We start from the raw sequence: 45,624 nt of genomic DNA on the forward strand, positions 1-45,624 counted from the left end.
CCATGCCGTATTTCTCTGGTCCACCCTCGAGGTTGAAGGCGTCGACTGGATGGGAGACGGGTTCGAAGCAGAAGAAATCTGCATCGGCGGCCGGAGAGAACAGGACATATTGGCTCAGCGCTTCGCTGGCGGTGATACGGGCGCAGATCCCGCGCGACGGCCAGTCGATGGCGGCTTGCCGGTTCCAGGCGGAGAACCAGTTGTTGATCCAGCGCCCAGGCAGCGGCTGTGCGGTGTTGAAGTTCATGTCCGGATGCAGCGACACGGGTTCGACGGCCTTCGGGAGATGATCGTCATTCTCCAGCCAGACGTGATCGCAGCTTGCCGTCAGCCTTAAATCCCGGTCGCGGACGAACCAGGGATGAAAGCCGAGCCCGAACGGAAGGCGGATGCCGCGATTGGTCATTGTGAGGCTCATGACCAGAGTTGCGCCTTGCAGAGCATAGGTCACCTCCGCGTCATAGCGATAGGACCTGGCCCCGTCGCGGCGAGACGGAGATCGAGGCGATCGCGGGACTGGCCGGTGATTGTCCAGGGCAAGGCGAAGGCGCTGCCATGTATCGGATATTTCTCCGCCTCCATGTTGCGTTCGATCGCATGGAACTTGCCGTCGAAGGTGAAGCCGCCGCCCGACACCCGCCCCGAGAAGGGCGCCAACAGGATGTTGGAGAGCTGGAAAGGATGCGCCGTGTCATCGGGCGCGCGTCGAAATATAGGTTGCCAGCAGGCGCCATCGTGAAAGTCGTAAGCCGTTGCGCCCGCGCCCAAGTCAGGGCGGATGGTGACGCGGGCCTGGCCGTTGTCGAGCCTGACCGTCATCACCAGCCCCCGCTTATCTCGATATTTTGGCCGGAAATCATGTCTGAGGCGGGAGAAACGAGAAACAGCACAAGTTGGGCGACGTCGTCGGGCTGTATCCGGCTCTTGAGCGATTGGTTCTCGAGGATCCAGTCGCTATATTCCTTCAGCAGGTCGCCGAAGACGCGCTCCTCGGCCTCCGATACGACTGCCCCGGGCGAAACCGCGTTGACGCGGATGCCGCATGGCCCGAGTTCACGGGCCAGCGACTTGGTCAGGCCGTAGATTGCGCCCTTGGACGCTACATAGGGGACATATCCATCCCAGCGGCCATTCAGCGTGATCGAGCAGAAATTGACGATTTTGCCATAGGCTTTGCGCTTCATGCCCGGCGCTACGGCGCGTGTGAGGGCAAAAGCAGCAGAGGAATTGACGCGCAGCTGATCCTCGTATTCCTCCAGCGAGAATTCCTCGTAGGGTTTGTTGATGATCAGCGCCGCGTTGTTGATCAGGATGTCGATGCCGCCATATAGATCTGACAGCTGGGAGGCGCTGCGTTCACTCTCGGCGAGGTTGTTGAGATCCTGCTCGACAAAATGCGCATTGCCGCCGGCCTGCGTGATCTGCGAGGCGAAGGCGTCGCCGCCCTCGGCGCCGGGACGATCCAGCAGCAGCATGGTGGCGCCGGCGTGAGCCAGCGTTTCGGCCTGCGCCCGGCCGAGTGTGCCGAGCGCGCCTGTCAGAAGCACCGTCTTTCCGGTCAGGACTCCCATGCGGGCCTCACAGTAGTTCGTGGACTTCGTCGATCGAGGTTTCGGCCGTCGGCTTGTCGAAGACGATCTCGCCGCGCGCCATGGCGACGATCCGGTCGCAGGACTGGAAGACATGCTGCATATTGTGCGAGATGAAGATGCCGGTCAGGCCCTGCGCCTTCAAGCCGCGCACGAAGCCGATCACCTTGTTGGTCTCCTTGACCGAGAGGTGGTTGGTCGGCTCGTCGAGGATCAGCACCTTAGACTTGAAATGCATGGCGCGGGCAATCGCGACACCCTGGCGTTGGCCGCCCGAGAGTTCGCCGACCAGTGCGTCCGGCGAGCGGAGATGCAGATCGACATCGGCGATGGCCTTGACGCTTTCCTCACGCATCCGCTTCTGGTCCATCAGGCCGAAATTGCCGATCTTCCATTTCAAGGGCTCGCGGCCGATGAACAGGTTACGGGCGATCGACATTGTCGGGACCATCGAGTTATATTGGTAGATCGTCTCCAGGCCGTGATGCATGGCGTCCTTGGGCGAACGGAAGTCGACCGTCTTGCCTTCGATCAGGATCTCGCCGGAGTCCTGGTGGTGCACGCCCGACAGGATCTTGATCAGCGTCGACTTGCCGGCGCCGTTGTCGCCGACCAGACCGACGCTTTCGCCGGGATGGATGGTGAGCGAGACATTCTTGAGCGCATGGACACCGCTATACCATTTCTGCAGGTTGCGGCATTCGATGACGGGGATGGCGATATCGGGCATGCTCACTTGTGCGCCTCCACTTTGATCTTGCGAGACATTTTGCCCATCCAGCTATTGGCGACGACGGCGAACATGGTGAGAAGGCCGATGGCGAATTTGAACCAGTTGGCGTCGACTCTCGACAATACGAGACCGTTGTCGATGGTGCGGATGAGAAGCGTGCCGATGATGGCGCCGAAGACGGTTCCGATGCCGCCAGCCAAAGCCGTGCCGCCGATCACGGCCGCGGCGACGGCCTGAAGTTCGAGACCTTCGCCGATCGAGGGCAGGGGGAGCCGAGGCGGAGCACCTGCAGCAGGCCGGCAAAGCCCGCCAGCACCGAGCAGAGCATGAAGCAGACGATCTTGACCCGCTTGACCGGAATTCCCATCGAGGCTGCGGCTTCGTTGAAGCCTCCCGTGGCGCGAATCCAGTTGCCGAAATTGGTCAGCGACAACAAGGCTGTCGCCAGGACCGCGATCACGGCGAACCAGATGAACGACATGCGCAAGATCGAACCCTGGAAGATATAGTCGGTGAACAACCAGGTTGGCAGGTTATCCGGCAGGAGCGGCGGAAAGCCGCCCGAAATCACGATGGTCAGCGAGCGGGCGATGAACAGCATGCCCAACGTGGTGATGAAGCTCGGGATCGAGAAGTGCAGCGTGACATAGCCGTTGACCAGGCCGACCGCGGCGGAGATCAGCAGGCCGATCAGCAGCGCCGCCGAAAAGGGCACGCCCGAATTCAACATCACGGCTATGCTCATCGGCATCAGCGCAAAGACGGAGCCGACCGACAGATCGAACTCGCCGCAGATCATCAGGATCGTGACGCCGATGGAGACCAGCGCAATTTCCGGCAGTAGGCCCATGATGCCGCGTATGTTCTCGAAGGAGAGCAACACGCCGTTGGACTTGATCTGGAAGATGGCGATCAGAACGATGAGCAGGGCCAGCCCCGCCAGTTCCGGCTTGTCCAGATAGATTTTCAGAAACCGTTTCATCGGCAATAACTCGAATGTGGCGCTCCGGCAACATGACGGAACTGTGGATGTCGCTGCCCCTCACACTGCCGCCGCCATCCTCTGCCTGTAGGAAGGAGAGGGGAGATGGAGCGCCGAGCTTGCCCCAAGTCCCTTCTCCCCGCATGCGGGGGAGAAGGCGCGCCGGCAGGCGGATGAGGGGCAAATGTCTCAGCGCAGGCCCTGCTTGGACATTTCCATGATCGTCGGAACGTCCTTGGGAACAACGATGCCCTGTCCGGTGTCGACATCGGACGGGGTCAGGCCGGCGGTCTTATAGAGATAGGCCTGCATGACGGGCATGAAGCCTTGCATGTAGGGCTGCTGGTCGACCTGCACCTGGATGTAGCCGGCCGTCATCTGCTGCAGCGCTTCCGGCACCAGGTCGAAACCACCGAGCAGAACCTTGCCCGGCTCGATGCCCCGATCCTTCAGCACCTTGGCGACGCCGGCATGCCAGTAGCCGGTGTCGAAATAGGCCGTCGTGTTCGGGTTGGCGTTGAGATAGGCGCCGATGCGGTCGGCGGTCAGCGCGAGGTCGGTCGCCGCGTCGATGCGGGTGATGTTGATCTCGCGGTCTTTATGTTCGGCCTTGTATTCCTCGAGGAACTTGTTCACGCCGGCGGCGCGTTGTTCGGACCAGGTCTGGCCCGGCGCATTGACGCCGACCAGCAGGTTGAGGGGGCCGTCCTTGGGAAAATTCAGCGACTGCGCCTTTGCCAACGAATAGCCCGCGGCGACGAAGCCCTGGCCGACGAAGGCCTTGCGGGCATTGCCCTTGGCGCCCTGGCTGTCGTCGACATTGACGGCGAGCACGAGGATGCCGGCGTCAGTGGCTTCCTGGATCACGGCGTCGTAGGCTTTGTCGTCGACGATGGCGACGAAAATCGCATCCGGCTTGGTGGCGATCGCCGCCTGCAGGTTGGCGACGGCCTGCTCGACCGAGCCTTCCGTCTGGGTCAGGATCAGCTGGCAGTTGGCTTCGACACGGGCGCAACCGTCATCGAAGCCTTTCTTCACGGACTGCCAGAACGTATTGGATGCCGAGGAATGGCTGATGAATGTGAGATTCAGGCCTTCCGCGTAAGCGCCGGATGCCATCATCGACAACCCCAACGCCGTCCCGGCGATCAATTTCTTAAACATGCGTACCTCCCTTGTTAGACAGTGCTCCCCCACCGGCTCACTCGGTCCCGTCGAAAAGTTCGGATCGGGACCGGGCGATTTCCGGCAATGAACTGAGAATTTCGCGTAGATGCAGCCGTGTCGCCTTCTCGGCGGCGGCCTTGTCGCCGGCCGCTATGCCGTCGACGATCTGCTCGTGCTGGTCGATCAGGCGGCCGACATGCATGTCGTCGACCGAGAGAAAGCGGACGCGGTCCATCTGCGCCTTGACGCTTTCGATGACGCTCCAGGCATAGGCATTGCCGGCCGCGGCGGCCAGCGTGCGGTGGAAGAGTTCGTCGAGCCTGAGGAACGCCGCGCGATCCTGCTGCGGCACCTTGCGTTGTTCGACGATCTGCCGGCGCAATTCCTCGATGGTCTCCGGCGCATGGACCTCCGCCACCGCACGCACGACATCGGCCTCGATCGCCTCGCGCACGAAGCGGACATCCATGACGGAAGCGACGGAAATCTTGGTCACGAAGGTGCCGCGTTGGGGAAGGACATGCACGAGCCCTTCCTCGGACAACTTGATGAAGGCCTCGCGCACCGGCTGGCGACTGACCGACAGCGCCTTGGCGACATCGGATTCCGACAGGCGTTCGCCCGGCAGGAGCTCCGCGTGAATGATCTGCTCGCGCAGGATGCGATAGACCTGCGGACCTACGGTCTCGCCGATCGTAACCGCCCGCGCGGATTTTGCAGGGTTCATGCGAGCCTCCTCCTCGAGCGCATTTCCGCCGCCCGTTCTATACTAACCTACTACCATACAAGTCAAGTCGAATTGCGCGATTATGTGTCCGCCGTCGTCGAACGGCGAAAGGTCGTGAACTTTTTGTCGAGATCCTCGGACAGTTCGACGCCATGGCCGGGGCCGGGCGGAATGGTGATCATGCCATTGGCGACCATGGGCAGCTGCGTCGTCAGATCGGCGTACCAGGTCCGGTAATAAGCGCGGACGCTCTCCTGCACGAGCGCGTTGGGCGCATTGAGGGACAAATGCGTCGAGGCGGCCAACACCACCGGCCCGGTGCAATCATGCGGCGCGACCGGTAGGTGCCACGCCTCGGCCATGGTCGCGATCTTCTTGGCTTCGGAAATGCCGCCGCACCAGGAGAGGTCGAGCATGACCACGCCGGCGCTCTCGGTTTCCATCAGGTCGCGGAAGGCCCAGCGGGTGGCGAGCGTTTCCGAAGCGCAGAGCGGCGCGCGGCTGGCTGCGGCGTAGCGCTTGAGGCTCGACAGCGAATCCATCTTGATCGGGTCTTCGTGCCAAAAGGTATTGTAGGGTTCGAGCGCACGGGCGATCTGGATCGCCGGGGTGAGCTGCCACATCGAGTGAAACTCGACCATGATGTCGATCTTGTCGCCGACCCGTTTGCGGATCTTCTCGAAGGGTTCGAGCGCCTTCTTCAGGTCGGCTGCGGAAATATACTGGCCACGGTTCTTTTCGGCGGCGATGTCGAAGGGCCAGATCTTCATAGCGGTGATGCCTTCGAGAGCAGGTCTTCCGCCAGTTCGTCGGCCCGTTCGAGGAAGCCGTTGAGGTCGTCATAGTCGCGCCGCGGGCCGCCGATGCCGTAATTGCCGGTCTGCTGGCCGGTGCCTGCGCGCATGTAGGTGTTGCCGGCGCAGGTATTGTAGGTGCGGATATCCCGGCGCGAGAAGCCGCCCAGCAACTGGGCGATCGGCAGGTTGGTCGCCTTTCCGAACAAGTCCCACAGGCCGATGTCGATGGCGGAATTGCCGCGCATTTCCGCGCCCGTCGAGCGGAAGCCGAGATAGCCCGTGAGGTCTTTCGAGATGAGGTCGATGGCCAGCGGATCCCTGCCGATGAGCTTCGGCGCGACTTCTTCGTGGATATAGGCTTCAACCGTCTGGGCGCCGAAAAAGGTCTCGCCGAGGCCGACAAGGCCTTCGTCCGTATGGATCTGCACCCAGAGAATGTTCGGGAATTCCTCGACGCGAATCGTCTCGAGGGCGGTGATTTTCATGGTCAATACACTCCGGCCGCAAGCAGCGCCTTCACGGTCAGGTCAAAATGCTCGACCATCGCAGCTTCGCCCCTGGCCGGATCGCCATTGGCGATAGCCTGGGCGATGGCGAAATGGCCGTCGACGCTTTCCTGGCGGGTCTCGTTGCTGGCGCGACTGGCCCAGCCGATCGGCCATGTGTGGCGCGTCACCACATGGAAGGAGCCGACGATCAGCGAGAACATGGGGTTTTTGGACGCCGCCGCGATCGCCTCGTGAAAGGCGATGTCATGGATCATCACCTTCTGCGGATCATTGAAGTCGCGCTGCATGGCCTCGGCCAGCGCGAAGATCTCAGCGGCTTCGCGATCGGTGCGACGCAGGGCCGCCAGCGCCACCGTGCGGCGCTCGATCGTGCGACGCACGTCGAAGATCTGCTGGATTGTCGTCTGGTTGGTGTGGACGGCATGGTCGGTGATCAGGGCAAGCACGTCGGCGGTGGGGGCGGCAACCCGGGCGCGACGGCCGTTGCCGATATCGATCAGCGTCAGCGCCGCGAGCGAACGATAGGCCTCGCGAACGATGGTGCGGGATGTGCCGGTCATTTCGGCGAAGGCGCCCTCGCTCGGCAACTCGTCGCCGACCTGCAGACCGTTTTCGCGGATATAGGTTTTCACCGACGCCATCACGCCGCCGAGCAGGCCGTCTCCTGCCGCTTCGCGGCGCTCCGTCCTGGCGACATCTGGGGAATTGATGATCAAGCTTTCCTCCAACCTATCATATAGGTAAACCTTACCTTGATTTAGATTCGCCTTTGCCTATTGTCAACGCCAAACTTGGACTGATTTGGGAGAGAGTATGCAGGCCAACATCATGTTCGATGCGCGCGATATCGTCGGCGAGAGCATCATCTGGTCCGATCACGAGCAGGCGCTCTACTGGGTCGATATCGGCGGCAAGCGCATCCATCGGCTGGAGGTCGGGGGCGGCCGCCACGACGCTTGGCCGACACCTGATTTTCCGACCTCCATCGGAATGCGGGCAAACGGCGGCTTCATCGTCGGTCTCGCCCACGAAGTCTGCCTCTGGACGCCGGACGGCAGATTCGAAACGTTGGCGGTCCCCGAACCAAGTCGGCCGGGCAACCGGTTGAACGAGGGGCGCGTGGCGCCCGACGGCTCCTTCTGGGTCTCGACGATGCAGAACAATCTCAACCCGGACGGCACTCCCAAGGATATGGACGGCCATGTCGGCGCCGTCTATCGCGTCGATGCGGCGGGCGCGGTGTCGCGGCTGACGCCGAACGAATATGGCATCACCAACACGATGGCCTGGACGAGCACCGGCCGTTTCCTCTTCGCAGATACCCTGGCGAACGAAATCTACGCCTTCGACTACGATGCGGCGACCAAGACGCTCGCCAATCGTCGCACGATAGTCAGCGGCTTCGAGCGCGGCTTGCCAGATGGCTCGTGTCTCGATTCCGAGGACGCCCTGTGGAATTGCCGCGTTGTCGGAGGGGCGGCGGTGGCGCGGTTCAGCGAGACGGGCGAGCAGCTCGGCCTTGTGGAACTGCCGGTATCCTGGCCGACCAGTTGCGCCTTCGGCGGCAAGGATCTTACGACGCTCTACATCACCTCCGCCCGCTTCACGATGACGGCGCAGCATCTCGAAGCGCATCCCCAGGAGGGCAGCCTCCTTGCGGTGGAGACGGGAATTCGCGGGGCGCCGGAGTGGAAATTCGCCGGTTGACAAACTAGTATGGTAGAATGTTAAGTAAGGCCGAATTAGGGGAGGAGCGCCCGAATATGGAATTCGAGGGCAAAAGCATCATTGTGACAGGCGGCAGTCTCGGCATGGGCCGCGCCTGCGCCGAGCGTTTCGTCAAGGGCGGCGGACAGGTGCTGATCGTATCGAACGACAGCGACTCGGTCGAGCGCGCGGTGGCCGAAATTGGCGGAACGGCGAGCGGTTTCGTGGGCGATGTCCGCAATGGCGCCGACATGGAGCGGGCTGCGGCTGCGGCGGTGTCGCGGCATGGCGGCATCGACATCCTCGCCTGCTGCGCGGGCATCCAGCGCTATGGCACGGTGGTCGATACGTCGGAAAATGTTTGGGATGACGTATTCGACATCAATCTCAAGGGCGTCTATCTCGCCTCGAAATATGCAATTCCGGAAATGCGCAAGCGCGGCGCGGGCGCGATCGTGGCGATCTCGTCGGTTCAGTCCTATGCCTCGCAGGCCGGCGTGGCCGCCTACACCGCCAGCAAGGGTGCGATCAATGCGCTGGTGCGGGCTATGGCGCTCGACCATGCGGCCGAGAGCATCACGGTCAACGCCGTCTGTCCCGCCTCGATCGACACGCCGATGCTGCGCTGGGCGGCCGATCTCTACAAGGGCGACATGAGCCAGGAAGAGATGATCGCGCAATGGGGCAAGGGTCACCCGATCGGCCGTGTCGGCAAACCGGAGGAAGTGGCCGAACTCGTCGCCTTCCTCGCCTCCGACAAGGCGCGGTTCATCACCGGCGCCGATTTCAAGATCGACGGCGGCGCCATGGCCAAGCTCGGCATCGTGCTGCCGGATTGACCCCCATTTTCTTTTTGCATTGCCTGACGGAGACCAGCATGAAGCGGCCCAAGATCACCGATATCCGCGCCACGACCGTAACCGTGCCGCTCGAAGCGCCGCTCCGGCATTCGAACGGCGCCCATTGGGGTCGCTTCGTGCGCACGATCATCGAGGTCGAGACCGATATCGGCATTGTCGGGCTCGGCGAAATGGGCGGCGGCGGCGAAAGCGCGGAAGCAGCTTTCAAGGCGCTCAAGACCTATCTCGTCGGGCACGACCCTTTCGAGCTGGAGCAGCTCCGGTTCAAGATCTGCAATCCCACCGCCAGCCTTTACAACAACCGCACCCAGATGCATGCGGCGATCGAATTCGCCTGCATCGACATTATCGGCAAGTTCCTCGGCGTGCCGGCCTATGACATTCTGGGCGGAAAGATGCGCGATGCGGTCGGCTTTGCCAGCTACCTCTTCTTCCGGTTGCCCAACAAGGATACCGGCGAGGGCGAGATTCGCACCGCCGAACAGCTGATCGAACAAGCGTTGGAGCTCAAGCGCACGCATGGTTTTCGCGCGCACAAGCTCAAGAGCGGCGTCTTCGCGCCGGATTATGAACTCGAAGTGTTCCGGGCGCTGGCCAAGGCAGTCGGCGCCGACACCGTGCGCTACGACCCGAATGCCGCCTTTTCGGTGGAGGAGGCGATCCGCTTCGCCAAGGGCATCGAGGATCTCAACAACGACTATTACGAAGACCCGACCTGGGGCTTCAACGGCATGCGCCGGGTCCGCGAAAACACCCATATGCCGCTTGCGACCAACACGATCGTCGTCAATTTCGAGCAGCTCTCCACCAATGTGCTGAATCCCGCCGTCGACGTCATCCTGCTTGACACCACCTTCTGGGGCGGTATCCGCCCCTGCATCAAGGCGGCCGGCGTCTGCGAGACCTTCCAACTCGGTATCGCCGTGCACTCGTCTGGCGAACTCGGAATTCAGCTGGCCACGATGCTGCATCTCGGCGCGGTCCTTCCGAACCTCGTCTATACCGCCGATGCGCATTACCATCAGCTGGTGGACGACATTATCGTCGGTGGCCCGATGAAATATGTTGATGGCGCAATTGCAGTCCCCACTGGACCGGGTCTCGGCGTTGAGCTCGATCGCGACAAGCTCGGTAAATATTCCGATCTCTACAAGTCGCTCGGCGGTTATCTCTATGATCGCGATCCAGCCCGTCCTGGCTGGTTCTCCTACATGCCCAACACGCGCTGGGCCGATCACACCGACGGCAGGATCGTGGATTACTGACACGGTGCCTAGCGGGGTGGACCGCCCAGCTTAGATCAACAGCCGGTGAAAATCGATGGGACTGTTTATCCGGTCCCTTCTCCACCTCTCGGCGAGAATATCTCCAGCAAGCCAAGGGCGGCAATTATTTCCGGCAATATGTAGCAAGGTTACCGAAGATAATGATGTCTGCCTATTCATGCAATGCTAACGTCATTGGATGGTATATATTCGCAGTGAAGCATTTGTGCATACAATAACCGGCCTCTTTGGCAAGCGGGCCGATCTGTTTAGCGTAGCAGAGCGCATCCGCGATAGGCTTGGCAGAAATCAATAATGGCATAAGAGCGATAGACCGGATGCTTTGCGTTTTGGGCTATACGGGTCATCTAGACGCCGCCATGCAACGCCAGAAGCGGGAGGTGATATTCTGACGTGGGGAGTCGGCTAAGGCCATCATGGGTGAGCTACGCCACACGGAAGGGCCGCTGCCAAGTCGGGATATCGCAAGAGTCATTCTCTCCATGAGCGGTGAAGATGCGGTGATAGGCAATACCTGTCGGCGTTGACTAAGCGGGCAAGCAAAGCCCTCCGGGAGACGAAGGCCGAAGAGCATGTTAAAGAGCGCTGTGGACGCTGAGGGGAATTTGAGTTGTGAAAGGCTGCAAGTTTAAGTTTTCGCATCCTGCGTCACCCATACAGGCGAATTCTCAGAGCCTTTAACTAGCTCAATTCCATGCTCGCAGTCTGATTTTGAATTATAGCCTTCGCCGCCATCGGCAATAATTTTCGTGTTCGACGCTTGGTATTTCCAGCGGTATTCGCCGGCGGTGTCTTTGTAGATTAAGAATGACGGATAAGGACGGTCTGCCATGGTTCTGCCCCCATTAAAGGGTCGGTGCATTTCCTCGCACTGTAGATAATGCACCCTGTTCGCTAGAATACTAGCCCATACGCGCGAAGGGGTGGAACTCCGCCTTGAGGCTGCGGTATCCGCCGCCGGCGAAGGAGAGATAATACCGAACGTTGCCAGTACCTCTCCACGAGCGACTAACGGGATGTTCAAGAGCCGCTCCGAGAAGCGCAAATCAACAGGGTTGAACGCCGCAGCTCAGCTTTCGGGCTCGGCTCCACCCGCCGCCTTGCCCTTTTCGATATAGCCATCCAGCAGATCCGCGATCTCGTCGGCGCGCTCGATCGGGGTGTAATCTTTAAGCGTACGCTTCCAGATTTCGTTGGCCCGCTGTGTTGCCGTCTTCGAGCCGGACTCGGTCCAGGTGCCGAAGTTGGAAAGGTCGGCCACAAGCGGCTGATAGAACGCGGTTCGATACCGTTCCATGGTGTGGGGGTCGCGAAGAAATGGCCGCCCGGCTGTACGTCCTTGATCGCTTCGAAGCCGATTTCCGCCTCGTTGCCCGAAGTCGGCTGGAATAGCTCGGCGAATGTCTGCAGGGCCTCCAGATCGGTGATCAGCTTCTCATACGAGACCGACAACCCACCTTCCAGCCAACCTGCCGCGTGAATGCACAGCGTCGCGCCGCCGAGGATCGATCCCCAGAGCGCAAATTGGCTCTCGTGCGCGGCTTGCGCATCCGAAACATTGGACGCGGAGCCGCCGCCGCTGCGCCATGGCAAGCCAAGATACCTGGCGAGCTGGCCTGCGCCGAGATCGCCTTGACATGCTCCGGGGTTCCGAACGCCGGAGCGCCGGATTTCATATCGACATTCGATGAGAAGCTGCCGTAGACGATAGGGGCGCCGGTTCGGCTCAACTGCGCAAGCGTGATCCCGGCAAGCGCTTCTGCATGTTGCAGCGTCAACGCGCCGGCAACGGTGACCGGGGCCATTGCGCCCGCGAGGCAGAACGGGGTTATGACCGACACCTGTCCGTGGCGGGCGAAATCGATGATCCCACGGCCCATGGGGATGTCGATCTGGCGCGGCGAATTCGTGTTGATCACAGTGTAGGTGTACGGTTCGGACAAGAAGGTCGACTGATCCACGCCGCGCGCCAGCGCGATCATTTCGAAAGACTGTTCGACCTGCGGCGTGCCGCGGGCAAAGACGAAGGGGAGCTTGTCCGATAAAACGAGCTGGGTCCGGGTCACGGCATAGTGTCTGAACTTGAGTTCGACATCCTGCGCTTCGATATAGGGACCCTGTGCGTGCAGGACGTCAAAGCTCTGGTTGATCTTCGCGATTTCTTCGTAGGCCGCCAGAGTGCCTGGCCTGCGTCCACGGTCGATATCCGTCACATTCGGTGCGCCGCAGCCGGCGATGAAGATGGCGCTTCCCAACTCGAAAAGAACGTCGCGCGACGCGTGACCGCCCTTGCCGGTGAAGGATCTGGGTGCCGCGGCGAGGGCGGCTTCAACAATATCCCGACCTATCCGGACCATTTGGGTGTCGTGGTCCACGATCGCGCCGCCCGTCTCGAAAATCTTGCGTGCTTCGGGCAACAGGACCTTGATACCCAGCTCTTCAAGGACGCGAAGCGATGTCTGATGGATCGCCGCGATCTCGTCCGCGGAAAAGACGGTCTGCGGCTGAAAAGTGTTTGTGAGATGGCTATAATCGACGGTTCGTTCCGTCGTCCGGGTAACATCGCCGCCGGATCGTCCGCGCTTGCGCTCCCGCCGGCCGTTGACGTCAGTTCTCTCAGCCATGGTCTATCTCCTTATTCCATACCCGTTGGGACGTCGAAGCCCGTATTTTCAAATTGTCGCAACGCAGTCTTCGCCAGAGCGCGTCGCGGCTCTCGCCGGAAAAGCGGCGACGGCGCTCTGGGCGACACAGGCGGTGCGGGTGTCGCGCATCTTGCCAAGGCCTCGCTGCGCCGTCCCGCGCAGGTTCTCGCTCCCGATCGATCCTCCGACGATACGGCAGCCGGCGCTTGCATAGAGCATGTCTGTCGGGCCGATGCTGCTCTTGCCGTCGCCGCTTTCGCCGCTCAGGCCAAGGACCTCGCCGCGCCGGAGGTCCAGATCGACGCTGTCGACGAGGCAGCCGCCCGGAACCGTTTCGACACGCAAGCCTCGGATCTTGAGAATCTCGTCCATATCAAAGCTCCGCAGAAGCGCCGGTCACGCGGTGTGGCCGTTGGGAGCGACGACGAGGTGGTAATCGCCCAGGATTGCCGTTTTCGTCATACTCGACGAGCACCTTCATGATGGTCAGTGACATCAAGGCCGGGACAGAGTCGTTGTCGATGGCGTGGTCGAAGCAATCCGATGCGGCTCCGCCTTCGAGACCAAGGCGCGTTGCGCCGCCTTTTTGCGTTCTTCGGCGTAGTCCTTGCCGCTCATCATGGGGGTGGAGAAGGCCGCGGCCGCCTCTGTGGCGCAGTTGTATTTCTGAATGTCACGGCGCGTCGCCGCCGGAAGCGAGTTCGAGAAACCAGCCGTTACGACGCCGCCACTCATCACTTTTTCCCTGAGCGAGAAGCCAAAATTTAGCCGTCGCGCCGGCCTCGGTCGGCATGTGGTCAAGCGCGATGTCTGTTCGATCTGGCGCAAGGACATTTGTCTGATGCGCATGTTACTCAGCTTGTCTTTTTACGAAGACATAGCTTTTCCGTTCACAAGTGTCCATTAAATTTTGCCGGGTTTCGCCAAGGAAAGCCCTCAATCCGTTCAACGGGTCTTAACGTGAATATTCCCGGGAAATTAGTCATGGCGAGGCTCTGCGAGCGCCGTCGCCTGAATTGTTTCATTAAGATCTTGTCGCGGTTGAATTATTCCGGCGATATCCGCTAAACAGAGATGGACCTGAAGGAGAGACGGAATGCCGATTCAGCAGATTGATGTCTCCGGCGAAGCGGCAGGCGCCGATTCGGAAAACAACGAGCGAGCTCAAACTCTCACGAGATCTGACTGGTTGGCTCTTGCCCTGGACACCTTGGTTGCGGAAGGCATTGATCGCGTAAAGATCCTGATCATGGCGAAAAAGCTCGGGGTCGCCCGCTCGAGTTTTTACTGGCACTTTCAGAGTACGGACGAACTCCATAAGGCCATGTTGGACGAATGGCTGCAGAAGAACACCGGTCCGATCATGGAGCGGGCCATGCGTCCTGCGCCCGACATTGTCCACGCCGTTAGCTCTGTTTTCGAGTGCTGGGTGGACGAGCACCTTTTCGATCCAAAGTTGGACGTCGCCGTTCGGTTGTGGGGCGAAGATCCAGTGTCGTTCGCGAGGTTGTCGAGCAGGCGGATACGATGCGCGTCGATGCGCTGAAAAAATGTTCCTGCGCTATAATTACCCCGATACGGAAGCGCTCGTGCGCGCCAGAGTCATCTATTTCACGCAGATCGGGCAGTACACGCTCGACACTTTCGACGCCCCCAATATTCGATTTTCTTACGGGGCCGAGTACCTCTACGCCTTTACGGGCAAGATGCCCGACGCGAGGCAGATCGCGGAACTGTATGCCAAGATCAAGCTGTTTTATCCCGATTTTCAGCCTGTGAAATGAGGCGCCAAGCCGTCTCTGTCCACAAATGCGAGACGTGGACGTTCTATGGTGATCAAGTGAAATCAATAACATAGAATGGTGGTGCATTGTCACGTGGATGCCAGTGACGGCCACTCGGCGGAGCGATTCGATCTTTTCTGATTACTGTATGGACACATGTGTACCTTCATGGCACTCTGGAGAAAATTCTGGAGGCTTCCCATGAAGAGTGTTTATCGTGTCGTGATCGTCGGTGGTGGCGTGGTCGGCGCCTCCGTTGCGTATCACCTTGCAAAATTCGGCTGGACGGACATCGCTCTGATCGAGCGTGACGTTCTGACGGCCGGGTCGAGCTGGCATGCCGCCGGGGGCTTTCACGCACTCAACCCCGATCCGAACATCGCGGCCCTTCAGGCCTACACGATCGATCTCCTGACCGAAGTGGGTGAGGAGTCCGGCATCGATATCGGGATGCACATGACCGGCGGCATTTCGTTCGCCACCGATCCCGCGCGCTGGGAGTGGCTGAAGGCGTCCTACCGGACGTTTCAATCTCTGGGGATCAACGACGTCGAGCTGATCGGTCCCGATGAAATCAAGGCGCGTTGCCCGATCCTCAGCACGCATGACATTATCGGCGGTCTCTGGAGCGACCGCGAGGGACATATCGATCCTTCGGCCGTTGTTCACGCCTATGCGCGGGCAGCCAAGAAGCGTGGCGCCGATATCATCGAACACACGAAGGTCGAGGATCTCAGGCAGCGTCCGGACGGAACCTGGGATGTCGTCACCGACAAGGGCGTCGTCCATGCGGAGCACGTCGTCAATGCGGGCGGTCTTTGGGCGAAGAAGCTCGGCCAGATGGTGGGTGTGGATCTGCCCGTCACGCCCATGGAGCACCATTACCTGGTGACGGAGGCCATTCCCGAGCTTCTGGCGATGAAAGGCGAACTGCCGACCATCGTGGATCTGGAAGGTTTCACCTACTCACGACAGGAACAGAAGGGGCTTCTGCTCGGCATCTACGAGCGGGACTACAAGCACTGGCATATGGAGGGCGCTCCCTGGGATTACGGCATCGAACTCATTCAGGAAGACATCGGTCGTATCGAAAACGAGCTCGCACTCGGCTTCCAGCGCTTCCCGTGCCTGGAGACCACCGGCATCAAGCGTTGGGTCAACGGCGCCTTCACCTTCTCCCCGGACGGCAACCCGCTCGTCGGGCCGCTGCGCGGCGTTCGCAACTACTGGGTCGCCTGCGGCGTCATGGCCGGTTTCCTTCAGGGCGGCGGCGTCGGCAAGTCGCTTGCCGAATGGATGATCCACGGCGAACCTGAGGCTGACATCTTCGGGATGGACATCGCCCGCTACGGCGCATTTGCCTCCAACCGGGAATATATCCGACAGACGACCGGTCAGTTCTATTCCCGCCGTTTCGTGATGAGCTACCCCAACGAGCCTCTGCCGGCGGGCCGGGTTCTCAAGCGCCCGGCGGCCTATGAGGCGATGACGCGCGCCGGGTGCCGCTGGGGGCGCGTTGGGGGCTCGAGCAGCCGCTCTACTTTGCGCCGACGGACTTCGAGGAAAAGCCGACGCTGCGACGCTCCAACGCGTTCGAATTCATCGGCGCAGAAGCGCGTGCTGCCCGCGAGGGAGCCGCTCTTCTCGATACGACCGCATTTTCTCGTTACGAAGTGAGCGGGCCGGGCGCCGAGGCATGGCTGGACTGGCTGCTTGCGTCGAAGCTGCCGAAGTCAGGCCGCGCAGCTCTCGCACCCATGCTGGCCGAGAACGGCAAGCTCAAGGGCGACCTGTCGGTCCTCAACTGGGGCGATGGCGTCTGGTGGATCATGGGATCCTACTATCTGCGCGAATGGCATATGCGATGGTTCGCCGACCACATGCGCGACAATGTCGACGTCCGTGACATCTCAGACAGCGTGACCGGCTTTGCTATCTTCGGACCAAAGTCTCGCGACATCCTGCAGAAGCTCACGCATCAGGATGTCTCCAAGGCGGCAATGCCCTTCATGGCCTGCCAGACAATCGATGTCGGCCTGATCCGCGCCAAGGTCGCGCGGTTGTCCATCACCGGCGAGCTGGGTTACGAGATCAATTGCGGCGCGCTTGAGCAATCGACGCTGCGGGAAATCCTTCTGGAGGCCGGTGCGGAGTTCGGAATTCGCGAGGTCGGCTTCAACGCAGTCCTGTCGATGCGCCTCGAAAAGAGCTTTGGCGTCTGGTCGGCTGAATTCACCCAGGCCTATACGCCCGGAGAGACGGGCATGGATCGCTTCATCGCCTGGGACAAGGCCGACTTCGTCGGTCGTAAGCGGGCGCTTGCCGAGCGAAGCCAGCCGTCCGCGAAAGTTCTTGCGACCATCGAAGTGGATGCGGGCGACACCGATGCGTCGGGCTACGAGCCGGTCTGGAAGGACGGCAATCTCATCGGCTACGTCACATCCGGCGGCTACGGCCACACCATCGGGAGAAGTCTCGCCATGGCGATGATCGATCGCGAGCAGGCCACAGCCGGCAATGAGCTGACAGTTCACCTTGTCGGCGACGAATGCAGGGCTGTTGTCATCGACGCCTCGCCTTATGACCCGACAGGCAAGGCCATGCGCGCCTGATTATCGGCGCCGGCGGGGCTCATCACGGCCGCCGGGGATCTCTCGCCCCGCTCGATCGGAGAAAGTCCAAGGCATGACCCGACATTATTCCGCTTTGACCTTGCTCAAGGAAGGACTGAACAACCAGCAAGGCTGGGATTGCCGACTACCTGACCCGGCTCGACTTTATCGTTCTCGGCGAACTCGGCTATCTGCCGTTTGCCCAGGCTGGAGGTCAGTTGCTGTTCCATCTGATCAGCAGGCTGTATGCGCGCACCTCGATCATCGTCGCCACGAACCTCGCCTTCGGAGAATGGCCGACGGTGTTCGGCGACGCCAAGATGACGACCGCGCTCCTCGACCGTATGACCCATCACTGCGAAATCGTCGAAACCGGCAATGAGTCCTGGCGCTTCAAGAACCGCTCTCAAAGCTAAAGCCGAACACGATCATCACCCGCATTTGGCCCGCCCTCTGCAATCCCGGCCAGCGCCGGGCAGGCCAAGTGCTGATCCACGCAGGCGGGGAGGGGGCAATATTGGATGCCGATTGACAAACGAGGCCGAGCTTCACCGAGAACCTGCTCCCAGAGCGTTGCGCTGCTCTTTCGCTGCAAGGATGCGGCGAACACGCTGCTGGAGCCGGGGCGAGCTTTTCGACAGGGCGTTTTGCGCCACTATAGGATATGAGGTTCAAGATCATTGATGATTGCTACTTGAAAATGAATCATGGCGACGCCATGTGTGTGATAGTTGCGGCTCGTCTTGAGGGCGCTGCATTTGAGGATTTAGACTCCTTGCCCCAACAAAGGAGGACGTCATGTCTTCCAGTCTCCACAACGACAAATCCAGTCCTTCCGACGGCGAGCCAAACCGTGGGACATATCGCATCGGGATCTTCGATTATTCCGGGCGGAAAAACACCGACCCTGATGCTTCCGCTGTTGCCTGGTTTGCAGTCTGCAGTCACGCAGCGTCAGAAAAACGGTCGCGCATCCATCTTCTGAAAGAGGAACCTGGCGTCTCAAAATCCGCGTTTGCGAAAATTCGAAGAATTGAAGCGGCGAGCCTTTGGCCAGACGCGGGAGACCGGTGATGGCTCTATCATTTCCCAATCCCGCCCGAAGCTATGACGAGGCCCATTCGCGCGTCCGGTTTCTCGGCCATGACGGAATGTTCGAGGTGAGGTTCTTTGTGCTCGCAGACGTGCTCGCCGGCGAGCACCCGGCCCGGACGCTGGGCGAAAGTGACTATCTCGCCTTTTTCGATGCGCTGCGCTCGAAGATACTCGATGCCGCCCGGCGCGCGTACGGATCCAAGCCCGACAAAAGCATCACCCTCGCCCGGGGTCATTTCGCCTGATGGCGCAACATGGGTTGCGCCGCGATGGCGCAGCGCGAATTCATCCTAACAACAAGGAGAATTGCATTGACCACGGTTACACCGACCAAAGAAACACTGTTCCAACGTTTCGACAGTTATCAACCCTCGAAATCGATCCTCATATGGGCCTGCGGCATGACAGCGGTCGCGACGATGGTTGTCGGATTTGGCTGGGGAGGCTGGGTGACGGGAGGCAGCGCGCTCAAGACTGCGACGGACGCCGGGGAACTGGCGAAGATTGAACTCGCATCGGCAATTTGCGTCGACCGCTTCAAGACCGCGCCGGATTCTGCGACGAAACTGGTGGAGTTGAAGGCTCTGTCCGACAGCTACAAGAGGCGGCAATTCATCGAATCCGGCGGCTGGGCGTCGATGCCGGGGCAGAGTTCGGTGAACGGACGCATCGCCGAACGCTGTAGCGCGGCGTTGTCGGCATGAACCGACACGCGCAGGACCGACCACAGGAGCTCAGATCGTGATCCGTTACGAAAAGCCAGCCGACGCCACAGGCGCCAGGGCGGAGAAAACCCCCTCGATCCGGTTCGCGACGCGACCGCAAAACAGCGAGATACGCTCCCGCCGAAGGAATTGCGTCCGCCGGCGAAGAAGGCAGACGACGTCCCCAATTCGTAGCCAGCGGGCGAAGCGCACCGTCTTCGGCGGAAAAATTCGCTTCGGCCCGCTGCAGCATGAGCCGGCGCCGATCGCGACCTTGCGAGCTCGCTCAGCCGCGTTGAATTCGCTCGCTTCGGTGCGGACACGTCCGCCCTGAGGCGATGATGAACAAGGTCCGTCGCTCAATGTGACGGCCAAAGATCCAACAGATGGAACAACAACAATGAACATCCATCTGAACCGCGCCGCAACCTCCCCCGACATCGAAAGTGTGGCGTCTTGGGACGCGCAGGCGCCGATACGCAGCGATTTCCAGACGCCTTCGGAGCTGGCGGCGCTCGGCCACAGGCTTGCCGCCAAAAAATCCGCCCAGCTCCATAGCTTTGGAGGTCTTCGGTTTCCCGACCAACTCGACAACAACGAGCAGGCGCTGCGCGGCAATCATGCGGCGATCGCGGAGGCGGCGCACAAGAAGCAGATGATCACGCCTGCGGCCGAGTGGCTGCTGGATCATCACCATACGGTCAAGGAGAATTTCCGCCAGGTTCGCCGAGATTTGCCGAAGAAATTCTTTCGTGAGCTTCCCGCGGTCCTCGTCAACGGGACCACGCAGTTGCCCCGCGCCTTTGCACTGACCTGGGAATATGTCGCCCATACCGACAGCACATTCAGACCGGAGACATTGAGCGCCATTGTGGGAGGGTTTCAGGAGGTCGATACGCTGGCGATCGGCGAGATCTGGGCCGTGCCCGCCATTCTGCGCTATGTGTTGCTTGAAAATCTGAGGCGTCTGTCGGACCGGGTGGAGACGTCGCGCCGCATGCGCGAAAGAGCCAACAATCTGGCCGACCAGATGGCGTCCAACGAGCCGGGCGGCGATCTCGGACAATCGCTTCGCGGCTATGACGCCGACACGACGGATACGAGCTTTGTGGCGCAGCTGCTCTACCGCCTGCGCGAAGACACCAATTCCACCTCCAAGGCGCTGACATGGCTGGAGCAAAAGCTCGAGGACCGTTTGAGCGACGCCGAAGAGGTGATGATTTCCGAGCACGCAAAGATCTCGACAGGCAATGTCACCGTCGGCAACATCATTCGCAGCTTGAAGCGCATCGATGATTTCGACTGGACGATCTGGTTCGAGGACATATCCAAGGTCGATGTGACGCTGCGCGATGCGTCCGATTTTGCAGCGCTCGATCCACGCTCGCGCAATCATTACCGCACCACGATCGAAACCATCGCCCGGCGCTCCGACATGACCGAAATGGCGGTGGCGTTGCTCGCAATCGAGAAATCCCGCCGCTATCGGGCCGGTGAAACCAACGGCGACCGTCGCGGCGATGTCGGCTATTACCTTGCCGGCGAGGGATTGGCTGAACTCAAGGATGCCGCCGGCTACCGGGCGCCGGTGAGGGAACGCTTGGGGCGCGCCTATTGCCGAATGGGCGTTCTGGCGCTCGTGGCGCCGACGCTGGCGATTGCGGTCGTCATCCTTTCCTTCGGCGTTTGGTTCCTGATGGGGAGATCGACGGCTGCCGTCGCCGTCCTCCTGCTTCTCGCCACCTTCGCGCTTCCGGCGCTCGAGGCGGCTTCTGCGCTGTTTCGCGCCATGGTGTTTGCGCTCGCCCGGCCGGCCTTCCTGCCCGGCTACGAATTCAAGTCCGGCGTGCCGCAATCCGCCCGCACGCTGGTGGTTATTCCCTGTCTTCTGTCGGACCGCGATACGGTCGCAGCCCTGGTGCGCAATCTCGAGGTTCACTATCTCGCCAATCCCGATCGCGAGATCTTCTTTGCTCTGCTCAGCGATCTCGCTGACAGCAAAAGCGAGAAGACGGCGGGCGGTGCTGAGATAATCGCCTTTGCTGCGGCCGAAATCGATTTGCTGGCGCAGAAATACGCCGCTGTCGGACAGAGGCGGTTTTTCCTGCTGCATCGCCGGCCGCTGCACAATCCGTCCGAAGGCGTGTGGATGGGCTGGGAGCGCAAGCGCGGCAAGCTCCAGGAGCTCAATATGCTGCTGCGCGGCGACCCGGACACGACATTCGGCGCGCCGGACCAACTCCCTGCGGAAGTGCAATATGTGCTGACGCTCGATTCAGATACGCGCCTGCCGCGCGATTCCGCCCGCAAGCTGATCGGCAAGCTCGCCCATCCGCTGAACGCCCCGAGCATCGATCCGGTGTCCGGCCGCGTGACCGAAGGCTATGGCATTCTGCAGCCGCGCATCACGCCATCGCTGACGACGGGCGACGAAGCGTCGATTTTCCAACGCATCTTTTCGCGTGATCGCGGGCTCGACCCCTATGTCTTTGCGGTGTCGGATGTTTATCAGGACCTGTTTGGAGAAGGCTCGTTCACCGGCAAAGGGCTTTACCATGTTGACGCTTTCCATGCGGCGCTGGAAGGGCGGATTGCCGAAAACACGGTTTTGAGCCATGACCTGCTGGAAGGGGCCTTTGCTAGAAGCGCTCTGGTCACCGATGTCGTGTTCATCGAGGATTTTCCGGTCCGGTACAGCGTCGAGGCCTCGCGCCAGCACCGGTGGGTGCGTGGCGACTGGCAATTGCTGCCCTATATTTTCGGCGCCGCGCGCGGGGCCTCGGCGCTGTCGCGTTTCAAGATGATCGACAATCTGCGTCGCTCGGCGACACCTGCCGTCTGGATCGCCTCGTCTCTGCTCAGTTGGAGCCTGCTTGCGCCGGGACCTGCGGCGCTGTGGCAGCTCGGCTTGATCATCGCTTTCTATGTCGGGCCGATCGTGTCGCTGTTTGCCGGCATCGTGCCGCGTCAGGTTGGCGTGACGCCCGAAATCCATGCCCGCATACTGGTCGACGATCTCGTGGACATCATCGCCCAGATCGGCCTGCATGTCGCCTTCATGGCGCACAATGCGGCGCTGATGGTGGATGCCATCAGCAGGACATTGGTCCGGCTGCTCTTTAGCCGCCGGCATCTCATCGAATGGAAGACGACGCTCGAAATCGCCTCGTCGACATCCAGTGATCTCAAAGGTTTCTACCGCTTGATGTGGGCGTCTCCCGGTATCGGCCTGGCCTGCATCGGCCTCGTCTTCGCCGTCAATCCGCAGAACGCGGCCATCGCCTCGGTGTTCGGCTTGATCTGGATGGCCGCGCCGGCCTTGGCGTGGTGGATCAGCCAGACGCTGGAAACCGAGGATCGGCTCAAGGTGTCGGACGAAGACGTAGCGAGCCTGCGGGCGCTGGCGCGTCGCACATGGCGCTTTTTCGAGGTGTTTGTCACTCGCGAGGACAATTTCCTTCCGCCGGACAACTTCCAGGAGGAGCCGACCCCAGTCGTGGCGCACCGCACGTCGCCGACCAATATCGGCCTCTACATGTTGTCGACGATCACGGCCCGCGATATGGGCTGGATCAGCTTTGCCGATTGCGTCCAGCGGCTCGAGCAAACCCTCGCCACCGTGGAGAAGATGGAGAAGCTCAACGGCCATCTCTACAACTGGTATGACACGCGCGACCTCTCGGTTTTGCATCCCCAATATGTATCTTCTGTCGACAGCGGCAATCTTGCGGGGCATCTGATCGTCATCTCGTCAACGCTGAGAGAGTGGTCCGAGGCGCTGACGGTGCATCTGAGCGGCGATGTACGTGGGGTCATCGACACCGTGCGCGTGGTGCGCGAGACGCTCGACGCGATCCCAGACGCGCGACGCGCGATCCGCCCGCTCCGCCGCAGGCTGGAGGAACGCCTGGCTGGCTTGGACGCCACACTGCATTCTTGTCTGAAGGAGCCGGAGCTCGCATCGGTGCGGTCGATCAGCCTGACCAGCATCGCGAGCGAAGTTCGGTCCTGCGCTGGCGATATTGATCACGAGGTCGGCGGCGCGACCTCAGATCTGCTGGTCGAATGGGCGGATCGTTTGCACGCCAATTGCGAAGCCCATTTCGCCGATGCGCTTTCAGACCGTGGACGCTATGGGGACCTGGAGGCTCGGCTGACATCGCTCGGCGAGCGCGCGCGCAGCCTCGCCTTCAAAATGGATTTCGGCTTTCTGTTCAATCTGGAGCGCCGGCTCCTGTCGATCGGCTATAATGGCGAAGACCGGAAGCTCGACGAATCCTGCTACGATCTCTTGGCGTCGGAAGCCCGGCTGACCAGCCTGTTCGCCATCGCCAAGGGCGATGTGCCGAGCGAACACTGGTTCAGGCTCGGCCGACCGGTGGCGATCGTCAGGGGCAGGCGTGCCTGGTGTCATGGTCGGGCTCGATGTTCGAATATCTGATGCCGCCGCTGGTCATGCATGAACGCCAGGGCGGCATTCTCAACCAGTCCGACAATCTGTCGATCGATCGCCAGATCGCCTATGGCAAATCGCTAGACCTGCCGTGGGGCGTATCGGAATCGGCCTTCAACGCCCGCGACCGTGAACTGAACTACCAATATCACAACTTCGGCGTCCCGGGTCTCGGGCTCAAGCGCGAGCTTGGCAGCAATGTCGTCATCTCGCCCTACGCCAGCGTGTTGGCGAGTCAGTTCAAACCGCGTGAAGCGGTCGTAAATCTGGGATGGCTCGCCTCGATCGGGGCGCTCGGCGTCTACGGCTATTATGATGCGGTGGACTTCACCGAAACGCGTTTGCCCGAAGGTCAAAGCTCGGCCGTCGTGCGCAATTACATGGCCCACCATCAGGGCATGTCGATCGCAGCCATCGGCAATGTCGTGCTGAACGGGCGCTTGCGCGACCGTTTTCATAGCGATCCGGTCATCGAGGCCGCCGAACTGCTGCTGCAGGAGCGGGCGCCGCGCGAGATCGTGCCGGTGCGCACGCCGGATGAGAGCGAACCAGTAACGGACGCCGCTGCGGAGCTGGCGACCGGCGCGAAATATCGCGTGATCGCCAATCCATTGAGCGCCAAGCGCTCGGTCGCCGTCATCTCCAACGGCCATTATTCGCTTATGGTCACGGCCACCGGCTCGGGCTATTCGCGCTGGAATGGCCTGGACGTCACGCGCTGGCGGGCCGATCCGACCGTCGACGATTGGGGCTCCTACATCTTCCTTCGGGATGTCGGCAGCGGCGACTGGTGGTCGGCGACGCCTGCGCCGCGCGCCTTTCCGGGCGAGACGGCGAGCACGGTGTTCTCCGACGAAAAAGCCGAGTTCCACAAGACCGCAGGGATGATCGAATCCAAGCTCGAATGCCTGGTGGCCACCGAAAGCGATGCGGAGGGCCGCCGGCTGACTATCGTCAACAATAGCGGCTATGAGCGGCTGATCGAGGTCACCTCCTATGGCGAGCTGGTTCTGTCCTCGGCCGACAGCGATGCGGCCCATCCCGTCTTCTCCAAAATGTTCATCAAGACGGAGATCGGCGCCAGCGGCGACGTCATCTACGCGGCCCGCAACAAGCGCAACGTCGATGAGCCGGACATTCACGTCGCCCATCTCCTGGGCGGATCGGGCGCGCGCGCGCCGGTGGAAGCGGAGACCGATCGGCGCGCCTTCATCGGCCGTGGCCGCGATCTCGCCACCGCCCGGGCTTTCGACGAGAACGCCAAGCTCGAAGGCCATGACGGCTTCACGCTCGACCCGATCTTTTCCCTGCGCCGCACGGTCCGGCTGAAGCCGGGCAAAAGGCGAGCGTTGTGTTCTGGACCTGTGTCGCCCCCAGCCGCGCCGAGCTTGAGACCCAGGTCGCGCGCTATCGGCATGCGGAGAATTTTGACAATGAGGCGGCGCTGTCGTGGACCCGCAGCCAGGTGCAGTTCCGGCATCTCGACACGAGCAAGAGCGAGGCGCTGCTGTTTCAGCGCATCGCCTCCTTCCTGATTTATCCCGATACGCGTCTTCGCCAGGTGCAGACGCCCGGCAATGTCGTGAAGGCCACACAATCCGCGCTGTGGCCATTGGCCATTTCAGGGGATTTTCCGATCTTTGCATTGCGCATCGACAATGAGGCGGACCTGCCCATCGTGCAGAAATCCTTCCGCATGCAGGAATATCTGCGGTCGCGCGGCGTGATCGCGGATCTGGTGATCATCAATGAGCGCACCGCCTCCTATGCCCAGGACATGCAGCACGCCATTGACTTCATGTGCGAAAACGCGCGCAGGCGCGGCCTCTCCTCGGGCCCCGCCCAACACATCTTCTCGGTCCGCAAGGATCTGATGGATCATCGCGCCTATGACGCCCTGATCAGCGCCGGCCGCATCGTCTTGCACACTCAAAATGGCGCGATATCCGAGCAGATCGAGCGGCTCGAGCGTCTGTCAGGCAATGAGACGGAAGAGCCGGCGCATGCGCCCTGGTGGAGGCGAAGCCGGACAGCGTTCAACCCGGTCGAGCAGCCGACCGTGGACGGCGATGATCTGTCGTTCTGGAACGGCTATGGCGGCTTTGATCGGACGGGCCGCGATTATGTCATCCGGCTCAATGGCGGCGCATCGACGCCGCAACCCTGGATAAACGTCATCTCCAATGGCGTCTTCGGCTTCCACATTGCGGCGGAAGGCGCCGGCTTCACCTGGAGCGCCAATTCCCGCGACTACCAGCTCACGCCCTGGAGCAACGACGCCGTCGTCAACCGGCCATCTGAAGCTTTCTACATCCGGGATCTGGAGTCCGACAAAGCGTTCTCGCCGTTTGCCGCGATCGGACGCAATCCCCAGGACATCCATGAGGTCCGACACGGGCCCGGCCGGTCGAGTTTCAAAGTCGAGACAGACGGGCTCGCCATCGTCATGACGCAGGTCGTGGCGGAGAGCGATCCGGCCAAGCTGATGCAGCTCAGCATCACCAATCATGGCCGCCATGCCCGATCGCTGCGCGTCTACGCCTATGTCGAATGGGTGCTCGGCAACAATCGCGCCCGCACCGCGCCTTATATCAAGACCTGGCATGATCAGGGCGGCAATGCGCTGATGGCGCAGAACCCGTTTTCCGTGGAAAGCTCGTCGCGCACCTCGTTTCTCGCCGCCAGCCGTCTGCTGCAATCCTTCACTTCGGCTCGCGCGGAGTTCCTGGGCGATGACACCAACGCCTTTGCGCCATCGGCCGTGAGCCGGCGCCTGACGCTCTCCAATACGCTGGAAACGGCCGGGGATCCCTGTGCGGCGCTGGCGGTGGATCTGATTGTTCAGCCCGGCGAGACGATGGACACGCTCTTTGTTCTCGGCGACGTCGAGAGCGAAGCGGTGGCCGCGCCGCTCATTGCCAAGCTGATCAAAGCGGGATTTATTGCGGAACACGAGAAGACCGATCGCCAATGGGAGGGGTTCCTCGGAGCGCTTCAGGTGTCGACGCCGGACGAAGTGTTCGACCGGATGGTCAACACCTGGCTTCCCTATCAGAATCTCGCCTGCCGTATCCGCGCCCGCAGCGCTTTCTATCAGGCGTCCGGCGCCTTCGGTTTCCGCGACCAGTTGCAGGACACCCTGGCGCTGATGCTGCAGGATCCGAGCCTGGCCCGAGCACAGATCCTCAATGCCGCCAGACGCCAGTTTCCCGAGGGCGACGTGCAGCATTGGTGGCTGCCGAGAACCGGGGCTGGCGTGCGAACGCTGATCTCCGACGATGTGGTCTGGCTTGCTTATGCGACAGCGCACTATGTGGCGGTGACGGGAGATGACTGCGTGCTCGACGAAGAGCTCGCCTTTCTCGATGGCCCCGTGCTCGGCGAGCGGCATGAGAGCTTCTTCCAGCCTGATATCTCGGACGAACGCTCCAGCCTCTATGATCACTGCGCGCGCGCGCTCGATCTCGCGATATCGAGAACCGGCCACCATGGCCTGCCGCTGATCCTCGGCGGCGACTGGAATGACGGCATGAACCGCGTCGGCATCGCCGGCAAAGGCGAGAGCGTCTGGCTCGGCTGGTTCCTGATCAAGGCGTTGGACGCGCTGAGCGGCATTGCCGAGGCGCGCGGCGATCAGACGCATGCGTCGGCATGGCGGGCGCATCGGAGCGCGCTGAAAGCGGCCGTCGAGGCCGATGGCTGGGATGGCGACTGGTACAGGCGCGGCTATTTCGACGATGGTTCGCCGCTGGGCTCGGTCGATAGCGACGAATGCCGGATCGATTCCATCGCCCAGTCCTGGGGCGTCTTGTCCGGCAGGGCCGATCCTGTGCGGGCGGCGCAGGCCATGGACAGCGTGTTCGACGAACTGGTCGACCCCGAAGCGGGCCTTATCAGACTGTTCTCGCCGCCCTTTGAACATTCCGACAAGGACCCCGGCTATATAAAATCCTATCCGCCGGGCGTGCGCGAAAATGGCGGCCAGTATACCCATGCTGCGATCTGGGCGGCGTATGCGCTGGCTGAGATGGGAAGATCGGATGACGCCTACAAGGTGTTTTCCATGCTCAATCCGATCAATCATTCGCTTAGTCGCGAGCACGCGGATGTCTACCGTGTCGAACCTTATGTCGTTGCCGCAGATGTCTACGGTGTGGGCGACAAGACGGGACGCGGCGGCTGGACATGGTACACCGGTTCTGCCGGCTGGCTCTACCGCACCGCCGTCGAAGCCATTCTCGGGATCCGCCGTGAAGGCGACCTCCTGCGGATCACGCCTTCGCTTCCAGCCGCCTGGCCCGGCTTTTCGGCTCGGTTGGTGCAGGAGGGCAGGGTTTTGAGATATCGGTTTTCCGGGACGATGTCGGAGCGGTCGCGGTTGAGGTGAACGGGCAGAAGGCGGATAACTGGACATGGACGATTTAGAGGTACGCCTTTGCGAGGTCGCGTGGACACAACGCGTTCCGAAGCATCCCTGAATCTGATTTGCGCATGATTGGAAATCACCCCAGGCTACACGAGTTGAACCGGCGAGAGGAAGCTCAGAGCGCGGAGCGACATGGAATATACGCGCGGCGCAGACTTGCATCTTGCAGTCGGCAATATACCGCTGAAGAGCTGATCGACGGAGACCACCCTCGTTCAGAGGAGGAAACGGCGCCGATCGAAATCGCTCATTGCGGCGGGGATAGCGCCCTCGGCGATCCAGCCGGCAGTATCGCGCATGTGGACTGCCGCAAGCGAGACGCCGCTATGGCAGGTGACGAGAAAAGCGCCCGGCGCAACCTCTTCGTAAATTGGCGCAGCATCGGGCGTGATGATCCGTAGCGCTGCCCAACTGCGCATGACGCGGACCGCCTTCAAGGCTGGGAAGAAATGCAGGGCGTCCTCGGCGATCCGCCGCGTCACGTCGAATGTGGTGGCGACATCCAATCCCACCTCTTCCCAGCTGCCGCCGATCATCAGCGTGCCGTCTTCGGTCTGGCGCACCTGTTCGATGGCGATATCGAACATCGGCGGCATGCGCTCGGTCACCAGGATCTGTCCCCGGACAGGCTTCACCGGTATCTCGGCGCCGAGCATGGCGCCCAAATGGGCATTGCCGAGACCGGCGGCGAGCACGATGCGCCGAGCAACCACCTGGCCCGCGGCAGTTTCGAGGATATATTTTCCGTCCTTGACGGCAATATCCGACACGCCGCCCGTCGACAGGACGCGACCGCGGCGTTGGAGATAAGCTCGATGCAGCGCGTGAAGAAGTCTGAGCGGATTGGCCTGGCCGTCATAAGGCGAATAGCTGCCGCCCACGACCTCGGGGCCGATATGCGGCACGCGCTTGCGGATCTCGGCATTGTCGAGCATGTCGAAGTGGTAATCGCCGGGGAAGCGCGATTTCACAGTCGCCAGATCCCGGGCGCGCTGCGCGAAGGTTTCGGGACTTCTGCTCAGATATAGCCCGCCTTTCTGAGTCAATCCGACATCGATGCCCGTCTCGGACAAGAGGCGGGCGGCCAGATCCGGCCAGTGCCCGACAGCCTGCATGGCCCAGCCTGTATAGGCCGGCAGCGCGAGGCCCTTTCCTGGACCCACACCAGACCGAAATTGCCGCGGCTGGCCCGGATGGCGCCGTCGCCTTCATCGACAACGACGCTGTCGACCTTGCGCTGGGCAAGGCCGTAGGCCACTGATATTCCCACCAGCCCGCCGCCGATGACGGCAACATCGGTTTCAAGCAGCATGTTCGCCTCCCGCAGGCCGCGCGTCATCGCCGCTGCGTGCCATGTCCTGCAGGGTTATGGGCTTCAGCGGGTAGCGCACATTGTATGATCCGATGTCGCCGATCGATCGTCCGGTCTCGGCAGACATCAGCTGCGAGACGATGGGGCCGCAGACGCGGCCCTGGCAGGCGCCCATGCCGCAGCGCGTGAACGCTTTCGCCTGGGAGGGGCCGATCGCTCCGTCTTTGATCGCAGCGCGGAGCATGCCCGCCGTCACCTCTTCGCAGCGGCACAGGATGGTTGCATCGTCGGGCGCCGCGACCGAAAGCCGGGGTGGATAGAGCGCATCCAGAAAGGGACGAAAGGCGCGTTCGCGCGAAAGCGTTCTTGAGGCCCGACGCAGACTGAGGCCCAGCTCCGCTCCTCCATGTCCCAAACGGTCGAGAATACGGCCGACGGCGATCTCCGCCGAGGCTGGCGCGGCAACCGCGCCTGTGATTGCTGCGCCGTCGCCGACGATGAAGACGCGGGCCACGCTGCTTTCACCGAACGCATCGATCTCCGGGCGCAGGCATTTTTGCGCCGCGTCCCAGATATGCCGGCATCCCAAGGCGCGCGACAGCTGGGTATTGGGAATGATGCCCTCATGGACCAGCAAGGCGTCCACGTCGATTTTTCGAGCGCCGCCTTCCGCCTCAAAAGCGATCGAAGAAATCCGGTCTCCTCCCGATGCCGAAAGGCTCGAGACATCGCGGTAGACGGAAACGCCCGCCCGTCTTACGGCGCGGATATAGCCTGCGCCTTTCAAGACCTTGCCGGCGTTCGACGCGAGGCCGCGAGCATGCTCCAGGACTGCGGCAATACGGCTGATTCTCGGCGAAGTGTCGAGAATTGCCGATATCTCGACGCCCAGTTTCAACAACTGGGTTGCAAACAACAACAAGAGCGGGCCATTGCCTGCCAAAGCAATGCGGCCCGATGGCGCGATTGCCGATGTCTTCAACAGAAGCTGCGCTACGCCGACGCCCATCACGCCGGGCAAGGTCCAGCCTTCGAAGGGAACAGGACGCTCCATGGCCCCGGTCGCGAGGATCAGATCCCCAAAGGCCAGACGGCTCGACGCCCCGTCATGAACAAAGCTCGCGACGCCACCCGTTTCGCTCATGTCGATGCGCCAGAGATCGACGCCGAAGAAAGACGTCACACGGGCGCTCCGGAAGCGGGAGATCACGTCGGCTCCTTGCCGGTAATCGGCCCCGAGCGCCTCTGACCTGCTGAATGGGCCGTCTTCCAGACCGCGATAGATCTGGCCGCCGGCGCTCGGCCGCTCGTCGAGCAGCGCCACGGACCGCCCGTGTCGCGCCGCCATTTCTGCCGCGGCCATTCCTGCGGGCCCACCGCCCACCACACAGATATCGACTTTGAGGGTCATGGCCGCGTCTCCTCTTGCCGGAGGGCGCCCGGCGTTTCGATCTGACGCCGGATCCGCATGCCGGGCTCGACGCGCCTGAGACAGCCTTGCTGGTTCGGAACGCCGTCTATTTCGATCAGACAGTCGAAGCAAATACCCATCATGCAGAAGGGCGCTCGCTCCGAGCCCGAGAGAATGCTGCGTCGATAAGGTTGGGAGCCATGCAGCATGACGACTGCGGCCACGGTGTCGCCCTCCCGACAGGCGACCGGATGGCCGTCGATGTCGATGACGACACTGGGCCGGTCATCGGCAATGTTCACCTTGCTGAACACGAATCTCTCCTCTCCATTTTGCACCCCGAATTTCGAAACAGGTGTCGCCGGAATCCAATCAATGTAGGATCTGGCTGAGAAACTGCCGGGTGCGGACATGCTGGGGATTGTCGAAGAATTCTGCCGGGGCGTTCTGTTCGATGATCTCGCCGCAATCCATGAAGATCACCCGATCGGCCACCTGCCGCGCAAAGCCCATTTCGTGGGTGACGCAGAGCATGGTCATGCCTTCCTCGGCCAATCCCACCATGGCGTCGAGCACTTCCTTGACCATTTCCGGATCGAGCGACGATGTCGGTTCGTCAAACAGCATGACTTTCGGCGTCATGCACAGCGCCCGGGCGATGGCGACGCGTTGCTGCTGCCCGCCGGAGAGCTGGCCGGGATATTTGTCGGCCTGTTCGGGAATCTTGACCCGCTTCAGATAATGCATGGCGCGCTCTTCGGCGTCTCGCCTCGACATCTTGCGCACCGCAACCGGCGCCAGCGTGCAGTTTTCCAGAATTGTCAGATGCGGAAACAGATTGAAGTGCTGGAAAACCATGCCGACTTCGCGCCTGATCTCGTCGATCTTCTTGTTGTCGTCGGTCAGCTCTATCGCGTCGACGATGATTTTTCCCGTCTGATGCTTTTCCAGCCAGTTGATGCATCGGATCATGGTGGATTTGCCGGAGCCCGAGGGGCCGGCAATCACGATGCGCTCGCCTTTGCGAACCTTAAGATCGATGTTTCGCAGAACGTGGAAGTCGCCGTACCACTTGTTCATGCCGATGATTTCGATAGAGGGTTCGGATCCGGCGGCCTGCAGGGGCGTTCGTTTTTCGGTCATGGCGGGAAATCCCCTTCGGTGTTGCAGCGATTGCCGCCGGACGCGCTTGGCAGGCGCCGGCGGCGATGGTCAGTCGGGAATTGCCACCGTGAACTGGATCTCGACCAGGATCTCCGGCAGACCGAGCTTTGCTTCCACGGTCGCGCGGGCCGGCGGGGCGCTCTTGTCGATCCAATCGACCCAGGCGAGGTTCATCTGATCGAAATCGCCGATATCCCTCAGCCAGATCATCGCGCTGATGATCGAGGCGCGATTGGAGCCGATGCGCTCCAGGTAGAGATCGGCCTTTGCGAGGATCTGCGCGGTCTGCCCGCGTGTGTCTTCCTGTTTGTCGTCGGCCGTCAGCCCGGAGAAATAGGCGATCCCGTGGTGAACGACGACGCGGCTCAGCCGCTCGGTCTTGTCGATATGCTGGAGCATCATGATCTCTGTCCCATGCCGTTTTTCGCAGACAAGAAGCGATCGGGGCGGAAATCCGCCAGGCTCTCCTGGACATTGCCGCGAACTACCTCGTCGGCCACCGCCTTGCCGAGATAGGGCGCGATGGTCACGCCGCTATGGGTGACGGCGACATAGTAACCGCTGACGCCCGGCGCCCAGCCGCTGCAGGTCAGCCGGTCGCTGGGGATGGGGCGCATGGTCGTGCGAATTGCCTCGAGATCATCCGGCTGGACCGCCGGCAGCACCTTTCTCACCGCATCGATCAGAAGCTCCGCCTCGGGCCCCTTTGGGTCGAGTTCACCCAAGGCAGGCACGACATCATCGACCGAGATCTTGTGGATCATCAACCGGCCTGCGCCGTCGGGCCGGACGTCGAGATCGTCCATATGGAACTGTCTCTGAAGCGTCGAAGCGATCGGCAGAGTGAAGCCGAGCACACCCACGGTCGAGGCCATCGGCACCGTCGGAGCGCCATCCAGCTTGCGATCTGCACAGCTGCCGGTGCAATTGATGACGACATCCGCCTCGTAGACATCGCCTTGCGTCGTGCGGACCGTCTTGGTCTCGCCGCTGAGGTCGAGCTTCTCGACCGGCGAAAAGGCATGCACCCGAGTGTTCCAGCGCTCGCGGGCGGCCCTCAACAGGCTGGCGGAATAGAGAACCGGATGCACCCAGCCTTCTTCCGGATAATAGATGATCGGAGACTGACCGATGGCGGAGAGGTCGATTTCCGGCTCAAGCTCCGCCAGCCGGCTCTTGCTGATCCACTCGACGCCATAGCCCCAATCCCGCATCTGGTCGGCGTTTTCGGCCTGCGCCGCCCAGTCCTCTTGCCTTGAATACCATTCCAGGCTGCCAGCCTGCTTGAACCATGGCGCATGGCCGAATTCGCGGCTGAGATCGAGATGCGCGCGCATGCCCGCGACATTCAGCGCAAAATAGCTTTGCGGCCTCTTCCCTGTGGCGTTGGTCCAGGCGAAACTCGCCGCAGATGCGCCGCCGGCGATTTTACCCGCCTCCAGCACGGTGACCTCCGCGCCCGCTTTCGCGCTTTCATAGGCCACCGAACTCCCGATGATCCCGGCCCCAATAACGACAATACGCATTTCATTCTCCCGTCAAACTGCGACGATTCTGATTGCCTCTAGGCGAAGCGGACGCCCACCCGGCGACGTCAGATGGTTTTGGAGAAGGGGGGCGCACAATCAAACAACCGCATCGGGGCGGCTTATAATGAATAGTTATGAAGCGGCGCGGACCGAGCCGAACCACAGGAAACCTGGGGCGGATATGAGAAAACGACAGTACATGCCGCGCGGAAGTTATAAAGTTTGGCCGCCCGGAGTGTCGGTGCGATGATACGTCTTGGAGCGCCTCACACATCAAGGGTCGCCCATGACGTTCCGCCCCGCTCACTCCGCCAACCGACTGTTGATCATCGACGGACCGACCGTGGAAGCGCTGGTCAGCCAGCGCGAAGCCATCACACTTGCGCAAGCCGCATTGAGCAAGACCTCGAGCGGCGTCACCCGGCAAGATGTCCGGCGCACGCTGGGTCTGTCGGGCGCGGCCGGGGCCTGTCTGTCGCTCATGTATGCGTCACCTGAAGACCTCCCCCTTTTCGGGGCCAAGGTGCTCTCCGTCAGTCCGCAGAATTTCGATCACGGCCTGCCGTCGCATCAAGGCGGCGTGCTGTTGTTTGACCGGGCGCACGGCGCCCGGTCGCCCTGATCAACGGACATGCCATTACCGGGCTTCGGACGCCGGCCGCCAGCGCCGTGGCCACCCGCCTGCTCTCACGCGAGGATTCCACAAACATGGCCGTGATCGGCTATGGCGAGCAGGCGGCCAGACATATCGAAGCCATCTCCCTGGTGCGGCCGATCCAGCATGTGCGCGTCTGGGGCCGCGATCCGCAGAAAACCCGTCGGTTCGCCGAGGCTCAGAGCCGGATCGGCTATCCGACTACGGCCTGTGAAAGCGCGCGCGTGGCCGTCGGTGGGGCCGATGTCGTGTGCACCGTCACATCAGCGCAATTCCCGGTGCTCGAGGGACAGTGGATCTCCGAAGGCGCGCATATCAACGCCGTCGGCGCCAGCATCCCATCACTCAAAGAGCTCGATGCGGACTGCGTCCTGCGGTCGAGCATCTGGGTGGATTACATGCCGATGGCCATGACATCGGCGGCGGACCTGATGGAGCCGCTGGCGGATGGCCGTCTCGATCCGACGCGCATCATCGCAGAGATCGGCGCTGCGCTGAACGGCGAAGCCCGCGGTCGCAACGACGCGTCCGAAATCACCCTGTATCGCTCCCTCGGCGTTCCCGCCCAAGACTTGGAGCTGGCCAATTTCATCTATCAGAAAGCGAGAGATCTCGGCCTCGGCGTCGAAGTCTCATTGTAAGGACCTGACAATGCTCACCAGTCAACGGCATCTGTTTTCCATCCCCGATGATGTCACCTATCTCGACGTCGCCTATATGTCGCCGATTCCCCGCAGCGCCGTCGAAGCCGGCTTGCGCGGCGTTCATGTCAAGGCTGCGCCTTGGGAGATGACCATCGACTCCTATTATGACGAGGTCGAGCAGGCCCGCGCTTTGGCGGCGTCGTTCATCGGCGCTTCTCCCGATGACGTGGCGCTCGTTCCCGCCACGTCCTACGGAATTGCGCTGGCTGCGGCCAATGTTCCCGTGGCCGCAGGCTCGGTGATCCTGATGATGGAGAACGAACACACCTCGCATCGTTACGCCTGGTATGAGCTCGCCAAGCAAAAGGGAGCCGAGGTCGTGATGGTCAAAAGAGCGCCGGATGAGGCCTGGTCGGATTGCCTGATCGCGGCGATCCGCACTTCGCGGGCGCCGGTTTCTGTCGTTGCGGGCACGATCCTGCACTGGTTTGAGGGAACGCATGTCGATATCGAAGCCGTCGCCGATGCGTGCCGCGGCGTCGGCGCCAGTCTGGTCATGGACGGCACCCAATGGGTCGGCGCAGTCCCTTTCGATGTCGCGCGGGTTCGCCCTGATTTCCTGAGTTTTGCGACCTACAAATTCCTGCTCGGACCCTATCGGCTGGCCTTTCTCTATGCCGACAAGAAGTGGCAGACGGCCGGCCGTCCCCTCGAATTTCACTCCTGGAATCGCGCCGGCGGCGAGCGGCCCGACTTCTTCCTCGAGACCATGCTCGATTACCTGCCCGGCGCGCGTCGCTTCGACATGGGCGAACGCTCCGATTTCGCCGTCCTGCCGATCGCCATCGAATCGATGCGACTGTTGCGGCAATGGGGCGGCCAGAGGGTCTATGAACGCCTGTTGGACCTCAATCGCATGATCTGGCGGCAGGCCGAACAGCGCGGCTATTCGGGACCTGCTGAAAGTTTGCGGGCTGGCCATGTTTCGGTCGTGGAGCTTGGATCGCGCAATCGCGACGACCTCGCCAAGCGACTAAAAGAAAAGCGCGTTTTCGTCACGATCCGGGGCAGCAAGATGCGCGTTACTCCGCATGTCTACAATGACGAGAGCGACATTGTCAGGCTGTTCGACATTCTCGACGAGCTCACGCGCTAGGTCGACCGCGCTCAAAGGCGCCCGCCGTCAGGAATCGGCGAGCGCCCTGACGCCGCGATCCACCGCGTTCATGTAATCGCGGGTGTTCTGAATCAGGTGTTCGACAAAGGTGTCGGCGACGGATGACGCGATGGTCCCCCAGGGACGGTAGACGCTCAGATTGATGTCCAGATGCGGCTGGAAGTCCCGGATCTCGATGGGAAGATCCCGGGCCATCCAGGCCGACAGCCGGTCTATGACGGCGACGCCGACGCCGCTGGCGACGAGATTGGCGCAGGTGTCGGACAGCGCAGCTTCGATCTTCATCGACCGGTGCACGCCGCGCTCCTCGCACAAGGCGTCCAGCTGCCGCCGCATCGGATCGCCCACGCCGAGCGAAACGAAATCCAAGCCCTCCAGATCGTCGGCCTGCACGACGGACAGTCGGCTCAAGGGATGCCCCTTGGGCATGATGCAGACCGGCGGCGTCGCCACCAGCGCCCGCCGGACCACGGATGGCGATTCATCGTTGACTTCGGCCGCCACGCCGATGTCGAGCTGGCTTCGGCTGGCGCGCTGAATGATCGTGGAGGAACTGCGGATATCGATCGTGACCGCCACGTCCGGATAGTCCTTGGTGAAGCTGGCGATGATCGACGGCAACAAGGTCAGGCCGAAGGCGGGAAGCGCCGAAATGTTGAGCCGCCCGCTGCGCAACTCCTTGATCTCGCGCGCCACCCGCGAAATGCCGCGAACCGTGTCATAGACACGCCGAACCTCGGCATGCAGCATATGCGCCTCAGGAGTCGGGATAAGCCGCTGACGGTGGTTACGAAATAGCGGGAAACCCGCCTTCGTCGTCAACTGAAGCAGGATCTTGCTGACGGCGGGTTGGGTGATGTTGAGCGCATCGGCGGCCTTGGTCGTCGTCCCATGCGTCATCACCGCCGCAAAAACCTCGATCTCGCGGGGCGAGAATTCGCCGTCATTGTTCAGCAACTCGATCTCCCTAACGCCATGGCGCTCAGCGACTGCCTCACGAATAGGATGGCAGCCGTCGCTCCACGAACTTGAACCCGCTTGTGATGACGATTGCCAGCATAAAATAGACGAAGGCGACCGCGACCAGAGGCTCATACACCCTGAACGTCTGCGCCCGCACGAGGTTTGCCGCGCCCATCAACTCGAACAAGGTGATCGTCGCCGTCAACGCCGTGCCCTTCAAAAGCAGAATGTTTTGGCCGCCGAGGGCAGGCAAAGCCAACCGCAGCGCTTGCGGCAGCAGGATCCAGCGCAGGATCTGGCCTTTGGTAAGGCCGAGCGACCTTCCGGCTTCGTCTTGCCCCCTCGGAACGCCCTGCAGGGCGCCCCGCCAGATTTCGCTGCAATAGGCCGCCGTGTTGAGCGACAATGTCAGGAAGGCGTAGCTATAGGCGCTGCGCAACACGGGCCAGAGCGGGCTGTAGCGAATGGCGGGAATGCCCGAGAGAATCTGACCGACGCCGAAATAGACAAGATAGAGCTGGACCAGCAAAGGCGTCCCCCTGAAGGCGAGGACGAAGCAGATCACGGGGTAGCGCAGCCAGCGCGACGACGACAGCCGGGCGAGAGCGAGCGGAACCGCGAGCGCATTGCCGACCAGGGCGCAGCCGACAAACAAGACTATCGTCGCCTGAAGCCCCGCGAACAACTGGGTGGCGAGATAGGAGCCAAAATCCGTCATCACCTCGGTCTCCACGCGCGATAGGATCTCGCTTCGAAAAAATGCAGCAGGACTGTCGAGGCCGCCGACATGATCAGAAAGATCAGCGCCACCATGGAGTAGAACAGGAAATAATGGCGCGTGGCCCCCGCGGCCATCTTTCCGGCGAGCACAAGCTCGGTGAAACCGATGAGACTGACCAGCGAACTTTCCTTGAGCACCACCAGCCAGAGATTTCCCAATCCGGGCAGAGCCAGAGGAACCATCTGGGGCATGACGACCTTGAGGAAAACCTGGCGCCGGCGCAGTCCCAGCGCAAAGGCCGCCTCCGATTGCCCGGGAGCGACGGCGACGATGGCTCCCCGTAGGACCTCGGTGCTGTAGCCGCCCTGGACGATCCCCAGGGATATCGCGGCGGCGACGAAGCCGTTCATCTGAAAATCCGTCATCAGACCGGAGGCCCCCAGGAAGGTTCTGATGGCGTCGGTGGCGGTGTAATAGACCAAGAAGATGATGACGATATCGGGGATCGAGCGAATGAGCGTGGTGTAAGCGGCGGCGAAGGCCTTGGCGACGGCGCTGTTCGAAAGCTTCGCCAGGGCTCCGGCGAGACCGATCAGCAAGCCGAGGATATAGGCGCTGATCGAAATGCCGAGGCTGAGGCAAGCGCCCCGAACCAATTCGTCGCTCCAGCCCCGATCGCCGAAGCTGAGAAGGGTTAGCCAAGAGGCGATCAGATCCATGCGGCCTATTCCGGTTTTTGAGAGATGCGCCAGCCGACCCGATGTCGGCCGGCGCGTAGATTTGGAAATCAGGATCAATCGCCGTAGATGTCGATGGTGAAGTACTTCTTGGTGATCTTGTCGTATTCGCCGCTCGCGCGAACCGCCTTGATGGCGGCGTTGAGCCGGTCGCGAAGAGCGGTGTCTTCCTTGCGGACGCCGCCGCCATCGCCATAGCCGAACATCTTTTCGTGCGGCAGGGTGACCTTTATTTCATAGGCCTGCCCCTCGGGCTTCTTCAGGAAGTCCTGTATCTGAATGCCAGCGGCGGCCATCAGATCCACGCGCCCGGCCTGCAGATCGGCGATCTCGTCGTCGAGCGTGGGATAGATCTTGAGGTCGGCGACGCCGTCCAACTTCTGCTGAAGATAGGTCGCCTGGAGACTCGCGCTCTGTGCGGCGACGTTTAGGCCCTTGAATGTCTCGGGCTTGGTCACGTCGAAGACACGCGTATCGGCTTTGGCGCCCACGAGCACATTCGGCGAATAGTAATATTTGTCGGTGAAGTCGATGACCTCCTTGCGCTTGTCGGTGATCGACATCGAGCTCCAGATGACGTCGAACTTCTTCGAGCAATGCCGGGATGATGCCGTCCCATGCGACATCGACGATTTCGCATTTTGCTTTCATCTCGGCGCAGACCGCGTCCATGAGATCGATTTCCCAGCCCTGCCATTTGCCGCTCGCGTCTTTCACGGAAAAGGGCGCATAGGGTTCGGCGGCGACACCGAAGCGCAAGACTTCGTCAGCGGCCGCGGATGGGCTGGCCGCCGTGAGCGGCGCGAGCAGGATGGATAAGGCGACAATGACGTTTTTCATATTCGTTCCCCTTTTAGGTGTTGTGGACGTCGTGGATTCACCCCTCAACGCGCCTCCTCCGCGCGGAACACTGCCTCGGCCAGCGAGAACAGCAACGCGTCGGTATCGGGCGGCGTCGAGATTTGAATGGATGCGGGCAGGTCGCCCGATGTCGGCAAAGGCATAGCGAGCGCCGGAAGACCGAAGAAATTCGCCCAGCGACGGAAGCTGCCGCCTGCCGGGCCATACGGCGTCCATGTGTCGCCGACGACGGTCATCTCGTCGGACAGGGCGCGGCGCCAGGCCGGGCGCGACGGGCGCGAGCACGAGGTCGACCGACGACATCAGCTCCAGAAACTCCACGCGCGCCTGGCGGCGCAACATCAACGCGCGCTCATAGGCGGCGGAGGAGATGGCGCGACCGCCTGCCGCGAAGTCGCGCACGGCAGATCCGACAGCGTCCGGGGCGGCCTCGATGCGATCGGCATAGGAGGCTGCGAACTCGTATTGCAGGATAGTCAGGCCCGCGTCTTTGACCGCCCCGGCAAGAGGAAATGCAAGCGGAGTCAATCGCGCGCCCGCCGCCGTCAATGCGCGGAGGAGTCTTTCATGGGCCCCGGCCACGACCGGATCAACGCGGGAGGCATGAAGATCGGGACAGAGGCCGATGCGCAGCCCGGCAAGCGGGATCGTCTCTGCGCCTGGTGTTGCGCCCCCGAGGGCGGCGAAGTGAACGAGCCGCGCATCTTCTATGCTGCTCGCGATGGGCCCGATGACGTCGAGGCTCGGAGCGGTCGGTCGAACCCCGCGCGCGTCGACACGCCCGTTTGTCGGCTTGAACCCAACGAGGCCGGTCGCCGCTGCCGTCGAGCGGTTTGACCCGCCGGTATCCGTGCCCAGCGCTGCAAGGCAAAAGCCGGCGGCGACGGCGGCGGCCGAGCCGCTGCTGGTGCCCCCGGTTCCATGCGTTGGGTCCAAAGGATTGACGACCTTGCCGAACCATGGATTGTCGTGACCGCCAGCCGTCAGCTCATGCAGATTTGTCTTGCCGACAATCACGGCTCCTGCGGCGCGAAGGTTGTGGATGCAGATGGCGTCGTCGGCAGCGACATGATCGCCGAACAGGCGCGAACCCGACGTCGTCGGCCAGCCCTTCACGTCGATGACATCCTTGACCGCAATGGGAATTCCATGCAGAGGCCCGCGCGACCGGCCGGATCGAAGCTCCGCTTCGAGAGCATATGCTTGTTCGAGAGCCTCCTCGCCGCCGACGAAGATCATCGCGTTGATCCGATCGTTGCTGGAGGCGATCCGCTCCAGGCAATCTTCAATGACGCGGACCGGAGACAGGCCAGCGTCGTAGCGCTGCTGTATCTCGGCAATCGACGGAGGAGTGTAGTCTGCCATTGCTTTCGGTCCATTTGCCGGTCCAAGCGACCTTCCTATGCAAGCTAACAGGAAGCTCGTAAGCGCCCTAATTCCGTGAAGCGCGCGGTTAATTACCAATTGTTATTAACCCGTCGACGCCAAGCGACACGGAGGCCGTTGGTCATCCGTCACCACGCGGTCTCGGTCCATGCCGGTCGGCGTCCTCGTTCCCAAGCTCCCTTCATTGTGAAAAGGGGCTGCCACAGGCATTCGCGACGGCGCGATTATCCGTTGGAAATCGGATGAGAAAACCGGGTCTCGGGAGGCATGGCTTTTCGCTGCGATCCACACGCTGCATTGGTGGGAAATTCCTGCATCTGAAGGAAGCTTCCGTTGGCTCGTCGGTCATTCGAACTTTGGTCTCCCCGGAGGCTGATCTTTCAATGGTCGATGGATCAGGTGAACAGTGTGAAAAAGCAAGTGAAAATATATGGATATCAGATTTCTTACTTTTGCCCGAGCGCTGCGGTTGACAGATCGGGCCGCCTCATGATGACTTTGAAACAGCAGAAGTGAATTAATATCACATCTGCTGAATTGCTGAGGAGGGCAATTCGTCTCTGTTTCAACCGGGAGGTTTTCCAATGAATACGCGTCGCCACTTCATCGCCGGTCTGATGGCCGCAGGATCGCTCGTCGCCGCTTTGGCCGTTTCCGCGCCAGCCTATGCCGAAGGCTTGAAAATCGGCTTCAGCCAGGTGACGCTGCAGTCGCCGTTCTATGTCCAGCTCAAGAACGGCGCCGAAGCCGCCGCCAAGGCGTCCGGCGACACGCTCGTCTTTCTCGACGCCAATGGCGACGTAAGCAAACAGAACAACGACATCCAGGACCTGATCACCCAGGGCGTCGACGCGATCATCATCAATCCGGTCAATCCCGAGGCCGTCACGCCTTCGCTCGAAGCCGCCGCTGCGGCGGGCATTCCGGTCATCACCGTCGACCGTCCGGTCAAGGGCGGCCAGGTCGTGGCCCATGTCGGCCGCGACAACAAGGCGATGGGCAAACTGGTCGGCGAAGCGGTCGTCGCCCGTCTCAAGGCCGATGGCGTGACCAACGCCAAGATCATCGAAATCCAGGGCGACGCCGGCGGCGCCGTGATGATGGATCGTCGCGACGGTTTCCATGCCGCGATCGAAGGCTCCGGCCACACCATCACCGAAGGCCCCTATGCCGAATATATCCGCGCCAACGCCGTGACCGCCATGCAGGACCTGCTGCAGGCCAATCCGGACGTGAAGGTGGTCTACGCGCACAATGACGACATGGCGCTGGGCGCCCTGCAGGTTCTCACCGAGAACAACCGCACCGACGTGCTGATCGCCGGCGTCGACGGCCTGTCGGAGGCGCTGCAGACCATGTCGGCGGGCAAGCAATATGTCGCGACCGCCCTCAATGATCCGCAATATCTCGGCGACGTCACCATCCAGGTGGCGCGTGAAGCGGCGGCCAAGAAATCTGTGCCGGCCTTCGTCGATGCCGGAACGTCGCTCGTGACGCCCGAAAACGTCTCGAAATTCCCGCATACGGCGCTCTTCGCCGAATATCGCCCGGAAATTCTCAAGAAGTAACCTCCAAGCCAGAACGGGAGGGGCGGATCGCTCCTCCCAACTCCCCTGCCGGTTGCCGCGCCGGCGGACCGTTTTTCATCGCCAAGGAATTGCCTCATGCGCGCTGCCGTTCTCTATTCTCCCGGAGACATCCGCCTCGAAGATCGTCCCAAACCCACGCCGGCCGCCGGAGAGGTTCTGCTGCGCGTCGCCGCTGTCGGCGTCTGCGGATCGGATCTGCCGCGCATGCTGATCAAGGGCGCCCATCGCATGCCGATCATTTGCGGCCACGAATTCTCCGGCCGGATCGAGGAACTCGGCGCCGGCGTTTCGGGCTTCGCTCTCGGCGATCTCGTCACCGTCCCGCCGATGCTGCCCTGCGGCGTCTGCGACCAGTGCAGCACCGGCAATTTCTCCCGCTGCCGCAACTATGATTATTTCGGCTCCCGCCGTGACGGCGCCTATGCGGAATGGGTCTGCGCCCCGGTCGAGAACCTGCTCAAGGCTCCTGAAGGCTGCGATCCCCGCGCCGCCGCCATGGTCGACCCCGCCTCGATCGCGCTTCACGCCATCTGGAAGGCCGGCGGCGTGCGCATGGGCGATCGCGGCGCCGTGATCGGCTGCGGGCCGATCGGCCTCTTCGCCATCCAGTGGATGCTGTTGATGGGCGCCCGCGAGGTCGTGGCCGTCGATGTGTCCGAAGAGAAGCTGGAACTCGCGCGCCAGGCCGGCGCGACCCATGCCTTCCTGTCCGACGCCGAGCTGCCGAAGGGGCTGCTCGCCGACGTCATCGTCGAAGCGGCGGGGCATCCCAGCTCGGTCAATGCGGCCGTGCGGCTGGCGGCGCCGGGCGGCCATGTCGTGTTCATCGGCATTCCCGTCGGCGATGTGCCGCTGACCAACGCCGCCTTCCAGCATTTCCTGCGGCAGGAAGTCTCTCTCCACGGATCCTGGAATTCCTTCGGCGCGCCTTATCCCGGTCCGCAGTGGACGGTGACGCTCGACAAGCTTGCGTCCGGCGCCCTGAAGTGGGAATTCATGATCACCCATGAGTTGGGTCTCGAAGAGCTTCCGGCGATGTTCGAGACGCTCAAGACCGATCGCGGCCTGTTCTTTTCCAAGATCATGTTCCGGCCCTGACGGAACGCCCCGGAGACAGGAGGCCGGGGCGCGGGAACGGGCAGGCAGGAGGAGGATATATGGCTCATATTCTGAGTTTCGATTTCGGCACCGGCGGCGTGCGTGCGGGTCTCTACGACACCGACCGGCAAAAGATGCTGGCCCAGGCGGACGCCGCCTACGCCACGCATTATCCCCGCGCCGGTTGGGCGGAGCAGCAGCCGCGCGAATGGCTCGCGGCGCTGCGGGCCGCGGGCCGCGCAGTGCTGGCCGAAACCGGCCGCCGCAGCGTCGACGCCGTCTGTGTGGCCACTACCGCCTCCACCGTGGCCGTCTGCGATAAAGACGGCGCGCCCCTGCGCGACGCGCTGTTGTGGATGGATTGCCGCGCCGACGCCGAAGCCCGCCAGACTGCGGAGTTTTCCCATTCCGTCATGCGGTTTTGCGGCGGCTCGGACGCCGTCGAATGGCTGGTGCCGAAATCCATGTGGCTCAAGCGCAATCAGCCTGACATCTGGGCTTCGGCGGACATCGTCTGCGAGGCGCTGGACTATATCAATTTCCATTTGACCGGAGAATGGACGGGGTCGCTGATGAACGCGGCCTGCAAATGGAATTACGATAGCGACGCCCGCCGCTTCGTTCCTGAGATCTATGAGGCGTTCGGCATCCCCGAGCTCGCGGACAAGCTGCCGCAACGCATCGTTCCCGTCGGCGGCGTGATCGGCCCCATGCGGGCCGAGATGGCGAGCGAGCTCGGGCTCGACAACAGACCGATCATCGCCCAGGGCGGCATCGACGCCCATATCGGCATTCTCGGCGCCGACACGGTGGAGCCGGGCGGCATGCTGTTCATCGGCGGGACCTCGATCGTGCAACTGGTTCAACTTGCCGAGGAGGCCGATGTCACGGCTTTCTGGGGGCCCTATCCCAATGCCTTGACGCCGGGCCGATGGCTGGTCGAATGCGGTCAGGTGGCCGCGGGCTCCATGCTCAACTGGCTGGCCTTCGACATGTTCGGCCTCGATCCCGCCGGCCACAAGGCGTTGATCGCCGAGGTCGCCGCCCATCCCGGCCGGTCCGATGGTCTGCTCGCGCTCGATTACATGATGGGCAACCGCACCCCTTTCCGCGACGCGTCCCTGCGCGGGGCGATGATGGGACTGACCCTCGGCCATGGACGCGCCGACATCTATTCGTCGGCCGTCGACAGCCTGGCGTTGGGCTCCGCGAATGTGTTGTCGGTGCTGAAGGCGCGCGGGGTAGGGGTGGACCGGATCATGATGGCCGGCGGCATCGTCAAGAACGCCGCCTGGCTGCAAGCCACCGTCGATGCTCTGGGCATGCCGGTGCAGGTGGCGCGGGAGGACAATCTCAGCCTCATCGGAGCCACCGCCGCCGCCGCATCGGCGATCGGTGTCTATTCGGATCTCCCGACCGCCGCGAAAAGCTGCGTCGCGCCCTCGACTGAGCTTCTCCCCGACCCTCGTCGCGCAGACTGGTATGCCGGCATGCTGCCGCTGTATCTCGAAGCGACCGAGGCGACCCGGCCGGTGCTGCACAAGCTGGCGGGACGCCAGATGAGGAGCGGGCAATGAGCGCGCGTAATCCTTACACGGCCCGTCTGCCGATCAACGAACAGCGCGATCACCTGATGGTGCAGGTGGCGAAGCTCTATTACGATCTCGACCGGACACAATCCGATATCGCTGCCGAGCTCGGCCTGACGCGCTGGCAGGTGGGGCGTCTGCTCACTGAAGCCAAGGAGTCGGGCGTCGTCCGGATCGAAATCACCCCGCGCGCGGGGCGGCGAACCTCGCTGGAAATCGAATTGCAACGGCAGTTCGGCGTGCGCGAGGCGATCGTTGTGCCCACCGGCGAGATTGAGGATCCCAGCCTCATCATGGATAGCGTCGCGCAGGCGGCGGCCACCCATCTCGTCAGCCTCAATCCGCGTCCCTCCGTGCTCGGCGTCAGTTGGGGCCGCACCATGGCGGCGGTGGCGAGATCCCTGCCGAAGGATTGGTGCCGCGGGTTGCAGGTGGTGCTGGTCAATGGATCGGCGGCGCTCAGGGCCACGACCACACGCAATTCCGCCGTCGCGGAGGAATTCGCGCAATCGGCCGGCGGCCAGGCGACGCTTCTGCCCGTGCCGGCGATTCTCGGTTCGAAATCGACGCGGATCGCGCTCGAACAGGACCCGATCATCGAGCGCGTCCTCACTATGGCGGAGGAAGCGCCGGTGATCTGTTTCGGCCTCGGCGGCATGACGCATCAGTCCGTGCTGCTCGGCTCCGGCTATCTTGACGAGAGCGACATCGC

General features: G+C 62.0%; 39 protein-coding genes and 7 pseudogenes (1 of these 46 only partly in view). 21 read left to right on the plus strand and 25 right to left on the minus strand.

Features of this window, described 5'->3' with window-relative positions; genetic code table 11:
* From H2O14_RS25380 to H2O14_RS25415, 8 genes and pseudogenes are all read right to left on the minus strand, one after another.
* Positions 1 to 819, minus strand: a pseudogene (locus tag H2O14_RS25380) (aldose 1-epimerase); it reaches 65 nt to the left of the window's first position.
* Positions 819 to 1,571, minus strand: a complete 753-nt coding sequence (locus tag H2O14_RS25385) for an SDR family oxidoreductase (RefSeq protein WP_182830103.1) — start codon at positions 1,569 to 1,571, stop codon at positions 819 to 821. Before H2O14_RS25385 ends, H2O14_RS25380 begins: the two are co-directional and overlap by 1 nt.
* A gap of 7 nt (positions 1,572 to 1,578) precedes the next feature.
* The gene (locus tag H2O14_RS25390; RefSeq protein ID WP_182830143.1) at positions 1,579 to 2,310 is read right to left on the minus strand and encodes an ATP-binding cassette domain-containing protein; all 732 of its coding nucleotides are present in this window, start codon (positions 2,308 to 2,310) and stop codon (positions 1,579 to 1,581) included.
* A gap of 11 nt (positions 2,311 to 2,321) precedes the next feature.
* Positions 2,322 to 3,304, minus strand: a pseudogene (locus H2O14_RS25395) (ABC transporter permease).
* A 189-nt stretch (positions 3,305 to 3,493) separates the two neighbouring features.
* Entirely contained in the window at positions 3,494 to 4,468 is a 975-nt protein-coding gene (locus tag H2O14_RS25400) for a sugar ABC transporter substrate-binding protein (protein ID WP_182830104.1), read from the minus strand.
* A gap of 37 nt (positions 4,469 to 4,505) precedes the next feature.
* A complete protein-coding gene (locus H2O14_RS25405) occupies positions 4,506 to 5,198 on the minus strand; it encodes a GntR family transcriptional regulator (RefSeq protein ID WP_182830105.1) in 693 nt (230 codons plus the stop codon).
* Between the two features lie 80 nt (positions 5,199 to 5,278).
* Positions 5,279 to 6,480: pseudogene (locus H2O14_RS25410) on the minus strand (mandelate racemase/muconate lactonizing enzyme family protein).
* A gap of 2 nt (positions 6,481 to 6,482) precedes the next feature.
* On the minus strand, positions 6,483 to 7,145 hold the full coding sequence (locus H2O14_RS25415; RefSeq protein ID WP_182830144.1) for a FadR/GntR family transcriptional regulator: 663 nt from the start codon (positions 7,143 to 7,145) through the stop codon (positions 6,483 to 6,485).
* A gap of 172 nt (positions 7,146 to 7,317) precedes the next feature.
* On the opposite strand from H2O14_RS25415, the gene H2O14_RS25420 reads away from it, so the two are divergent.
* From H2O14_RS25420 to H2O14_RS25430, 3 genes are read left to right on the plus strand one after another with little or no spacing between them, the layout of a single operon-like run.
* Positions 7,318 to 8,211: an SMP-30/gluconolactonase/LRE family protein gene (locus H2O14_RS25420; RefSeq protein ID WP_182830106.1), complete on the plus strand. Its 894-nt coding sequence runs from the start codon at positions 7,318 to 7,320 to the stop codon at positions 8,209 to 8,211.
* A 56-nt stretch (positions 8,212 to 8,267) separates the two neighbouring features.
* Complete coding sequence (locus H2O14_RS25425; RefSeq protein ID WP_182830107.1) at positions 8,268 to 9,050, plus strand: SDR family NAD(P)-dependent oxidoreductase; 783 nt, start codon at positions 8,268 to 8,270, stop codon at positions 9,048 to 9,050.
* A 38-nt stretch (positions 9,051 to 9,088) separates the two neighbouring features.
* Positions 9,089 to 10,336 (plus strand): enolase C-terminal domain-like protein, encoded by a 1,248-nt coding sequence (locus tag H2O14_RS25430; RefSeq protein WP_182830108.1) that lies wholly within the window; start codon positions 9,089 to 9,091, stop codon positions 10,334 to 10,336.
* Between the two features lie 649 nt (positions 10,337 to 10,985).
* On the opposite strand, the gene H2O14_RS25435 is transcribed toward H2O14_RS25430, so the two are convergent.
* The 4 genes and pseudogenes from H2O14_RS25435 to H2O14_RS25450 all read right to left on the minus strand — a co-directional run bounded on the left by H2O14_RS25435 (position 10,986) and on the right by H2O14_RS25450 (position 13,830).
* A complete protein-coding gene (locus tag H2O14_RS25435) occupies positions 10,986 to 11,189 on the minus strand; it encodes a YegP family protein (RefSeq protein ID WP_182830109.1) in 204 nt (67 codons plus the stop codon).
* A gap of 237 nt (positions 11,190 to 11,426) precedes the next feature.
* Positions 11,427 to 12,981, minus strand: a pseudogene (locus H2O14_RS29660) (trimethylamine methyltransferase family protein).
* Between the two features lie 48 nt (positions 12,982 to 13,029).
* Positions 13,030 to 13,374, minus strand: a complete 345-nt coding sequence (locus H2O14_RS25445) for a hypothetical protein (RefSeq protein WP_182830110.1) — start codon at positions 13,372 to 13,374, stop codon at positions 13,030 to 13,032.
* Between the two features lie 123 nt (positions 13,375 to 13,497).
* The gene (locus H2O14_RS25450) at positions 13,498 to 13,830 is read right to left on the minus strand and encodes a hypothetical protein (protein ID WP_210275620.1); all 333 of its coding nucleotides are present in this window, start codon (positions 13,828 to 13,830) and stop codon (positions 13,498 to 13,500) included.
* Between the two features lie 268 nt (positions 13,831 to 14,098).
* Here H2O14_RS25450 and H2O14_RS25455 point away from each other — a divergent pair, with 268 nt between their 5' ends.
* The 11 genes and pseudogenes from H2O14_RS25455 (at position 14,099) to H2O14_RS28265 (ending at position 28,037) form a co-directional block, all read left to right on the plus strand.
* On the plus strand, positions 14,099 to 14,548 hold the full coding sequence (locus H2O14_RS25455; protein WP_246697818.1) for a TetR/AcrR family transcriptional regulator: 450 nt from the start codon (positions 14,099 to 14,101) through the stop codon (positions 14,546 to 14,548).
* Between the two features lie 4 nt (positions 14,549 to 14,552).
* Positions 14,553 to 14,786: a hypothetical protein gene (locus H2O14_RS28250; RefSeq protein WP_246697819.1), complete on the plus strand. Its 234-nt coding sequence runs from the start codon at positions 14,553 to 14,555 to the stop codon at positions 14,784 to 14,786.
* Between the two features lie 201 nt (positions 14,787 to 14,987).
* Positions 14,988 to 16,463 (plus strand): FAD-dependent oxidoreductase, encoded by a 1,476-nt coding sequence (locus H2O14_RS28255; RefSeq protein WP_246697820.1) that lies wholly within the window; start codon positions 14,988 to 14,990, stop codon positions 16,461 to 16,463.
* Complete coding sequence (locus tag H2O14_RS28260) at positions 16,361 to 17,398, plus strand: aminomethyltransferase family protein (RefSeq protein ID WP_246697839.1); 1,038 nt, start codon at positions 16,361 to 16,363, stop codon at positions 17,396 to 17,398. Before H2O14_RS28255 ends, H2O14_RS28260 begins: the two co-directional genes overlap by 103 nt.
* 137 nt (positions 17,399 to 17,535) lie before the next feature.
* Positions 17,536 to 17,814 (plus strand): annotated as a pseudogene (locus H2O14_RS25465) (ATP-binding protein); the annotation flags it as partial.
* A gap of 382 nt (positions 17,815 to 18,196) precedes the next feature.
* On the plus strand, positions 18,197 to 18,472 hold the full coding sequence (locus H2O14_RS25470; RefSeq protein WP_182830112.1) for a hypothetical protein: 276 nt from the start codon (positions 18,197 to 18,199) through the stop codon (positions 18,470 to 18,472).
* Positions 18,472 to 18,738 carry a DUF1488 domain-containing protein gene (locus H2O14_RS25475; RefSeq protein WP_182830113.1) on the plus strand — a complete coding sequence of 89 codons (267 nt, stop codon included), beginning with the start codon at positions 18,472 to 18,474 and terminating at the stop codon, positions 18,736 to 18,738. The genes H2O14_RS25470 and H2O14_RS25475 overlap by 1 nt, the downstream gene beginning before the upstream one ends.
* Before the next feature lie 66 nt (positions 18,739 to 18,804).
* Positions 18,805 to 19,197, plus strand: a complete 393-nt coding sequence (locus H2O14_RS25480; RefSeq protein ID WP_182830145.1) for a hypothetical protein — start codon at positions 18,805 to 18,807, stop codon at positions 19,195 to 19,197.
* A 400-nt stretch (positions 19,198 to 19,597) separates the two neighbouring features.
* Positions 19,598 to 23,638, plus strand: coding sequence for a glycosyltransferase family 2 protein (locus tag H2O14_RS25485; RefSeq protein WP_182830114.1), 4,041 nt, complete (start codon positions 19,598 to 19,600; stop codon positions 23,636 to 23,638).
* On the plus strand, positions 23,605 to 25,185 hold the full coding sequence (locus tag H2O14_RS25490; protein ID WP_182830115.1) for a glucoamylase family protein: 1,581 nt from the start codon (positions 23,605 to 23,607) through the stop codon (positions 25,183 to 25,185). Before H2O14_RS25485 ends, H2O14_RS25490 begins: the two co-directional genes overlap by 34 nt.
* A gap of 338 nt (positions 25,186 to 25,523) precedes the next feature.
* Complete coding sequence (locus H2O14_RS28265) at positions 25,524 to 28,037, plus strand: GH36-type glycosyl hydrolase domain-containing protein (protein ID WP_246697841.1); 2,514 nt, start codon at positions 25,524 to 25,526, stop codon at positions 28,035 to 28,037.
* A 254-nt stretch (positions 28,038 to 28,291) separates the two neighbouring features.
* On the opposite strand, the gene H2O14_RS25505 is transcribed toward H2O14_RS28265, so the two are convergent.
* From H2O14_RS25505 to H2O14_RS25535, 7 genes are all read right to left on the minus strand, one after another.
* A complete protein-coding gene (locus tag H2O14_RS25505; protein ID WP_182830116.1) occupies positions 28,292 to 29,191 on the minus strand; it encodes an NAD(P)/FAD-dependent oxidoreductase in 900 nt (299 codons plus the stop codon).
* Positions 29,119 to 29,388 carry an FAD-dependent oxidoreductase gene (locus H2O14_RS28675; protein ID WP_182830117.1) on the minus strand — a complete coding sequence of 90 codons (270 nt, stop codon included), beginning with the start codon at positions 29,386 to 29,388 and terminating at the stop codon, positions 29,119 to 29,121. The genes H2O14_RS25505 and H2O14_RS28675 overlap by 73 nt, the downstream gene beginning before the upstream one ends.
* The gene (locus H2O14_RS25515) at positions 29,378 to 30,799 is read right to left on the minus strand and encodes an NAD(P)/FAD-dependent oxidoreductase (protein WP_182830118.1); all 1,422 of its coding nucleotides are present in this window, start codon (positions 30,797 to 30,799) and stop codon (positions 29,378 to 29,380) included. The genes H2O14_RS28675 and H2O14_RS25515 overlap by 11 nt, the downstream gene beginning before the upstream one ends.
* A complete protein-coding gene (locus H2O14_RS25520) occupies positions 30,796 to 31,113 on the minus strand; it encodes a (2Fe-2S)-binding protein (RefSeq protein ID WP_312858734.1) in 318 nt (105 codons plus the stop codon). Before H2O14_RS25520 ends, H2O14_RS25515 begins: the two co-directional genes overlap by 4 nt.
* A gap of 58 nt (positions 31,114 to 31,171) precedes the next feature.
* Entirely contained in the window at positions 31,172 to 31,942 is a 771-nt protein-coding gene (locus tag H2O14_RS25525; protein WP_182830120.1) for an amino acid ABC transporter ATP-binding protein, read from the minus strand.
* A gap of 69 nt (positions 31,943 to 32,011) precedes the next feature.
* Positions 32,012 to 32,365, minus strand: a complete 354-nt coding sequence (locus H2O14_RS25530) for a RidA family protein (protein ID WP_210275621.1) — start codon at positions 32,363 to 32,365, stop codon at positions 32,012 to 32,014.
* Complete coding sequence (locus tag H2O14_RS25535; protein WP_182830121.1) at positions 32,362 to 33,489, minus strand: FAD-binding oxidoreductase; 1,128 nt, start codon at positions 33,487 to 33,489, stop codon at positions 32,362 to 32,364. Before H2O14_RS25535 ends, H2O14_RS25530 begins: the two co-directional genes overlap by 4 nt.
* A 289-nt stretch (positions 33,490 to 33,778) precedes the next feature.
* Between H2O14_RS25535 and H2O14_RS25540 the strand changes: the two genes are divergently transcribed.
* Genes H2O14_RS25540 through H2O14_RS25550 form a run of 3 tightly spaced genes read left to right on the plus strand, consistent with a single transcriptional unit; the run spans position 33,779 to position 35,947 of the window.
* The gene (locus tag H2O14_RS25540) at positions 33,779 to 34,114 is read left to right on the plus strand and encodes a hypothetical protein (protein WP_182830122.1); all 336 of its coding nucleotides are present in this window, start codon (positions 33,779 to 33,781) and stop codon (positions 34,112 to 34,114) included.
* Between the two features lie 47 nt (positions 34,115 to 34,161).
* Positions 34,162 to 34,788, plus strand: a complete 627-nt coding sequence (locus H2O14_RS25545) for an ornithine cyclodeaminase family protein (protein WP_312858735.1) — start codon at positions 34,162 to 34,164, stop codon at positions 34,786 to 34,788.
* Positions 34,789 to 34,798: 10 nt separating this feature from the next.
* Positions 34,799 to 35,947, plus strand: a complete 1,149-nt coding sequence (locus tag H2O14_RS25550) for an aminotransferase class V-fold PLP-dependent enzyme (RefSeq protein WP_182830123.1) — start codon at positions 34,799 to 34,801, stop codon at positions 35,945 to 35,947.
* A 27-nt stretch (positions 35,948 to 35,974) separates the two neighbouring features.
* On the opposite strand, the gene H2O14_RS25555 is transcribed toward H2O14_RS25550, so the two are convergent.
* From H2O14_RS25555 to H2O14_RS29665, 6 genes and pseudogenes are all read right to left on the minus strand, one after another.
* Positions 35,975 to 36,925, minus strand: a complete 951-nt coding sequence (locus tag H2O14_RS25555) for a LysR substrate-binding domain-containing protein (RefSeq protein ID WP_246697821.1) — start codon at positions 36,923 to 36,925, stop codon at positions 35,975 to 35,977.
* Positions 36,926 to 36,962: 37 nt separating this feature from the next.
* Positions 36,963 to 37,649, minus strand: coding sequence for an ABC transporter permease (locus H2O14_RS25560; protein ID WP_182830124.1), 687 nt, complete (start codon positions 37,647 to 37,649; stop codon positions 36,963 to 36,965).
* Positions 37,649 to 38,371, minus strand: a complete 723-nt coding sequence (locus H2O14_RS25565; protein ID WP_182830125.1) for an ABC transporter permease — start codon at positions 38,369 to 38,371, stop codon at positions 37,649 to 37,651. The genes H2O14_RS25560 and H2O14_RS25565 overlap by 1 nt, the downstream gene beginning before the upstream one ends.
* 74 nt (positions 38,372 to 38,445) lie before the next feature.
* A pseudogene (locus H2O14_RS25570) lies at positions 38,446 to 39,217 on the minus strand (transporter substrate-binding domain-containing protein).
* Between the two features lie 56 nt (positions 39,218 to 39,273).
* Positions 39,274 to 39,486, minus strand: coding sequence for a hypothetical protein (locus H2O14_RS25575; RefSeq protein ID WP_182830151.1), 213 nt, complete (start codon positions 39,484 to 39,486; stop codon positions 39,274 to 39,276).
* A 58-nt stretch (positions 39,487 to 39,544) separates the two neighbouring features.
* Positions 39,545 to 40,615: pseudogene (locus tag H2O14_RS29665) on the minus strand (amidase); the annotation flags it as partial.
* 605 nt (positions 40,616 to 41,220) lie between these two features.
* On the opposite strand from H2O14_RS29665, the gene H2O14_RS25585 reads away from it, so the two are divergent.
* The 4 genes from H2O14_RS25585 to H2O14_RS25600 all read left to right on the plus strand — a co-directional run.
* Positions 41,221 to 42,204: a substrate-binding domain-containing protein gene (locus H2O14_RS25585; protein ID WP_182830126.1), complete on the plus strand. Its 984-nt coding sequence runs from the start codon at positions 41,221 to 41,223 to the stop codon at positions 42,202 to 42,204.
* 96 nt (positions 42,205 to 42,300) lie between these two features.
* The gene (locus H2O14_RS25590) at positions 42,301 to 43,323 is read left to right on the plus strand and encodes a galactitol-1-phosphate 5-dehydrogenase (RefSeq protein ID WP_182830127.1); all 1,023 of its coding nucleotides are present in this window, start codon (positions 42,301 to 42,303) and stop codon (positions 43,321 to 43,323) included.
* A gap of 59 nt (positions 43,324 to 43,382) precedes the next feature.
* On the plus strand, positions 43,383 to 44,900 hold the full coding sequence (locus H2O14_RS25595; protein ID WP_182830128.1) for a ribulokinase: 1,518 nt from the start codon (positions 43,383 to 43,385) through the stop codon (positions 44,898 to 44,900).
* A partial coding sequence (locus H2O14_RS25600; protein ID WP_182830129.1) for a sugar-binding transcriptional regulator occupies positions 44,897 to 45,624 on the plus strand: 728 nt, incomplete at its 3' end. The genes H2O14_RS25595 and H2O14_RS25600, both read left to right, overlap by 4 nt.

The sequence above is a fragment of the Rhizobium sp. G21 genome (genome assembly GCF_014158035.1).
In the GTDB taxonomy this organism is placed as follows: domain Bacteria; phylum Pseudomonadota; class Alphaproteobacteria; order Rhizobiales; family Rhizobiaceae; genus Rhizobium_E.

What these genes read in the sequence shown, in the direction of transcription:
- H2O14_RS25385 (WP_182830103.1), bottom strand. Translation starts at nt 1,571, where the DNA reads ATGGGAGTCCTGACCGGAAAGACGGTGCTTCTGACAGGCGCGCTCGGC.
- H2O14_RS25400 (WP_182830104.1), bottom strand. Translation starts at nt 4,468, where the DNA reads ATGTTTAAGAAATTGATCGCCGGGACGGCGTTGGGGTTGTCGATGATG.
- H2O14_RS25405 (WP_182830105.1), bottom strand. Translation starts at nt 5,198, where the DNA reads ATGAACCCTGCAAAATCCGCGCGGGCGGTTACGATCGGCGAGACCGTA.
- H2O14_RS25415 (WP_182830144.1), bottom strand. Translation starts at nt 7,145, where the DNA reads ATGGCGTCGGTGAAAACCTATATCCGCGAAAACGGTCTGCAGGTCGGC.
- H2O14_RS25420 (WP_182830106.1), top strand. Translation starts at nt 7,318, where the DNA reads ATGCAGGCCAACATCATGTTCGATGCGCGCGATATCGTCGGCGAGAGC.
- H2O14_RS25425 (WP_182830107.1), top strand. Translation starts at nt 8,268, where the DNA reads ATGGAATTCGAGGGCAAAAGCATCATTGTGACAGGCGGCAGTCTCGGC.
- H2O14_RS25430 (WP_182830108.1), top strand. Translation starts at nt 9,089, where the DNA reads ATGAAGCGGCCCAAGATCACCGATATCCGCGCCACGACCGTAACCGTG.
- H2O14_RS25435 (WP_182830109.1), bottom strand. Translation starts at nt 11,189, where the DNA reads ATGGCAGACCGTCCTTATCCGTCATTCTTAATCTACAAAGACACCGCC.
- H2O14_RS25445 (WP_182830110.1), bottom strand. Translation starts at nt 13,374, where the DNA reads ATGGACGAGATTCTCAAGATCCGAGGCTTGCGTGTCGAAACGGTTCCG.
- H2O14_RS25455 (WP_246697818.1), top strand. Translation starts at nt 14,099, where the DNA reads ATGCCGATTCAGCAGATTGATGTCTCCGGCGAAGCGGCAGGCGCCGAT.
- H2O14_RS28250 (WP_246697819.1), top strand. Translation starts at nt 14,553, where the DNA reads ATGTTCCTGCGCTATAATTACCCCGATACGGAAGCGCTCGTGCGCGCC.
- H2O14_RS28255 (WP_246697820.1), top strand. Translation starts at nt 14,988, where the DNA reads ATGAAGAGTGTTTATCGTGTCGTGATCGTCGGTGGTGGCGTGGTCGGC.
- H2O14_RS25470 (WP_182830112.1), top strand. Translation starts at nt 18,197, where the DNA reads ATGTCTTCCAGTCTCCACAACGACAAATCCAGTCCTTCCGACGGCGAG.
- H2O14_RS25475 (WP_182830113.1), top strand. Translation starts at nt 18,472, where the DNA reads ATGGCTCTATCATTTCCCAATCCCGCCCGAAGCTATGACGAGGCCCAT.
- H2O14_RS25485 (WP_182830114.1), top strand. Translation starts at nt 19,598, where the DNA reads ATGAACATCCATCTGAACCGCGCCGCAACCTCCCCCGACATCGAAAGT.
- H2O14_RS28265 (WP_246697841.1), top strand. Translation starts at nt 25,524, where the DNA reads ATGGATCATCGCGCCTATGACGCCCTGATCAGCGCCGGCCGCATCGTC.
- H2O14_RS25505 (WP_182830116.1), bottom strand. Translation starts at nt 29,191, where the DNA reads ATGCAGGCTGTCGGGCACTGGCCGGATCTGGCCGCCCGCCTCTTGTCC.
- H2O14_RS28675 (WP_182830117.1), bottom strand. Translation starts at nt 29,388, where the DNA reads ATGCTGCTTGAAACCGATGTTGCCGTCATCGGCGGCGGGCTGGTGGGA.
- H2O14_RS25515 (WP_182830118.1), bottom strand. Translation starts at nt 30,799, where the DNA reads ATGACCCTCAAAGTCGATATCTGTGTGGTGGGCGGTGGGCCCGCAGGA.
- H2O14_RS25525 (WP_182830120.1), bottom strand. Translation starts at nt 31,942, where the DNA reads ATGACCGAAAAACGAACGCCCCTGCAGGCCGCCGGATCCGAACCCTCT.
- H2O14_RS25530 (WP_210275621.1), bottom strand. Translation starts at nt 32,365, where the DNA reads ATGATGCTCCAGCATATCGACAAGACCGAGCGGCTGAGCCGCGTCGTC.
- H2O14_RS25535 (WP_182830121.1), bottom strand. Translation starts at nt 33,489, where the DNA reads ATGCGTATTGTCGTTATTGGGGCCGGGATCATCGGGAGTTCGGTGGCC.
- H2O14_RS25540 (WP_182830122.1), top strand. Translation starts at nt 33,779, where the DNA reads ATGACGTTCCGCCCCGCTCACTCCGCCAACCGACTGTTGATCATCGAC.
- H2O14_RS25550 (WP_182830123.1), top strand. Translation starts at nt 34,799, where the DNA reads ATGCTCACCAGTCAACGGCATCTGTTTTCCATCCCCGATGATGTCACC.
- H2O14_RS25560 (WP_182830124.1), bottom strand. Translation starts at nt 37,649, where the DNA reads ATGACGGATTTTGGCTCCTATCTCGCCACCCAGTTGTTCGCGGGGCTT.
- H2O14_RS25565 (WP_182830125.1), bottom strand. Translation starts at nt 38,371, where the DNA reads ATGGATCTGATCGCCTCTTGGCTAACCCTTCTCAGCTTCGGCGATCGG.
- H2O14_RS25575 (WP_182830151.1), bottom strand. Translation starts at nt 39,486, where the DNA reads ATGACCGTCGTCGGCGACACATGGACGCCGTATGGCCCGGCAGGCGGC.
- H2O14_RS25585 (WP_182830126.1), top strand. Translation starts at nt 41,221, where the DNA reads ATGAATACGCGTCGCCACTTCATCGCCGGTCTGATGGCCGCAGGATCG.
- H2O14_RS25590 (WP_182830127.1), top strand. Translation starts at nt 42,301, where the DNA reads ATGCGCGCTGCCGTTCTCTATTCTCCCGGAGACATCCGCCTCGAAGAT.
- H2O14_RS25595 (WP_182830128.1), top strand. Translation starts at nt 43,383, where the DNA reads ATGGCTCATATTCTGAGTTTCGATTTCGGCACCGGCGGCGTGCGTGCG.